The sequence below is a fragment of the Pseudomonas sp. P135 genome (assembly GCF_020312125.1).
In the GTDB taxonomy this organism is placed as follows: Bacteria; Pseudomonadota; Gammaproteobacteria; order Pseudomonadales; family Pseudomonadaceae; genus Aquipseudomonas; species Aquipseudomonas fragariae.
The window spans coordinates 173,015-230,685 of record NZ_JAGPYR010000003.1 but is presented as its reverse complement, the minus strand read 5'-3'; the positions used below and the strand labels follow the sequence as shown (position 1 = coordinate 230,685).

The 57,671-nt window shown below is 58.9% G+C and carries 44 protein-coding genes (2 of these 44 running past the window's edge); 16 read left to right on the top strand and 28 right to left on the bottom strand.

Annotated features, from left to right (window positions below):
* Positions 1–181 carry the 3' portion of a hypothetical protein gene (locus KBY08_RS05820; RefSeq protein ID WP_024652476.1) on the top strand. The gene continues 47 nt to the left of window position 1, outside the view, so 181 of the gene's 228 nt are visible here — the last part of the coding sequence; the start codon falls outside the window, past its left edge; the stop codon is at positions 179–181.
* A gap of 20 nt (positions 182–201) precedes the next feature.
* Here the strand turns inward: KBY08_RS05820 and KBY08_RS05815 are convergent, their stop codons facing one another.
* From KBY08_RS05815 to KBY08_RS05805, 3 genes are all read right to left on the bottom strand, one after another.
* The gene (locus KBY08_RS05815) at positions 202–1,308 is read right to left on the bottom strand and encodes a DUF1513 domain-containing protein (RefSeq protein ID WP_060409683.1); all 1,107 of its coding nucleotides are present in this window, start codon (positions 1,306–1,308) and stop codon (positions 202–204) included.
* Positions 1,309–1,324: 16 nt separating this feature from the next.
* Positions 1,325–2,389, bottom strand: a complete 1,065-nt coding sequence (locus tag KBY08_RS05810) for an imelysin family protein (RefSeq protein WP_024638331.1) — start codon at positions 2,387–2,389, stop codon at positions 1,325–1,327.
* A 61-nt stretch (positions 2,390–2,450) separates the two neighbouring features.
* A complete protein-coding gene (locus tag KBY08_RS05805) occupies positions 2,451–3,878 on the bottom strand; it encodes a di-heme oxidoredictase family protein (protein ID WP_024640924.1) in 1,428 nt (475 codons plus the stop codon).
* A gap of 226 nt (positions 3,879–4,104) precedes the next feature.
* Here KBY08_RS05805 and KBY08_RS05800 point away from each other — a divergent pair, with 226 nt between their 5' ends.
* Positions 4,105–4,734 carry a pyridoxamine 5'-phosphate oxidase family protein gene (locus KBY08_RS05800; protein WP_003405948.1) on the top strand — a complete coding sequence of 210 codons (630 nt, stop codon included), beginning with the start codon at positions 4,105–4,107 and terminating at the stop codon, positions 4,732–4,734.
* A gap of 130 nt (positions 4,735–4,864) precedes the next feature.
* On the opposite strand, the gene KBY08_RS05795 is transcribed toward KBY08_RS05800, so the two are convergent.
* The 4 genes from KBY08_RS05795 to KBY08_RS05780 all read right to left on the bottom strand — a co-directional run bounded on the left by KBY08_RS05795 (position 4,865) and on the right by KBY08_RS05780 (position 10,234).
* On the bottom strand, positions 4,865–6,223 hold the full coding sequence (locus KBY08_RS05795) for an imelysin family protein (RefSeq protein ID WP_111522093.1): 1,359 nt from the start codon (positions 6,221–6,223) through the stop codon (positions 4,865–4,867).
* A gap of 180 nt (positions 6,224–6,403) precedes the next feature.
* On the bottom strand, positions 6,404–8,455 hold the full coding sequence (locus tag KBY08_RS05790; protein WP_003405946.1) for a putative bifunctional diguanylate cyclase/phosphodiesterase: 2,052 nt from the start codon (positions 8,453–8,455) through the stop codon (positions 6,404–6,406).
* Positions 8,456–8,858: 403 nt separating this feature from the next.
* The gene (gene sodB / locus KBY08_RS05785; RefSeq protein ID WP_003405945.1) at positions 8,859–9,440 is read right to left on the bottom strand and encodes a superoxide dismutase [Fe]; all 582 of its coding nucleotides are present in this window, start codon (positions 9,438–9,440) and stop codon (positions 8,859–8,861) included.
* Between the two features lie 191 nt (positions 9,441–9,631).
* On the bottom strand, positions 9,632–10,234 hold the full coding sequence (locus tag KBY08_RS05780) for a LysE/ArgO family amino acid transporter (protein WP_003405944.1): 603 nt from the start codon (positions 10,232–10,234) through the stop codon (positions 9,632–9,634).
* A gap of 95 nt (positions 10,235–10,329) precedes the next feature.
* Here KBY08_RS05780 and KBY08_RS05775 point away from each other — a divergent pair, with 95 nt between their 5' ends.
* The 4 genes from KBY08_RS05775 (at position 10,330) to KBY08_RS05760 (ending at position 14,144) form a co-directional block, all read left to right on the top strand.
* Positions 10,330–11,229, top strand: a complete 900-nt coding sequence (locus KBY08_RS05775; protein WP_003405943.1) for a LysR family transcriptional regulator ArgP — start codon at positions 10,330–10,332, stop codon at positions 11,227–11,229.
* Between the two features lie 74 nt (positions 11,230–11,303).
* Positions 11,304–12,296 carry an NAD-dependent epimerase/dehydratase family protein gene (locus KBY08_RS05770; protein WP_058822331.1) on the top strand — a complete coding sequence of 331 codons (993 nt, stop codon included), beginning with the start codon at positions 11,304–11,306 and terminating at the stop codon, positions 12,294–12,296.
* 98 nt (positions 12,297–12,394) lie between these two features.
* Positions 12,395–13,246 (top strand): ATPase, encoded by an 852-nt coding sequence (locus tag KBY08_RS05765; RefSeq protein ID WP_011268817.1) that lies wholly within the window; start codon positions 12,395–12,397, stop codon positions 13,244–13,246.
* Positions 13,247–13,382: 136 nt separating this feature from the next.
* Positions 13,383–14,144 carry a hypothetical protein gene (locus tag KBY08_RS05760; RefSeq protein ID WP_024638325.1) on the top strand — a complete coding sequence of 254 codons (762 nt, stop codon included), beginning with the start codon at positions 13,383–13,385 and terminating at the stop codon, positions 14,142–14,144.
* 73 nt (positions 14,145–14,217) lie between these two features.
* On the opposite strand, the gene KBY08_RS05755 is transcribed toward KBY08_RS05760, so the two are convergent.
* Genes KBY08_RS05755 through KBY08_RS05745 form a run of 3 tightly spaced genes read right to left on the bottom strand, consistent with a single transcriptional unit; the run spans position 14,218 to position 16,798 of the window.
* Positions 14,218–15,267, bottom strand: coding sequence for an alkene reductase (locus tag KBY08_RS05755; protein ID WP_003405927.1), 1,050 nt, complete (start codon positions 15,265–15,267; stop codon positions 14,218–14,220).
* Positions 15,268–15,288: 21 nt separating this feature from the next.
* Positions 15,289–16,455 (bottom strand): MFS transporter, encoded by a 1,167-nt coding sequence (locus tag KBY08_RS05750; protein WP_003405924.1) that lies wholly within the window; start codon positions 16,453–16,455, stop codon positions 15,289–15,291.
* A 28-nt stretch (positions 16,456–16,483) separates the two neighbouring features.
* Positions 16,484–16,798, bottom strand: a complete 315-nt coding sequence (locus KBY08_RS05745) for an ArsR/SmtB family transcription factor (protein ID WP_003405921.1) — start codon at positions 16,796–16,798, stop codon at positions 16,484–16,486.
* Between the two features lie 164 nt (positions 16,799–16,962).
* On the opposite strand from KBY08_RS05745, the gene KBY08_RS05740 reads away from it, so the two are divergent.
* Positions 16,963–17,562 carry an ACP phosphodiesterase gene (locus tag KBY08_RS05740; protein WP_054092154.1) on the top strand — a complete coding sequence of 200 codons (600 nt, stop codon included), beginning with the start codon at positions 16,963–16,965 and terminating at the stop codon, positions 17,560–17,562.
* Here KBY08_RS05740 and KBY08_RS05735 read toward each other — a convergent pair.
* On the bottom strand, positions 17,520–18,314 hold the full coding sequence (locus KBY08_RS05735; protein WP_011268813.1) for a lysophospholipid acyltransferase family protein: 795 nt from the start codon (positions 18,312–18,314) through the stop codon (positions 17,520–17,522). The two genes, KBY08_RS05740 and KBY08_RS05735, sit on opposite strands and share 43 nt — an antisense overlap.
* Positions 18,314–19,069, bottom strand: coding sequence for an L-ornithine N(alpha)-acyltransferase (olsB, locus tag KBY08_RS05730; protein WP_003405915.1), 756 nt, complete (start codon positions 19,067–19,069; stop codon positions 18,314–18,316). The genes KBY08_RS05735 and olsB overlap by 1 nt, the downstream gene beginning before the upstream one ends.
* A 378-nt stretch (positions 19,070–19,447) precedes the next feature.
* Between olsB and KBY08_RS05725 the strand changes: the two genes are divergently transcribed.
* From KBY08_RS05725 to KBY08_RS05710, 4 genes are all read left to right on the top strand, one after another.
* The gene (locus tag KBY08_RS05725; protein WP_111522092.1) at positions 19,448–20,554 is read left to right on the top strand and encodes a serine hydrolase domain-containing protein; all 1,107 of its coding nucleotides are present in this window, start codon (positions 19,448–19,450) and stop codon (positions 20,552–20,554) included.
* On the top strand, positions 20,551–20,880 hold the full coding sequence (locus KBY08_RS05720; protein WP_003405911.1) for a hypothetical protein: 330 nt from the start codon (positions 20,551–20,553) through the stop codon (positions 20,878–20,880). The genes KBY08_RS05725 and KBY08_RS05720 overlap by 4 nt, the downstream gene beginning before the upstream one ends.
* 89 nt (positions 20,881–20,969) lie before the next feature.
* Positions 20,970–21,551 carry a YceI family protein gene (locus KBY08_RS05715; protein ID WP_011268811.1) on the top strand — a complete coding sequence of 194 codons (582 nt, stop codon included), beginning with the start codon at positions 20,970–20,972 and terminating at the stop codon, positions 21,549–21,551.
* Position 21,552: 1 nt separating this feature from the next.
* A complete protein-coding gene (locus tag KBY08_RS05710) occupies positions 21,553–22,710 on the top strand; it encodes a phospholipase D-like domain-containing protein (RefSeq protein ID WP_003405908.1) in 1,158 nt (385 codons plus the stop codon).
* 40 nt (positions 22,711–22,750) lie between these two features.
* Here KBY08_RS05710 and KBY08_RS05705 read toward each other — a convergent pair whose 3' ends face one another.
* From KBY08_RS05705 to KBY08_RS05665, 9 genes are all read right to left on the bottom strand, one after another.
* Positions 22,751–22,984, bottom strand: coding sequence for a DUF6124 family protein (locus tag KBY08_RS05705; protein ID WP_003313478.1), 234 nt, complete (start codon positions 22,982–22,984; stop codon positions 22,751–22,753).
* A 568-nt stretch (positions 22,985–23,552) separates the two neighbouring features.
* Complete coding sequence (locus KBY08_RS05700; protein ID WP_060401018.1) at positions 23,553–23,993, bottom strand: type VI secretion system amidase immunity protein Tai4; 441 nt, start codon at positions 23,991–23,993, stop codon at positions 23,553–23,555.
* 28 nt (positions 23,994–24,021) lie between these two features.
* Complete coding sequence (locus tag KBY08_RS05695; RefSeq protein WP_011268808.1) at positions 24,022–24,456, bottom strand: type VI secretion system amidase immunity protein Tai4; 435 nt, start codon at positions 24,454–24,456, stop codon at positions 24,022–24,024.
* Positions 24,453–24,956, bottom strand: a complete 504-nt coding sequence (locus tag KBY08_RS05690) for a type VI secretion system amidase effector protein Tae4 (RefSeq protein ID WP_011268807.1) — start codon at positions 24,954–24,956, stop codon at positions 24,453–24,455. Before KBY08_RS05690 ends, KBY08_RS05695 begins: the two co-directional genes overlap by 4 nt.
* 50 nt (positions 24,957–25,006) lie before the next feature.
* A complete protein-coding gene (locus KBY08_RS05685) occupies positions 25,007–25,495 on the bottom strand; it encodes an Hcp family type VI secretion system effector (RefSeq protein WP_003345343.1) in 489 nt (162 codons plus the stop codon).
* A 484-nt stretch (positions 25,496–25,979) separates the two neighbouring features.
* Complete coding sequence (locus KBY08_RS05680; protein WP_111522090.1) at positions 25,980–28,628, bottom strand: RHS repeat domain-containing protein; 2,649 nt, start codon at positions 28,626–28,628, stop codon at positions 25,980–25,982.
* The gene (locus KBY08_RS05675) at positions 28,618–32,961 is read right to left on the bottom strand and encodes a SpvB/TcaC N-terminal domain-containing protein (RefSeq protein ID WP_225651089.1); all 4,344 of its coding nucleotides are present in this window, start codon (positions 32,959–32,961) and stop codon (positions 28,618–28,620) included. The genes KBY08_RS05680 and KBY08_RS05675 overlap by 11 nt, the downstream gene beginning before the upstream one ends.
* 19 nt (positions 32,962–32,980) lie before the next feature.
* Positions 32,981–37,834 carry a neuraminidase-like domain-containing protein gene (locus KBY08_RS05670; protein WP_111522089.1) on the bottom strand — a complete coding sequence of 1,618 codons (4,854 nt, stop codon included), beginning with the start codon at positions 37,832–37,834 and terminating at the stop codon, positions 32,981–32,983.
* Positions 37,835–37,875: 41 nt separating this feature from the next.
* Complete coding sequence (locus tag KBY08_RS05665; RefSeq protein WP_225651088.1) at positions 37,876–40,842, bottom strand: Tc toxin subunit A; 2,967 nt, start codon at positions 40,840–40,842, stop codon at positions 37,876–37,878.
* 237 nt (positions 40,843–41,079) lie between these two features.
* Between KBY08_RS05665 and KBY08_RS05660 the strand changes: the two genes are divergently transcribed.
* Both KBY08_RS05660 and KBY08_RS05655 read left to right on the top strand, forming a co-directional pair.
* Positions 41,080–43,896 carry an RHS repeat-associated core domain-containing protein gene (locus KBY08_RS05660; protein ID WP_060406354.1) on the top strand — a complete coding sequence of 939 codons (2,817 nt, stop codon included), beginning with the start codon at positions 41,080–41,082 and terminating at the stop codon, positions 43,894–43,896.
* A 118-nt stretch (positions 43,897–44,014) separates the two neighbouring features.
* Positions 44,015–46,837, top strand: a complete 2,823-nt coding sequence (locus tag KBY08_RS05655; protein WP_060406355.1) for an RHS repeat-associated core domain-containing protein — start codon at positions 44,015–44,017, stop codon at positions 46,835–46,837.
* A 52-nt stretch (positions 46,838–46,889) separates the two neighbouring features.
* Here the strand turns inward: KBY08_RS05655 and KBY08_RS05650 are convergent, their stop codons facing one another.
* A complete protein-coding gene (locus tag KBY08_RS05650; protein WP_003406346.1) occupies positions 46,890–48,413 on the bottom strand; it encodes a fumarate hydratase in 1,524 nt (507 codons plus the stop codon).
* A gap of 179 nt (positions 48,414–48,592) precedes the next feature.
* Between KBY08_RS05650 and KBY08_RS05645 the strand changes: the two genes are divergently transcribed.
* A complete protein-coding gene (locus KBY08_RS05645; RefSeq protein ID WP_024659507.1) occupies positions 48,593–49,531 on the top strand; it encodes an iron-sulfur-binding ferredoxin reductase in 939 nt (312 codons plus the stop codon).
* A 113-nt stretch (positions 49,532–49,644) separates the two neighbouring features.
* On the opposite strand, the gene pyk is transcribed toward KBY08_RS05645, so the two are convergent.
* Entirely contained in the window at positions 49,645–51,096 is a 1,452-nt protein-coding gene (gene pyk / locus KBY08_RS05640) for a pyruvate kinase (RefSeq protein WP_003363893.1), read from the bottom strand.
* A 176-nt stretch (positions 51,097–51,272) separates the two neighbouring features.
* Between pyk and KBY08_RS05635 the strand changes: the two genes are divergently transcribed.
* Together KBY08_RS05635 and KBY08_RS05630 are read left to right on the top strand one after the other, a co-directional pair.
* On the top strand, positions 51,273–51,668 hold the full coding sequence (locus tag KBY08_RS05635) for a tetratricopeptide repeat protein (protein ID WP_003345370.1): 396 nt from the start codon (positions 51,273–51,275) through the stop codon (positions 51,666–51,668).
* A 203-nt stretch (positions 51,669–51,871) separates the two neighbouring features.
* A complete protein-coding gene (locus KBY08_RS05630) occupies positions 51,872–52,231 on the top strand; it encodes a PilZ domain-containing protein (protein ID WP_024659508.1) in 360 nt (119 codons plus the stop codon).
* Between the two features lie 28 nt (positions 52,232–52,259).
* On the opposite strand, the gene KBY08_RS05625 is transcribed toward KBY08_RS05630, so the two are convergent.
* The 5 genes in view from KBY08_RS05625 to KBY08_RS05605 are tightly spaced (each overlapping or abutting the next) and all read right to left on the bottom strand, a layout consistent with a single transcriptional unit that may run on beyond the window.
* Entirely contained in the window at positions 52,260–53,603 is a 1,344-nt protein-coding gene (locus KBY08_RS05625) for a DUF58 domain-containing protein (RefSeq protein ID WP_024659509.1), read from the bottom strand.
* Positions 53,600–54,640, bottom strand: a complete 1,041-nt coding sequence (locus tag KBY08_RS05620; RefSeq protein WP_024639152.1) for an AAA family ATPase — start codon at positions 54,638–54,640, stop codon at positions 53,600–53,602. The genes KBY08_RS05625 and KBY08_RS05620 overlap by 4 nt, the downstream gene beginning before the upstream one ends.
* Positions 54,637–55,854, bottom strand: a complete 1,218-nt coding sequence (locus KBY08_RS05615; RefSeq protein ID WP_011268795.1) for a DUF4350 domain-containing protein — start codon at positions 55,852–55,854, stop codon at positions 54,637–54,639. The genes KBY08_RS05620 and KBY08_RS05615 overlap by 4 nt, the downstream gene beginning before the upstream one ends.
* Positions 55,851–57,440 (bottom strand): DUF4129 domain-containing protein, encoded by a 1,590-nt coding sequence (locus KBY08_RS05610; protein WP_024659510.1) that lies wholly within the window; start codon positions 57,438–57,440, stop codon positions 55,851–55,853. Before KBY08_RS05610 ends, KBY08_RS05615 begins: the two co-directional genes overlap by 4 nt.
* On the bottom strand, positions 57,427–57,671 hold the 3' portion of the coding sequence (locus tag KBY08_RS05605; RefSeq protein WP_111522087.1) for a stage II sporulation protein M. It continues 736 nt past the right edge of the window; 245 of the gene's 981 nt are visible here — the last part of the coding sequence; its start codon lies beyond the right edge, outside the window — the gene reads right to left on this strand; its stop codon occupies positions 57,427–57,429. Before KBY08_RS05605 ends, KBY08_RS05610 begins: the two co-directional genes overlap by 14 nt.

Sequence of the window (57,671 nt, the reverse complement as noted above, 5' to 3'; positions counted from 1 at the left end):
AGTTGCCACCGTCGCCGTGGCGGCGCTTGAACAACCGTCTACCCGCATCCTCACCACGCAGCACGGCGAGGGCCATTGCCCGCTGCCACGCGTGGCGAAGAATCTGGTGAACGTGCAGCCGGACCACGACCTGTTGCTGTTCATGTACAGCCTGGCGCAGGGCACCGGGGTCAAAAACTGAAGCCCTTGCAGGCCCTGTACCTAACCCACCTGAGCCAGATGAAGATGGTTGTCCCACAGCCCGGCTGGCAGATCCAATGGCTGGGCCAGCAGTTGCGCCTTGCGACAGTCATAGAAGCGGCAGCGTCCCTGGCCTGAGGTCACGACAAAGCCGTCGGCGACAGCCCCCACTCCCGCACAGTCCGGCAGCGGCGCATCCAGTTTCAATGCGCCGCTGTCCAGGTCCCAGATGAAGAAGCGATTGCCGCGTGGTGCCGTCAGGGCCACCAGTCGAAGGTCACTGTGTACTGCGACGCTGGCGGTGTAATGGGCCATCGCGCGCAATTGCTCCTCTGCTACCGGAAACGCCTGGAATGGCTGGCCTGGACGCTTGATGGCCAGCAGTTCGGCCAACTCGTGGCTGTCGCCCATGAACTGTTGACCCGCGACGATGGTGCCATCGCTGGCGATGCCCATGTGGCGCACGCTGTTCATCTGCTGGGAAAGCGCTTCCTTGCTGAGCAACGTACCGTCACGCTGCATGATGACCAGGCTGGGTTGCATGGCATCGAGGTTCATCTCTACCCGGCTTTCCGCCTCGGTGCGAATGCCACCATTGGCGACCACCAGCGTTTCACCGTCCGGCATCCAGGAGACCTGATGCGGACCGATGCCATGCGTGGAAATTTCAGCCGAGTGCACCAGTCGCTCGCCGACGAAGCGGTAGACGCCCAATAAACCGCGGCCTGGATCGCGGGTGTCGTTTTCCGTCGCATACAGCCATTCGCCGTCGCGATGAATCACGGCATGGCCGTAGAAGTGGCGGTCAGGCTGCGAAACGATGGTTTGCAGCAAGCGACCATCGCGCAGGTCGATCAGGTAGCTTTCAGTACCTGGGCGACGGGCGATGAACACCGCGAGTGGCAGGTCGGGATGATTGATGATGTCGTGGCAGCGCTGGCCCACCCGGGTGGCGAATACCTGCGTTCCGTCGAGCTTGAAACCCACCGCGTAGTGCTTGCCGTCGCCATCGTCGCGAGCGGAAAGCAACAAGGGGCGTGTGTCCTTTTGCCTGAACAGGGTCCAGCCACCCAGCGTGCAGGCGCTGAGCAGAAGACTGCCGAGCGCCATGGCCTGACGTCGCAACATCACATGTACCTCTTGATCAATCGCCGTCGTTGGCGTTGAAGCCCAACTGAATGCCGAGGGCCTTGGCCAGCTCGCCTTCGTGCAGGCGGTGCACGGCATTCAGGCTGTCGTAAAACGCATTGAGTTGCTGGCGTCCTGCATCCGTGGCCAGCAGGTCGGCCAGTGGCGGCTTGAGTTCCGACAGCAATTTGCGGCTGTTAGCGTAGGCGGCATCGATTTTGTCGGCCAGCGGTTTCTGCTCGGCGGGCAGCAGGCTGCGCAAGCCCTTGTTGTCGACACCGGTCCACACCGTCTCGGCGCTGATCAGGCTGGCTTCCAGGCTGCTGAGCGACGACTTGCTGCGCCACGCATCTGCCTGGAAGGGCTGCGGTTGCCCCTTGCTCTGACGACCCAGTGGCGTGCCGAGCTTTTTCTTCAGGCTGTCGAGGGCGGTGACCTGAACCCGCAGCAATTCGGCGATGGCTTCGTGAGAGTCGGCGTAGCGCTGATTGGGGAACTTGCTCAATTGCGCGAGCATGCCGTCGGTGCTGTTCCAGCTGTTGAGGATTTCTTCAGCCAGTTGTTTCTGGCGTTCACCGATGGCCATCAGCAGCGGGCAGTAGCGTGCTTTCTGCTCGGCATTGGCCATGTCGATGTCGGCGTCGAAGAGGATGTATTCGTAGGCGGACAAACCCTGCACCACGACACTGGCCTTGGACAGTTCCTGAGCGGTGATCTGCGGCTGTGCAGTCACCAGTTGCTCGACCTGACGGCCCACCAGGTTCTTCTTGTCTGGCCAGAACTGTATTTGCCAGGCGCGATTGCCTTCGGCCAGAGGGCCGATCAACAGTGGTTGCAACTCGGCCCAGGTCTTCTGTGCTTTCAGAAAATCGGCGCGGGCGGTGGCCAGATCAGTCTTGCCCTGGCAGAACGCCAATGCGCTGGCTGCCAACTGACGATCAGCCTCTACCCAGCGGCTGTAGGTCGGCAGGATGACCTGTTTGGCAATCGCTGCGGACGTCACCGCCTGAGGGTCGGATGGCGAGCAGGCACCCAAGGCAAGCGCCGCAAGGCTGGTCAGCAACAACTTGGGTCGGAACATGTCCGGCTCCTTATTTCTGAAAGGAAGGTGTTTGAACAGGAAGATTCTGCAAAGGGCGCAATCATAACGAATTCAGGAAGGCCAACAGCGCTTCACGTTGCTGGGCGTCAAAAGCCAGAACCTGGCGCTGCGCCGCCTGCGCTTCGCCACCGTGCCACAGTATCGCCTCAAGCACATTGCGCGCGCGACCGTCATGCAACAGTTGCGTGTGTCCGCTTACGGTGCCGGTCAGGCCCAGCCCCCACAAGGGCGGGGTGCGCCACTCACTTCCGCTGGCCTGGAACTCGGTACGGTTATCGGCCAGCCCTTCGCCCATGTCGTGCAGCAGCAGGTCGCTGTACGGGCGAATTTCCTGATTGGCCAACTCGGGTTCGGCGGCGTCGCTACGGGTTTTGAAAGAAGGGGTGTGGCATTGCTGGCAGCCCGCCTGGAAAAACAGGTTCTTGCCTGCCAGCACCTGCGGGTCGTCGACCTTGCGGCGCGCCGGAACAGCCAGGTTGCGGGTGTAGAACTCCACCAGGCGCAGGATGTTGTCGCTGACTTCCGGTTCGCCATCCGGGCCATTGCCATTGGGCGCAGCCAGGCAATCGGTCTGGGCCGGTGTGCAATCATCGAAAGGCCGCAGGCTGGTGGTCAGCCCCATGTCGCCGGAAAAGGCGTGCACGTTCTGCTGGTTGAGATTCGGCTGGCCGGCTTTCCAGCCAAACCGGCCCATCACCACTTTTTGCCGAGCATCGTCCCAGACCCAGTTGGGACGTCCCGAGATGCCATCGGCGTTCTTGTCATCGGGGTCGGCATTGGCAAGGATGGCGTCATCGGCAATCGCCTCGAGCAAGCCCAGGCCGATCATCGGCGGGGCCACGCGAGCCGAGATGTGAGTATCGGGGTGCATGGGGCCATAGCCCAACTGGGTGATCCTGAGGGTCGGCTGGCGCAGCTCGACTGATGTGCCATCGCGAAACTCGACCGTCAGCGCATCGTACTCGACCCGCACCTTGCCCTCGGGCGTTACGCCGGGGTTCGACATGTCCTGCAATTGCCCGCCGTAGACCGGTTCGGGCAGCACGCCGTTGCGTTTTATAAGGTCGGCATAGGCCGGGTCATCGGGAATCGACAGCCTGACCAGCATGGACACGGCATTGCTGTCGCCAGCCTCCGGCGGATGACCGCGACCGTCCTTGATGTGGCAGTTCTGGCAGGCATTGGTGTTGAACAGCGGGCCAAGCCCATCGCGAGCCGTGGTGGTCGATGGCGCAATCACCCACGGGCTGCGGAAGAAGCTGTTGCCGACGCTGAAGTCCAGCCGCCGCACGGGGGCCAGATTGGCCGAGGGCATCGAGAAAGCGTTCTGGTCGCTCTTCCTGACGGTGGCGCTGCCACCCGACAAGGCTTCTCCCGGCTCGGCATGCGTGAAACGCGGGGCGTCATCGCATGCGCTCAGGACCAGGGTCGTGAGCAAGGCAAGTGATAGACGGAGCCGCGTACTCATAGACATCCTGCAACGGGGCGAAAAATCGGGGCGTGCAAGCTTATCAGCCTCGTGCGGTTTGAATAAGAGGGATTATCGTTTGCGACGTGTTGTGCAATGTGATGTTACGAATCTTTGAGGCTGGTCGGGTCCTGATGTTTTTGCCTATGCTGCGCAGGCTGCTTCATACGATCAGTCACATGACGCTGGCAGCATTCATACACCAACGGCCAGCAGAGATTATCCAATGAATAACCCGGACAACAGCGCGTTCGTGACCACCCTCCAGGCACTGGAAGCGATCTATGGCCCGATCGCACCTCCTTCGCTCATCAAGGAAGTTGACCACATTCATGAGGTCTACCGGCCTTTCATCGAGCAGGCACCGTTTGCCGTGCTTGCCTCTGCCGGGCCTGACGGGCTCGATGCTTCTCCACGTGGCGATCAGGCGGGTCTGGTGCATATCGAGGACAGCAAGACGCTTTATCTGCCTGACCGACGCGGCAACAACCGCATCGATACGCTGCGCAACATCGTCAACGATCCGCGCGTTGCGCTGTTGTTTCTCATACCCGGCGTGGGTGAAACCCTGCGCGTCAACGGAACCGCTCAGATATCGGTTGAGCCCGAGTTGCTCTCGCGTTTTGCAGTGAAGGGCCAGTTGCCCAGGTCAGTGCTGCGCATTTCAGTGACCAGCGTGTATTTCCAGTGCAGCAGGGCGACCATCCGGTCCGGTTTGTGGGACCCGGCGAAGCACATCGAACGCAGCGCGCTACCCACTGCCGGGCAGATCCTCAAGGCGGTTTCGGCGGAGCAGATCGACGGTGATGCCTACGACAAGGCGTTGCCGGGACGTATTGCCGATACGTTGTACTGATGCTCGGGAGTCTGCCCATGTCGCAGGTCAACGCGCACGGCAGTTGCAAACGATGCCTGTCAATCAGACACAAAAAATGCCGGTCAGCGAACTGACCGGCATTGATGGTTACTGCAACAAACGCGGTTGATCAGAACTCGTGATCGGCGTTGTCCGGGTTCAGGTCGGTGATGCCCAGTTTGCCAGCCGCCTGTTCGATAGCGCCTGTCTGTTTGACCAGCGCAGCGATTGCATCACGCACCACCTGATTGCCAGCCGTGTTGCCGGCAGCGATCAACTGGTCGAAATGCTCGCCCTTGTTCGCGTGATCGACAATGACCTGCAACTTGGCCTGAGTGTCGTCCAGGTCAGCGCGCAAGGTGGCGTCGGTGGCCGGGTCTGCCTTGGCGACCAGAGACGAAAGGCTCGGCCCGCTGACCTTGCTGCCGTCGGTGCGGGTGTACTCGCCCAGGTAAACGTTGCGAATGCCCTTGCCGTTGTAGAAGTGCGAGTTGTGCGTGTTATCGCTGAAGCAGTCGTGTTCGTCTTCGCTGGAGTTGGCTTCCAGTGCGACTTTCATGCGCTCGCCCGCCAGTTCACCCAGCGACAGGCTGCCCATGCCGAAGAGCATTTTGCGCAGACCGCTTTCGCCGGGTTCGGCTTCCAGCGTGGCGCGGTAGTTGTCGGGGACGCCGGCCTTCCAGTTACCGGACATTTCTTCAAGGTCGCTGACCAGCAGGTCGGTGACGGCCTTGAGGTAGGCGCGGCGGCGATCATTGTGGCCGCCGGTTGCGCCAGCCCCCTCCAGGTAATCGCTGGCCGGACGTGCGCCGGCACCAGGGCCGGTGCCATTCAGGTCCTGACCCCAGAGCAGGAATTCGATGGCGTGGTAGCCGGTGGCGACGTTGGCCTCGGAACCGCCCAGCTCGTTCAGGCTGGCGAGTTTTTCGGAGGTGATTTCCTTTACGTCGACCTTGTCTTCGCCGACCTGAATCTCGGTGTTGGCGATGATGTTGGCAGTGGCGCCCGGGTTGCCCAGTGCGTGTTGATAATCCTTGGCCACATAGTCGATCAGGCCTTCGTCCAAGGGCCAGGCGTTAACCTGTCCTTCCCAGTCATCGATGATGGTGTTACCGAAGCGGAAGACTTCGCTCTGCATGTACGGCACACGCGCAGCGATCCACGCCTCACGGGCGGCTTTCAGGGTTTCATCGTTGGGTTTGGCCAGGAAGGCGTCGATGGCCGTGCTGAGTTTTTTCGCGCCGGCCTCGGCATCGTCGAACACGGCGGACACCATGTTGGCGTAGTTCGCGACCACAGCCTTGGCCGCCGCGTCGTCAGTCTGGGCGGCGGCTGCCGGAGCAGAAGCAGCAGGCGTCGCAGCCGGCGTCGCCGGAGCAGCGGCTGGCGCGGGAGCCGGTGCGGCAGCCTTGTCCTTGCCTTCGCCACAACCGGCGAGAGAGATAGCGATGGCCAACAGACTAGCGGTTGCCAGAGGCATACGAATCATGACGGAATCCTGCGTCGATAAAGGTGATGGCGGGGGTGCGCCCATAAAATCTGCGACATAATGCGAAAGATTTGCATTCGATGTAAAGGCAAAACGCCTGTGTGGGCGTGTTCAGGCATTCGGCAGGTTGTAACAGTCGGTTTCAAGATGAGGTGAATGGCCGGGAGCATGCAAATCGGCTCACAGACTGGCGGCATGGTCCTGACGCGACTGCTTGAGGTAGGCCAGCAGTTCGCGACCCGGCAGCGGCTTGCTGTACAGATAGCCCTGGCCTTCGTGACAGCCCTCGGTTACGACATAGGCCTCCTGCTCGACGGTCTCCACACCTTCGGCAATCACTTGCATGCCCAGGCTTTTGCCCAGCTGGATAATGGCTCGCACGATAGTAGCGTCATCGTCGTCATCGATCAGGTCCTGCACGAAGCTGCGGTCAATCTTGATCTTGTCCAGCGGCAGGCTTTTCAGGTAACTCAGCGATGAGTAGCCGGTGCCGAAGTCATCGATGGCAATCAAGGCACCGGAGCGTCGCAAGCTCAACAGGTGCTGGGCGGCGGTGTTGATATCTTCCATCAGCCCGGTTTCGGTCACTTCCAGTTCCAGGCTGCGCAGTGGCAAGCGATAGATCTGCAGCAGGTTGTTGACCACGCGGGGCAGTTCCGCGTGATGCAGCTGCACGGTCGACAGGTTGACGGCCATGCGCAAATCGGTGAACCCCTGATCGAGCCATTCGCGCAGCTGACGGCAGGCCTGATCCAGCACCCACTCTCCGATGACGATGATCGTGCCGTTCTGTTCGGCCAGCGGGATGAATACGTCCGGCGGCACCAGGCCATGCTCCGGATGCTGCCAGCGGATCAGCGCTTCCACACCGACGATACGGTGATCGCGGTAGCTGATCTGCGGTTGATAGACCAGGTACAGCTGATTGCGTGGCAGGGCTTCGCGCAGGTCTTTTTCAAGTTCGCGGCGGCGGCGCATTTCGCTGTCCACGCTGGCGATGTAGAACTGATACCGGTTACGCGAGCGGGCTTTGGCCAGCGTCATGGTCTGCTCGGCTTTTTGCAGCAGTTTCTCGGTGCTGTCGCCGTCTTCGGGAAACAGCGTGATGCCGATGGTTGCCCGCAGTCGAATCTGCTGGTCACCGACAATGAACGGTGCCTCCAGCTCATCGAGAATATTCTGCGCCAGCTCTGCTGCCTCGTAGGGCTGTTCGATGTTGGACTGAACCAGCGCGAACTGGTCGCCGCCCAGGCGCGCCAGTGCGCCGAGCAGTACGCTGTGCGCGCGCAGGCGGTCAGCGAGTGCGAGCAGTAATTGATCGCCGGACTGGTAGCTGAACTGTTCGTTGATGCCCTTGAAGTCATCCAGACCCACGCAAAGAACCGCCACTCTGTGTTGCTGGCGCCCCGCATCTTCCAGAATCCTGTCCAGCCCGGTCTGCAACTGAAGTCGATTGGGCAGACCGGTGAGGAAATCGTATTGCGCCATGCGCTGCAGATTGTTCTCGGCCTCATGGCGCAGATAAGTGTGGCGCTCGATGGAGGCCAGCAATTGGTTGGCGGTATTGACCCAGATCCCCAGTTCGTTTTTCTCGTGGCCTTTGAGCAACGGCAATTGGTGTTCGCTGGGGCGGTCGGGGTTGATCGCGATCAGGTGCTCGATGATCTTTGACAGCGGCTTGGTCAGCAGCCAGTGATAGACCAGATACAGCACCAGCCCCATTGCCAGCGCACGCAATACGCCGGCGACAAAGATGATGCCGGCATTGACCAGAAAGCTTTCGCCGTAGTTGGCAGTGTCGAGAGTGATGCGCAGGTCGCCGTAATACTCGCTGTAGGGGCTGCGGCCTACCAGTTGAGTGGTGAAGCTGCGCTCCTGGCCGAGGATGAGGTCTGTCAGCCACCGGGTGGGGGAGTCTTTCAGCGGCCGGTCTTTCTCGGCCAGCAGGCTTTCATTGGGGTGCCCTATGGACGCCATGCGTACCGAGTCATCCTGGAACAGGCCTTCGATGACTTGCATGCCCATCTCGCGGTCCAGGCTGTAGACGGCCTGTGTCGAAGGATCGCGGAACATGCCGAGAATTCGCTCAGCATCGCTCGCCACGGCCTGACGAGTCTTGTAGGCGTCGAAGATGATTTGCGCACAACTGAGCAGGACGCCCACCAGAAGCGCCGAAAGCAGCACAACGCGCAGCAGCTTTACCGACAGGCTGTTCTTGAGTTCCAGCTTCAATGGCCGTTCCTTAGTTCGTGTCGGAGGGCATATCGCCTCATGACCCTCGAAAAACCAGGCCCGCACGCCGTGACCTTGTCACAACCGGTACGCCTGGCTGATCTTCGCGTTCCTTGCACCTGCTGGCCAAAGCCACCTCAATGCGTCGGGTGGCCAGTTAGGTAACCTGAGCAGAACACTGTAAAGAATTACGTCATAGAGAATTACGTTGTGGCACGAGTCAGCTAGCGTTTTCTGACAATACACAAAGTACGAGCGGCAGGCGAAAAAAGATTTGCGATTCGCCTGACTGGCAGGCGGGTGTTCGACGCCGTCTGTGAAACAGGCATCGGGTGAGCGACCTTTACCGGCCGGAAAACATAAAAAACCCGACGCTAGGCCGGGTTTTTCGATGACGCTGGACTCAGGAGGCGAATTGCTTGGCCACGAAGTCCCAGTTAACCAGGTTCCAGAACGCTTCCACGTACTTCGGACGCAGGTTGCGATAGTCGATGTAGTAGGCGTGTTCCCAGACATCGCAGGTCAGCAGCGGGGTGTCGCCGCTGGTCAACGGGTTGCCGGCACCGATGGTGCTGGCCAGTGCCAGGGAGCCGTCAGCCTTCTTCACCAGCCAGCCCCAGCCGGAGCCGAAAGTGCCGATGGAAGTCTTGCTGAACTCTTCCTTGAACTTGTCGAAGGAACCGAACGCCTTGTTGATGGCTTCGGCCAGAGCGCCGGTAGGCTCGCCGCCAGCGTTAGGGGCCAGGCAGTTCCAGTAGAACGTGTGGTTCCAGACCTGAGCGGCGTTGTTGAAGATACCGCCCGATGAGGTCTTGATGATCTCTTCCAGGGTCTTGCCTTCGAACTCGGTGCCAGGCACCAGGTTGTTCAGGTTCACGACATAGGTGTTGTGGTGCTTGTCGTGGTGATATTCCAGAGTCTCCGCAGAAATGTGCGGCACCAGAGCGTCTTTGGCGTAGGGCAGTGGCGGCAATTCAAAAGCCATGGTTTATCTCCTTTCAGGTCAATTGCGGTAGTCGCAGGGCCGATCACGGGCGGCCAGATACAGCATGCACCGGGAGTTTTACTCTTTTGCGGCGCAGACCCCGGACTATAGCACCGGGCCTGCGGCTTAACCACGCAACAACTGTGTGGGATAGAGGTTCCCGCGCTGTTGCTTCAACGGACATGAAACCTTCAGGCCGAACGGATCAATTGCCACGCCACACTGAACATCATTACCGCCACCATCACATCCAGCAGACGCCATGTGGCAGGGCGGGCCAGCCAGGGAGCGAGCCAGGCCGCGCCGATGGCGAGGCAGGAAAACCACAGCAACGAAGCGCTCGCGGCGCCTGCTACATAGGCGCCCGGCACACTCTGTTGTGCCCCGAGCGAGCCGATCAGTAGTACGGTGTCCAGGTACACATGCGGGTTGAGCAAGGTCACGGCCAATGCGCTGAGCAGTACCGTGCGGCGCGATCTTTTGCCAGCCGCGGCACCGTGTTCGAGGCTCTGCTTCGAGCATGCCCGGCGCAGTGCCTGCACGCCATACCAACTGAGGAATAGCACACCGCCCCAGCGCGCCACCGCCAGCAGGGTCGGGTTTTGCGCCAGCACATTGGCCAGACCGAACACCCCGGCGGCGACCAGAATGGCATCGCAGATAATGCAGAGCATCGCGACTGACACGTGGTGTTCACGGCGCAGCCCCTGAGCCAGTACGAATGCGTTTTGCGAGCCAATGGCCATGATCAGGCCAGCGGCGATCAGCAATCCGTTGAAGTAGCTTTGCCACATAAATACGTTCCCATCGAGCAGATTCAGGTGGCGACTTTCAATGTTGAAGCGATATAAGTAAAACCAATAATCATCATCTCTCATTAGGGAAACTGATGTTCGACTACAAGCTGTTGTCCGCGCTCGCCGCAGTTATCGAGCAGGCCGGGTTCGAACGTGCGGCCCAGGTGCTGGGGCTGTCGCAGTCAGCGGTCTCGCAACGGATCAAATTGCTGGAGGCGCGCATTGGTCAGCCGGTGCTGGTCCGCGCCACGCCGCCGAGCCCGACCGACATCGGCCGACGCCTGCTCAATCACGTGCAGCAGGTCCGCTTGCTGGAGCGCGATCTGCAAAGTCAGGTGCCGGCACTGGACGAGGAGGGCATGCCCGAGCGTTTGCGGATCGCCTTGAACGCCGACAGTCTGGCAACGTGGTGGGCACCGGCCATTGGTGAATTCTGCACGCAGCATCGTCTGTTGCTGGACCTGGTGGTCGAAGATCAGGACGTCGGGCTCAAACGCATGCGGGCTGGCGAAGTCGCAGCGTGTCTGTGTGGCAGTGAGCGCCCGGTGGCCGGGGCGCGCAGTCAGTTGCTGGGGGCGATGCGCTATCGGGCGCTGGCCAGCCCGGCATTCATCGCGCGCCATTTTGCGGACGGTGTCAGCCCCGAAAAACTGGTCAGATCAGCGGCGCTCGTTTACGGGCCGGATGATCTTTTGCAGCATCGTTATCTGGCATTGCTTGGTGTGCAGGACGGTTTCGAGCATCATTTGTGCCCTTCTTCCGAGGGTTTCATCCGTATGATCGAAGCCGGAATGGGCTGGGGGCTGGCGCCCGAACTGCAAGTGCGCGAGCAATTGCGCAGCGGCACGCTGCTTGAACTGCTGCCGGATCGCTGTATTGATGTGCCGTTGTACTGGCACCATTGGCGCAACGGTGGTCAGTTGCTGACACGTCTCACCGGGCATCTGGCACAACATGCTGCCCACTGGCTGGTGCCGTTGAGCGATGAATGATCGTCATTACGATCATGTGTAATCAATGCGTGTCGGGTTACCCCTGTCACGCAGACGCGTTAATGGAGCGGTAAATGAAAATTCTGGTCACCGGCGCAAGTGGCTTCATCGGCGGACGCTTTGCGCGTTTTGCCCTTGAGCAAGGCATGAGCGTGCGGATCAATGGCCGTCGTGCCGATGCGGTCGAGCATCTGGTCAGACGCGGCGCCGAGTTCATTCAGGGCGACCTCGCCGACCCGTATCTGGTGCGCGCGCTGTGCGATGGCGTCGAGGCCGTGGTGCATTGCGCCGGCTCCGTCGGCATGTGGGGGCGTCGTCAGGATTTTGTCCAGGGCAACGTGCAACTCACCGAGAACATTGTCGAGGGCTGCCTGAAACAAAGAGTGCGCAGGCTGGTCCACCTGTCATCGCCGTCGATCTATTTCAATGGTCACTCGCGCCGCGATATCACCGAAGACCAGGTGCCCAAGCGCTTCCACAACCACTATGCGGCCACCAAATACCTGGCCGAGCAAAAGGTCTTCGGCGCTGAAGAGTTCGGCCTGGAAGTGATTGCCCTGCGGCCGCGTTTCGTCACCGGTGCTGGCGACAACAGTATCTTTCCGCGCCTGCTGCACATGCAGCGCAAGAAGCGTCTGTCGATCGTAGGCAACGGCCTGAACATGGTCGATTTCACCAGCATGCAGAACCTCAATGAAGCGCTGTTGAGCAGCTTGCTGGCAACCGGGTCTGCGCTGGGCAAGGCGTACAACATCAGTAACGGCACGCCGGTCCCGTTGTGGGATGCGATCAATTATGTGATGCGGCAGATGCAGTTGCCTCAGGTTACCCGCTATCGTTCTTACGGGCTGGCCTACAGTGCGGCGGCGATCAACGAAGCGGCCTGCATGCTGTGGCCGGGCCGACCTGAACCTACGCTGTCCAGACTGGGCATGCAGGTCATGAACAAGGACTTCACGCTTGATATCGGCCGTGCAAGGCATTATCTGGATTATCAGCCGCAGGTCAGCCTGTGGACGGCGCTGGATGAATTCTGTGGCTGGTGGCAGGCACAGCACCCGATCTGAATGCGGCAGTAGCACAGTGAGATTGATTCTGCGCTGTTGTTATACTGCCGAACTTTGATTTACGAACTTTGATTTAACAGCTTCCTGAAGGGTTATTCATGCGCAACGATCCCTACGACGATGTCGATGACGTTCCCAGCCTGAGCGCCAAGGACGATGACGACGACTTTGCGCCGAGCAATGGCGCACGCGAGCGCACCACCGTCTATTCGCGCACCACGCCTGTGGTCAAGGTCAAGGGGCCGAGCACCGGGCCGCTCTGGGCATTGGTCGGTGCGCTGTTCATTGCGTTTTGCGGCCTTGGCTGGTGGAGCTTTCAGCAAGTGTCCCTGATGGAGCAACAACTGGTGGCGACGCAGGAAAGCTTTGCGCGCATCAGCGAAGAAGCGGCGGGGCGTTTGCAGGATATCTCCGGCAAGGTCGTGGCCACCGAATCGCTGTCCAGTGACGGCGAAGCCCTCAAGCAGCGCATCAAGTTGCTCGAGGCGCAACTGGAAGACCAGGACAAACAGCGTGAAGGCGTTGAAGGTCAGCAGGGCAGTCTCGACAAGCGTCTGGAGCAGATGGCCGCGCAAACGGCGCAACAGCAAACCGAAAACGCGCAGATGCAGGAACAATTGAAAAGCGTTGTCGCTGAACTGGCTGCGCTGAAAACAGCGTTGCCTGACCTGAAAACCGCTCAGGCTGAGCAGGGCAAGCTGGACGCCCAGATCAAGAGCGTGGCAGCCGATGTCGCAGCTCTGAAAAAGCAGGGCAACCCTTCGGCTGCTGTCGAGCGACTTGAACAAGAACTGATGGTGCTCAAAAGCGAGCAGGAAAATACTCCGGCACCGTCAGCAGGCGGCAATACTGCCGAGTTCGATGCCTTCCGTGCGCAGGTCACCCGTAGCATCAACACGCTTAACAGTCAGATTCAGAACCTCTCGCAACAGCTCAACGCACGTCGTTGATACCGCACCTTGCCTGCTGCTACCCATAGCGGCAGGCAGGTGGCCCGGTTTTTTTGCAATCGCTAAATAGTTATATGCCTGCCAGTGGAGGGAGGGCTTACGCTTGCGTTTCAGTTGAATAAACGGAGTTTCAATAATGAATGGAATCAAAGAGATGCACACCGATATGCACAAAGACACAATCGAAAAAGATGACCTCGTTGCTGGAGAACTTCAGCCCATGCATCTTGAGCATCCGGTATCAATCAAGCCAAAGGTAAACGTCAAACCCCCGGTCAAGGCGAAAGATCCAGTCAAGCCGCCGGTCAAGAAAACGGATCCAGTCAAGCCGCCTGTGAAACCGCCGGTCAAGAAAACGGACCCGGTCAAGCCGCCTGTGAAACCGCCGGTCAAGACCACGAACCCGGTCGAGCCGCCTGTGAAACCGCCGGTCAAGACAACGAACCCGGCCAAGCCGCCAGTCAAGCCGCAGGTCAAGCCCTCTACCAGTGAGCCGGTAGCGCAGACGGTGCCCCCGGTGCCTGCTGCATCTTCGCGTCTGGACAAACTACTGGCAGTCGTCAACACCGCAACGGGCGTCCTGCAACTGGTCCAGCCGCCCAACAGCGTGAACAACGCGGACGGTACTGTCAGCTATCCGAACGGCAGCGTCGAGTCTGCAGATGGTCAATCCGTCACCCATTCTGACGGAGCCGTGCAGAACCTTGACGGCACGACCGTGCATGCCGATGGTTCTACAGAGCACCCCAATGGTGATATCCAGCACAAGGATGGAACCTGGGTTTTTGCGGATGGCTCGGTCAACTACCCGGACGGTCGCTGGAAGATGGCGGATGGCACGATCACCGACGCCGAAGGCAATGTACTAGGTACAGTCAAGCCTGACGTTGCGCCGTAGCGGTTACCCTTACACGGGCGATAAAAAAACCCTGACTCTTGCGAGTCAGGGTTTTTTGCCTTGCAGTAACGTTTTACAGGCGCGGGTAGTCGATGTAACCGACCGGCCCTTTGGCGTAGAACGTCTCCGGATGGGCTTCGTTCAGAGGGGCATCGCTGGCCAGCCGCTCCGGCAGGTCAGGGTTGGCAATGTACGGCACACCGAACGCGATTGCGTCGGCCTTGCCTTCTGCCAGCCAGGCATTGGCGCTGTCTTTGGTGAACTTCTCGTTGGCGATATAAACGCCGCCGAAATCCTTCTTCAACTGTGGGCCGAGGCTGTCTTCAGCATCATGCTCACGGGCACAGATGAAGGCGATACCGCGCTTGCCGAGCTCTTTGGCCACGTAGCTGAAGGTTTCAGCACGGTTTGCATCGCTCATGTCGTGCATGTCGAAGCGAGGCGAGAGGTGAACACCTACACGGCCAGCGCCCCAGACATCGATGACTGCGTCGGTCACTTCGAGCAGCAGACGCGCACGATTTTCCACCGAACCGCCGTACTCGTCGGTGCGCTGGTTGCTGCCGGTCAGCAGGAACTGTTCGAGCAGATAGCCGTTGGCGCCATGCACTTCCACGCCGTCGAAGCCCGCAGCCTTGGCGTTTTCCGCACCGACGCGATAGGCCTCGACGATGTCACCGATTTCCGCCAGCTCCAGCGCGCGAGGTACTGGCAGTGGTGTGATGGGGCGCATCAGGCTCACGTGCCCTTCAGCCGCAATGGCACTCGGCGCGACCGGGGTTTCGCCGTTCAGGTAGGACGGGTGGGAAATACGGCCCACGTGCCACAACTGCAGGGCGATACGGCCACCGGCGTTGTGCACGGCCTTGGTGATATTGCTCCAGCCACGTACCTGGTCGTTGGACCAGATGCCCGGGGTGTCCGGGTAACCCACGCCCATCGGCGTGACAGAGGTGGCTTCGGTCAGGATCAGGCCGGCCGAGGCGCGCTGCACGTAATACTCGGCCATCATCGCGTTCGGTACACGGCCTTCATCGGCACGGCAGCGCGTCAGTGGGGCCATGATGATGCGGTTGGGCAGTTGCAGATCGCCCAGGGTGATCGGGTCAAAGATAGTCGTCATGTATCGAATCCTCGTAATTGATCAATGCGTAGCGTGTGCCAGATCCGGATTGCCGGTCTGACGGAAAGTAATCAGGGTGATCAGCAGCGCCAGCACTGCCAGTACGGCTGCCGCCAGCGGTACGCTGGTCAGGCCCAGACCGTGGGCGATGACGCTGCCACCGACCCAGGCGCCGAGTGCGTTGCCGACGTTGAAGGCGCCGATGTTCAAGGTTGAAACCAGGTTGGGTGCCGCCTTGCCGAAGGTCACCACGTTGATCTGCAGCGCCGGGACGGCAGCGAAAGCCGCGACTGCCCAGAGGAACAGGGTGATTTCAGTCGGGACCAGCGCGGCGCTGGTCCAGCTGAGTACGGTGGAGATCACCGCCATCGAGACGAACACGCCAATCAGCGTGGATGACAGGCGGCGGTCGGCCATCTTGCCGCCGATCACGTTGCCGGCGGTCAGGCCCAGACCGATGAGCAGCAGGGTCCAGGTCACGCCGTTGGGCGATACACCGGTGACTTCGCCGAGCAGTGGGGCAATGTAAGTGAACAGGGTGAACATGGACGCCGAGAACAGCGCAGTCATGGTCAGCGACAGCCAGATGCCGGCACCGCGGAGAGCGCCCAGTTCAGCGCGCATATCGAGCTTTTCTTCATTGCGGTTGGTTGGCAGGAAGCGGATCAGGCCGATCAGCGCAATCACGCCGATGACCGTGACAGCCCAGAAGGTCGAGCGCCAGCCTGCGTATTGACCCAGCGCAGTGCCCAGCGGCACGCCCAGTACGTTGGCCAGGGTCAGGCCGGTGAACATCAAGGCCACCGCTGAGGCACGCCGGTTGGCGGGCACCAGACCTGCGGCAACCACCGAGCCGATGCCGAAGAACGCACCGTGACACAGCGCAGTCACCACGCGGGCGAACATCAGGACGTTGTAGTCACTGGCCAGCGCACAGAGCAGATTGCCAATGATGAAAATCCCCATCAGTGTGACCAGCGCGGCCTTGCGCGGCAGTTTTGCCGTGGCCATGGCCATGAACGGCGCACCGACGGCGACACCCAGCGCATAGCCGGTCACCAGCCAGCCTGCGCCGGGTATCGATACGCCAAGGTCGGCCGCCACATCAGGCAGCAGGCCCATAATGACGAATTCGGTGGTGCCGATGGCGAAGGCGCTCAGGGCCAGAATGAGTAGCGAAAGAGGCACGGGGCAGCTCCTGGTAAATGTTGAAAAATCAGGTCGGGTTGTTCAGTTCTTCAACCAGCGCCTGAACGAATGCCTGTATGACTTCTTCGTTGCGTCTGAAGAAATGCCATTGGCCGACCTTCTTGCTGCTGATCAGGCCAGCGCGTTGCAAAGTCGCCAGATGGGCCGAGACAGTGGATTGTGACAATCCCGCACGCTGATCGATCTGTCCGGCGCACACGCCGTGTTCGATCGAGTACTCCTGGGCGGGAAAGCTCGCACGCGGGTCTTTCAGCCAGGTCAGGATTTCTCGGCGGACCGGGTGGGCCAGGGCTTTTATTATGTCGTCGAGGTCGATAGGCATGTCGTTCTCACAGGCGGTGTAGCGTTATATCGCGATAGAGCGAACCTTATATCTGTATTTAGCGATATACAAATATGATTATGTGCTTAGGATGGGTCAAATCGCTATATCGGGTTATAACGATATATGGACAGCAGGCCCGAAAGCGGCCTAGGCTTGCAGCCATGAACTACTTGGCACATCTTCATCTTGGTGGGCATCGGCCCGCTCAATTGCTCGGCAGCCTGTATGGCGACTTCGTCAAAGGTCCGCTGCCGGGACGTTTTCCTGCGGAGCTGGAAGCGGCGATTCGTCTGCATCGCAGCATCGACGCCTTCACTGACAGTCATCCGCTGATCAAGGCCTCCATTGCGCGCTTTCCGCTGCAGAGACGGCGCTATGCCGGCATCATGCTCGACGTCTTTTTCGATCATTGCCTGGCGCGCGACTGGCATCGTTATGCCGATCTGCCGTTGGACGCATTCACCCGCAAGGTCTATGCCACGCTGGCTGCCGAGCCGCAGTTGCCCGAGCGGCTGGCGCTGATCGCACCGCGCATGGCGGCGCAGGACTGGTTGGGTTCGTACCGGGATTTCGGGGTGCTGGAGCAGGTGTTGAGCGGCATATCCCGACGCCTGTCACGACCCGAAGGGCTGGCCGGCGGCATGCAGGAACTGCAGGCGCTGTACCAGCCCTTGAGTGCGGATTTCGCCGAGTTTTATCCGCTGCTCGAGAATTTCGCTCAGGCCGCTCTGGCCGGCCGCGAAACCACTTCGCTCGGCTGAGCCTGCGGCTCGCCAAACAACGCCACCTGAACCGCCTGCTGGGCCTTGAAGGCCAGTGCGGCACGTTCCTGGTCAGCGGTCGGGATCGGTGTCAGCAAGTGAATATGCACATCGCTCTGCTCGTTGGCGAACAGTCGGCGCAAATGCGACAGCAAGTCATCGTCGCCAATGAACGGGGCTATCGGGTCCGGTTTGCCGTCACGCGAGTAACCAATGGCCACCGGCTGAATCGGCACGCCAGCGTCGATGGCGCTGGACAGCAGACGACCGTGAAAGGTGCGCAGGCTTTTGCCATCCGTGGTGGTGCCTTCGGGGAAGATCAGCAGTGCGTTGCCTTGTTGCAGGTGGTTGCACATCTGCTTCTGGATCAGACGGCTGTCGCCCGATCCGCGACGAATGAACAGCGTACCGGCCTTCAGCGCCAGCCAGCCCGCTACCGGCCAGGTGCGTACTTCGGCCTTCGACAGAAACGACAGCGGCGCGAGCATGCCGAGCAGGGCGATGTCGGTCCATGACACATGGTTGCTGACCCACAGCATGGGCTGGGTCGGCAGTTGACCTGTCACGGTGACGCGAAACGGCAGGGCGTTGGTCAGTCGCGCCATGAACCAGCGGCTCCAGCGCTGTCTGCGCTCCATCGAACCTCCGATTCTGGTACGTTCCAGGACCGCGAACGCGCTGGCAATCGTCAATCCGAGCGCTACGACCAGTAGCACCCGGACTACGCGGGCATAGCCGCGCAACCGGCTCATCACACGGCCGCCTTGAAGTGGCGGGCATAGCGCGGGCACAGGTCGTCGCGCTTGAGCAGGATGAACACGTCGGCCACCTGGAAGTCTTCGTCCCAGCACGGTTCGCCACAGATCTTGGCCCCCAGACGCATGTAGGCCTTGAGCAGCGGTGGCATCTCGCAGATCACATTGCTCGGGATGTCGAGGGTCGGCAGCGGATTCTTCGGTTCGGCGCGCAGGTGCTCGTTGCACAGGTAGCGTTCGCGCAGGCGTTGCATGATCGCATGGGCCTGAATACCGCCGTCCTGCATCGGGATGCTCGCGCAGCCCATCAGGTAGCTGTAGCCGCCTTCGTTGAGCACCTCGGCCAGCTCGCTCCACAACACCGCAATGGTGCCGCCGTTGCGATAGGCCGGATCGACGCAGGTGCGACCCAGTTCGAGGATCGGCCCTTGCAGATTGACCAGCCCGTGCAGGCTGAACTCTTCTTCGCTGTAGAAGCGCCCCAGCGTGTTGGCGGCCTGGTGGTCGAGCAGCCGGGTCGTGGCAACCAGACGCCCGGTGTTCAGGTCGCGTACCCCGATATGCGAGCAGTGAACATCGTAATCGTCGATGTCCAGGCCTTGTTCCGCGCCGTTGAGACGGGCGTTGAACTCTTCGCTGAACACACTGAAACGCAACGCCTGTGCTTCCTGCAAGGCGCGCGCTCCAATCAGGCGCTCGGCCTGAAGACGACGTTCAGAAGTGTTGTCACGAATGCGGGCGATCTGGGTCATACGAATCTCCATGAGCCAGCCTTGCAGATGCAGAAAGGGCTGGTTGACTGATTTGTCCAGGCGCTTTGCCGTAACTGCAGGCTAGGGAGATGGCGTGTCATGCCTGTGAAGCTTTGGTGATGGTTGTGTGACGGGAAACGCTGGGGCCATTTCTTCTGCGTTCGGTCTTGACCGTTGCAGGGCGGCGCAGATTTGTGACGCAGAGCGTCACGCGAATGCATTCCCACGCTGGAGCGTGAGGAACGATCGGCCTAAGCAGGATCATGCGTGCTCCGCCTGGACGTGCCGTTCTGGACGCTCTGCGTCCGTTCCCGGGGCGATGGCTAACTGTCATGAAACGCTGATACGGTGTGCGGATTACTCTTTAGAGGCCCTGTCATGCCGCGTAGATTTGTCCGCCTGTGTCTGGTTCTGATCCTGGGTTTCAGTGCCCAGGGCGTCGTTGCTCAAACATGGCCGGCAGAGCAATGGCCTTCTCGGTCTGTGCCGCGATCTGCGGCCATCGAAGAGCTCGAGGCCTATGCCTTCCCGCCGCGTGACGACGCCTCGCGCAAGGGCGTACGCACCGATGCGCTGCTGGTGATTCGTGACGGCGACGTTGTGTACGAGCGCTATGCCGGTGTCACCACCGCGCAAACGCCGCACCTGACCTGGTCGATCAGCAAAAGCATCATGGCGACGGTGCTGGGGGTGGCGTTCGCAGAAGGGCGCTTTCAACTGAATGATCCGGTGGCGAAGTTCTACACGCCGTTCAAGGCGCACCCCGATATCGCCATCAAAGACCTGATGCACTGGGCTTCGGGTCTGGATTGGCAGGAAGACTACGAATACGCTCCGCTCAACTCCTCGGTGGTCGCCATGCTCTACACCCGCGGGCGTGATGACATGGCGCGCTTCACCGCCGATCACAGCGCTGCCCAACCCCCAGGCAAGACTTACCTTTACTCCAGCGGCGACAGCACCGTGCTGGCGGCGGCCTTGAAAAAGATGGTCGGCGATGAGGCTTATCCGGGTTATCCATGGACCGCGCTGTTCGACCCGCTCGGCATCCGCAGTGCGGTCTGGGAAACCGATGGCGCAGGTACATTTGTAGGCTCTTCCTATGCCTACATGACCGCCCGCGATCTGGCCCGCATCGGCCTGCTGATGCAGCGCGGCGGGCAATGGCAGGATCGGCAGTTGCTCAACAAGCAGTGGATGGACTTCGTGCTGACGCCGTTTGCCGGTGCAGGCGTGGATGCCAGCGTTGAAGTGCCCGCAGGTCAATGGTGGCTTAACCGCACTGCCGATGGCGGCAAAGGACCGTGGCCGGACGCTCCCCCCGACACCTTCGCGGCACTGGGGCATTGGGGGCAGGCGCTGTATGTGATTCCCGATCAGAAGCTGGTGATCGTGCGCTATGCCGATGACCGCGACGGTACCTACAACCACAATGAGATGCTCAAGCGCGTACAGGCCGCGTTCGGCAAGGAGGGCGGTCAATGAGCTCGCGTCGAATGTTCATCCTGCGCCGTCCCTTCAGCAGCCTGCTGTTGCTGATCGTTGCCGCACTTGCCGTACTCGCCTGGCAGTACCGTGTCAACCTGCAGGCATTTCCGACCATCATCAGTGCCTACACCGCCAAGGAATACTGTTCGTGCAGGTACGTCATGAACAATTCCGAAGCGTATTGCCAGGGCTACATCAAGCAGTATCTGCCCAGCACCCTGGTTGACGACAGCAGTCAAAAACGGGTCATTGCCAGCGGCCTGGGACGCACCAGCAGTGCATCGTGGCAGGGTGAGCGACAGGGCTGTCGCCTGCTGCCATGAGGGCTTGATGGATTGCCGCCGAACGCAGGCGTTTGCCAGCGGTCAGACAGGCGGATAAGGTGGCCCTCAATTGCACGTCTGGAGTCTGCATGCTCACTATGAATCGCCTGCTGCTGGTCATGCTGGCCGCAGTGGCGTTACCTGCCCATGCGAACTGGTATCTGGATAACGAGTCGTCGCGACTCTCGTTCACCTCGACCAAAAATGCCGATATTGCCGAGGTGCATCGCTTTCTCGTGCTGCACGGCAAAGTCGACGCCAAGGGGCTGGCTGAGGTAGAGGTTGAAACCGACTCGGTCAGCACCGGCATTCCGCTGCGCGACGAGCGCCTTCGAGAGCAGGTGTTTCAGGTGCGCAAGTTTCCGGCTGCTCAGATCAATGCGCAGCTCGACATGCGCCCGATCAATAACCTTGCGCCCGGCGCACAGCTCGAACTGCGTTTACCGCTGACCGTCAGCCTGCGCGGCAAGACCCACAGCTATAACGCCGAGCTGCTGGCGACGCGTCTCGACGAGCGGCGCTTTCAGGTCGTGACGCTCGAGCCGCTGGTGATCCATGCCCAGGATTTCGATATGGCCCCGGACTTCAAGGCCTTGCGCAATGCCGCAGGATTGTCGGCGGTGAGCCTCTCGGTCCCGGTCGGGGCTGTCCTGATCTTCACGGCGCGCTGATATGAACGGTGCGATTTTCCCGTGGCGTGAAAACAACCGCTTTCAATTGCTGATCGACGGTCCTGCGTTCTTCCCGCGCATGATCGCAGCCATTGATCGCGCCGAGCAGCAGGTCGATCTGGAGTTGTACCTGGTCGAAGCCGGGGCTTGCGCCGACGCCATCGTGCGCGCGCTGGTCGAGGCGGGCAGACGTGGCGTGATCGTGCGCTGCCTGTTCGATGACTTCGGTTCAAAAGCCTTCGACGCCGGCCTGCGCAAGCAACTGACCGATGCCGGTGTGATTCTGCGTTTCTACAATCCGATCCACTGGCGGCGGGGCGTGCGCAACTTCTACCGCGACCATCGCAAACTGCTGGTGGTGGACAAGGCCTTGGCCGTGGTGGGCGGCACCGGCGTGACCGACGAGTTCTGGGAGCCGGACAAGGACGCCAGCCAGTGGCACGAAGTGATGGTCGAAATCACCGGGCCGCTGGTGATTGACTGGCAGGCGCTGTTCAACCGGCAGTTCCACGCCAACGCCCGGCGTTTCGCCTGGCGTCCGAAAGAAAACTTCGGCCTTGATCATCTGCCCAAAGCCCCGATAACCGGCGAGGGGCTGGGCCGCGTGGCGTATGCCGATTCCCGCCAGCACCGCGACATTCTGCAATCGCTGGTACGTGCGCTGCACACCGGGCAAAAGCGTATCTGGCTGGCAACCCCTTACTTTCTGCCCACCTGGAAAGTCCGCCGCGCCTTGCGCCGGGCCGCGGCGCGTGGCGTTGATGTGCGTTTGCTGCTGACCGGGCCGCGCACCGATCACCCGTCCGTACGCTATGCCGGTCAACGCTACTACCCGCGCCTGTTACGCGCCGGGGTCAAGGTGTTCGAATACCAGCCCTGCTTTCTGCACCTGAAAATGGTCCTGATCGACGACTGGGTGAGTCTCGGCTCGTGCAACTTCGATCACTGGAACCTGCGCTTCAACCTGGAAGCCAACCTCGAAGCTCTCGACCCCGGACTGACTCGCGACGTGGTCGCCAGCTTCGAGAAAGACTTCGCCCTGAGCGCCGAAACCACGCTGGCAGACTGGAAGGCCAGACCGCTGTGGCGACGGGTCAAGCAGCGCTTGTGGGGCTGGATCGACCGGCTGGTGGTGAACTTGCTGGATCAGCGTAACTGAGGTTTGCGCGGGGCCGAGCGCGGCCCCGGTTGTCATCTGCTCAAACGATGCATTCCAGTGAACGATCAACCATGGCTTTGGCCATCTCGGCCATGTGCAACACCGAAAACGCCAGGTCACGGCTGGTGCCCTGGGTGCTGTCGCCGGACTCATAGGCCGTCGTAATGATGCAGCGCAGCAGATCCGAAGCGTAGTTGAGCGCTTCCTCCTGGCTGACGGATGCGTTGACGGTGAACAGGGCGGTGGGCGGGTCGGGGACGATTTTATCGGGCATGTTTGCAACTCCAGCAGAACTTGTGGGAGCCGTCACTCATCGCTACCAAACGATAAGGTGGCGGCCGTGTGCAAGTTGGTAGACCGGCTGCTGGCACCCGGTGCATCCGGAGATGCCATGCGCACGGCCACCATGAAAACGGGACGAAAGAGATCGCCTCGCGGAGGTGGCACATTGCGCCAGCAAAAGCAGGTCTACCAAACCTGATCGCTGATTGGGCAGCGATCGATGAAGGCTAGAGACCTGAATAGCCAAGCGCAAGAGGCCGGGATTTTCTCGGAAATTTCCTTCAATTGGAAGGGAGGCTTCCCGCTGATAATTCCTACAAGAATTATCGAAATGGGTTTTCTGAAGATGTTTTCGGTGTAGGCGGGGAAGTGACGGGGGCTGTTTGTCAGTATTTCAGCAAGCAGTACATCACCGAGGGCGAGACGTTAAGCAGCTATCGGATCACAGTGAAGCAGCATGATATGTCTCTGCCCTACAGATAATGTGCGGAGTAGGGTGCTTGTAATGAAAATAGCCTGTGCAGCTTTTGCCGGACAGGCTTGTTGCATGAAGGGAGTGGTTAAGGTTTTTTGATATTCTGCATGTAGGTCTGATTCGGGTGGGTCACGACCTTCTTCGTCAACGCGTCGAGCTCCTTGCTGTGATACATGTCCAGGCATTTCAGCAGGTCGAATTTTATACCTTTGATCTGGGATTCGGCCAACGGGTTTGTGTAGTCGCGCGCGAGGTATTTTTCAACCAGGGCCTTGACGGCAAGAGGACTTTTTTCCATGTCATAGTAGGTCCAGTCACGCAGCGCACTGACACTGCTGCCCGCGTCAATTCCGACGTTTACGTCATATTTATAAGCGGTGGTTATGCAGGTGGCGAGCGCCATGTCCTTGTAGTTTTTTTCAAAGGTTCGGTACATGCCTTCGGGTGAGGAGGTGGGTGTGTAGGCAAAGCAGTTGGATGGTGCCAAGACTAGAGATGCTGTAAGGGCCGCAAGACGTGATTTCATTCTACGAACCTCCCTGTGAATATGGATTTTATTTGTAGTCTTGCATGTAGGTGTGTGTTGGATTTACGACAGTCTTTTTTGTCAAGTCATTCAGATCCTTACTGTGGTAAAGATCCAGGCACTTTAAAAGGTCAAATTTTACACCTTTTATCTCGGACTCGGTTAAGGGGTTTGTATAATCTCTGGTCAGATACTTCTTTACGAGTGCTCGTATTTCATCAGGTCCCACTTCCCAGTCGTAATTTGCCCAGTCCTCAATGGCGGTGACGCTACTTCCAGCGTCAATTCCGACCTTTACGTCATATGCGTAAGCGTTTGCTATACAGGTAGCGAGGACCAGGTCCTTGAAGTTTTTTTCATAGCTTCGGTGCATGCCCTCTGGTGATGAAGGTTTTGTATGTGCGAAGCTCTCGGTTGCCACGAGTGCGAGACAGACTGTGAAGGCTGTGAAGAGAAACTTCATGAGGTTAGGCTCCAAAAGTTTGCCGTATCCGTACGGTAGTTGACGTCGGGCTCGTTAAAGTAGCAATGGTCATAGCAAAGATTGCCGTCAAACAACGTTGCATGGCCTTTTGCGTCTGTCCAGCCCGATATTTCAAATAATATAATTCCTTTTTTTCTTGCAAGCGCTCCGCCGTCAGAAGGTGGGTATTTGACGACCTCAGGCTTGCCCCAGTGCGTTTCCAAAAAGCTTTTCAGGTTCGATACACGGAAAAAGTACTGGTGCTGATCTGCGCCGGAGACTGTCTGTTTAGATACTTTAGGTATTTTCAGTCCTGAGTAGTTCAGGATGTAACTTAATCGAACAGCACAGGTGTTCCTCCATTTTGTAGAAGGATCAGGGTTGTTTATGTTCTTCGCGACGAACCCCCCAATCACCTCTGCCACTCGTTTTTCCGGTGCCACCGGATCATAAATATGTTGCGAAGCCGCCCAGGCAGCAGTAAAAAATGGCCGTGCCATAGTCCTTCCTTGATCATGTCGTGACGTTTTATGCGTGAGCGTTCAAGACGTCAGGAATAGACCTTGTTGTTGATACGGTTCCAGCCACCCGAGACATTCCCTCCACCGGCACCGTCAGATCTTTTCTGCTGGGTGTAGGTGGTTTTTATTTTTCCGTAGTTGAGGCTGATGGTCTCGCTGGGGATGCCATCGTTGGCATGCTGGGTGTAGTTGGAAATGATGACTTCTTCCAGCAGCACTTCAAAGTATTTGACCTTGTCTCCGCCTGCACGATGCAGTGACAAGACGACTTCCTTCAGGTGCTTGCCCGCGCACAAACTTTCCATGAGCTTGCAGCTCGACTTGTCCAGTGATTTGGTGAACGTGAAATCACTCAAGGACGTCCGACCCGACGAGGCGCCTCCTGAAGAACTCGCCGTGGCGGAGGTACTTTGGTGCATGCCGAAACCATACCCGGTGATCTCGATACAGTCCTTGTAGCGATCATCCAGCGCTTCGCCTGGAATGCCTTCGATTTTGATATATGCGTCAAATGCCATGTTTAAAACTCCACGTTCGATCGGTATTACGTTGCATACAGGTATCCATATGTTTCAGCAGCGTAATCTTTATTTTTATCGAACATGGTGATCAGCAACCTTTGGTGTTGACTGAAACATCTCTACTTTTTGTCAGAATGGTCGTACAGACTTTTTCGACCTCTGTGCATTGTCAGGGGGCTGTCTTATAAATGAGAGCGGGCTTGCTTTGAGTTGCGGTTGCAAGTACCGAGCGTAAAATGGCTGATCGGATCCAGTACAGGATCTGTTTGGCGCTGCACCCACAATGCCTCCATTTGAAACTCGGTCAGTGGTATGGGCATGCATAGCTTCGTTCATGTCTAGACGTCCTTTTACCAACCTGGTATTGACCAAGAGAAACTTTCCATGCGGCGTCTTCGGCGTCGGTCATCTGCTTCATCAGGCGTCTCGGCGATTGAGATCAGACGTTCTACCAAATTTGGAAGTCTTCCCCATCGTTTCCCTAGTAAAAGCCAGTCTGGCTATATGATTGCTGTTTAGGGCGTACAGCAACAATAAAGTCAGCGAAGGGGAATTCTGAGTCCCCCTGCCGATCAACCCATAAAGCCTCCATGCCAAAGTCGTCCAGTACTCGTTGAGTTCGCTTGCCGTTGGGCGTTTCCTGAAGAAAAGTCTGTAGCATTTCCGGAGTTTTGTTTTCTATTGTCGAAGTTTTTTTCAACGTATCACTATTCAGGACGAAGCTGTTTTTTATAACCGAAGGTAAGACGCCATGGGTATTTGTTTTTTGGGCGATGGTTCTATACTGGTATCGGACTACGTCATTGGCATGGTAGTCATTGCTTCCGCTTCTTTTGTAATTTGAACGAAAGATCCATTCGTTGGGCGCGTAGTCGTTGAGAAAGTCGTCGTTTTCTTGAAGGTGTTTTGATTCTACGGTGTAAGGGTAGTCTTCTAAGTTGCTATCATGATCAAACATCGTTGCCACAACAGCGGTCGCCTTGCCGGAATTTTTATCAGCTGCGGCCAATCTCTCTTCCAATCCGGAAACAAGATATCTGTCTGGTAATGTGTAAGCAGGTCCGAGGAATGGCTCCTGATCGCCCCACAAAACACCGGGTCTCGCATCTTGATTTTCAAGGGCATAGCTATTTGAGGTTATTGGTTTTCGACGAGCGGGTGATGGCGGCGACTCAAGCGCGTGCTTCCCCATGTATCCCAACCTGTCGTAATAGGTGATTGGACTGTTTCTTACGTACCCGTACAGATTCAACCCATCCACATCCCCCGCCGGATCCGGATTGATCCACCGCTGCAACCAGGGCGCGTAATACCTGAACCCGTAATAATAAAGCCCGCTGGCGTCGCGCTCCTTGCCCGAATAACGCACGGTCTTGTACTTCGCTTCCACTACGCTGTGCGCCGCCCACCAGGCCGTACCGCCGAACGGATAATAACTTTCCTGGCTGATCAGGCCGCCTTGCTGATCCAGTTCCAGCGTGCTCGAGCCCAGATGATCACCCAGGCTGTAACGCACCTGATCGTTCGCAATAGCGCCTGGCTTTCCGGCTTCCCAGTGCAACACTCGCACACTATTGCGACCCGCCTGAGCGGTGATGACATGGAGGATTTCGCCATCGGCCGTGGTGCGGATTTCCAGCCCCGGCAGGTAGCGCACTTCGTTGATCAGCGTGCGACTTGATGCCTGAGCAGTACTGATCTTGCGACAACGTTGACCCTGGCCGTCATAGACATAGCGTTCGTCATCGTTCGACCCGTCTTCACGTTGCACAGTGGTGATGTGCTGCAACTGGTTACGCACATCCCAGCCCATAACCTGACCACGTACAAGTTGCAGCAGATTGCCGTTGGCATCAAAACTCGTAGCGAAATCCACATCGCCGTCATCGTCGGGCAGGCTGCGATTGCTGTCCGGTGCAACGTGCATGTTGCGGGTGAAGTTGTGCGCGCCTTCGTGGCGCATTTGCAGCAGGTTACCCGCAGCGTCGTAGCTGTAACTCTGCGTGTAGTTGCTGACCTGGCAAGGATCGATGGTTGGCAGAGATTGCAGCCCGGGCAACGCGGGGCCATGGCTGGCACCGTTTCGGACTTCACGGCCGCTGGCTTCGATCAGTTGATACAGCGTGTCGTAAGCAAAGCGACTGATGGGTTCGATAAGCTGGTTGTCGCAATACCTGTCCGGTTGAGACGCATCGTTGACGAGCAGGATATTGCCCACCGGGTCATAGCTGTAATTGAGTTGCTGCAGCAGCGTGCCGTCAGCAGAGATCGCGCTCAGCCCGGTCAGCCGGCCGTCCTGTTGATCATAGGAATAAAGGCTGACTACGCCATTGCCCGCTGTTTCCTGCTCGACCTGATTGAAGGCGTTGTAATGAATTTCATTGACCAGTGTCTGCGGCTGTGAGGCACTGGCCAATGTCAGTTCAGCCGCTTTCAACTGCCCGGCGACAGTCATGCCAAATGCCTGGGTATTGCCCATGGCATCGGTCTGCGCAAGCGCGTCGCGCAGCGCATTGAACCGCCAGCAGGTTTGCAGCACGACAGGCTCAAGCAAGGCATCGCGCTCGGCTTCGGCCAGCGGCCAGTCCGGGCTTTCAGGGGTTTGCAGGAACTGTCGTTCTTCACAAAGCGCTACGCCGAGCAGCCCGTAATCCGCCAGCAAGCGCGAACCCGCCGTATCGTCATGACGAACCAGTTGATTGCATTGGTTGTGTGCCGCTGCATCTGCCTGGCCATAGGTGAACCGCTCCGCATACCGATTATGTTCGATGATCCTTGTCGGGCGCAGGTGCAGGTCGTACTCGAGCTGCTTCTCGGTGCCGCGACCATCCCAGTCGCGCAAGACCTGGCCCGCCTCGCCGAATAACACCCGTTGCCAGCCGGCATCGACACTCTCAGTGGCCAACGCGTTGCCGCCAAGGCTGTAGACAGTGCTCCTGTTGGCGCTGGCCAGACGTGGATCAGTGGCGGCGATCATTCTGCCTGCCGGGTCGAAACGCTGTCGGGTAACCCGCATTGCGGCCGCTTCCGTGGCTTCGGTTCGATGTAAAAGGACCTGGCGCACAACCAGGCCACGACCCTCGCAAACGATCAACTCCGGCGTATGGGCATGTACCGCGCTACTGACCATGCTCGGCTGCCTTCCTCGCGGCCAGCACTTCCTCGGCCGTGTCGTTTTCGTCCTCACTTATTGTGTACCAGACCCGATAGGTCTGCCGGCGCATCCAGCCTTTGGCGGTAATGGTGATGGTCGGACGCCCCAGCGGGTCGTAGAACTGTTTGTCGACGATGTTTTGTGAGCGTATCGAGGCGTCGTTCACATACAGATGACTGTTGGCGAAATACGGCCGGTAAACGCGCACCGCCAGGCCTTTATTGTTGTATTCCACCCGTTCACTGACCCGCCAGCGTGGCGATGCGTGGACAATTTTCGGTTGACCGCCGACCAGTTCGAGATTGCCCCATTCATCGACGGAATAGGCGTCGCCGTCCTCCACCTTTTGACGGGTTTGCAGGGTGCGACCGAAGCCGTCTATCGACGCCATGCTGATGCGGATCTGCCTGTCTGGATCTTCGGGATAGCGGTCTGCAACCAGGACAGCGGTTGCCAGCGGGATGTGGACCCGCCCCAAAGCCGTATTGCCATCGTAATAGGCCGCGCTGGCCTGCCTGCCCAGCGCATAGTCGGGTTGCAGTACGACATCGCTGGCAGAAGCCCAATAATGTCCGGCGCGATTGAGCGGCGGAAAACCGGCTGCCTCACCCAGTTCCGTGCCGTAAAAGCTGGTTGCCCATACCCTGCCGAAGGCGTCGTAATCCGCTTCCTGACTGTTCTGATTGGGGTCGATGATTCGTCTTGGCTGCAGCACACGATAATCGTATTCAGCCGTGGTGACGCAGCCTGCCGGGTCGGTAATGCGAGTCGTGAACAGATCGTAGGCGTCGTACTCGACGAGACTCCAGCCATGACTGCGTGTGGGCCTGAATGTGGTGGGGTGAAAGAAATGCTCCGGACCGGCATAAGTGGCGAAGCCGCGTTTTACCGACCACAGGTTCAGGCTGTCTGCTGGCAGAAAGCTTGGCATCTGCTGATAGCCGATCTCGACGAGTTTTTCGGCCAGAGTGACGCTGTCCATGACCCGCTCATAGGCGCTCAGTGCATGATCATCCAGTTCAGCCGTTTCAACGGCGTCAGCCAGCGCCTGAAAGGTCGCCTCGCCATCGCCACAACCGATGTAGCGTTGCACCGACAGACTGGTGAGCGTGCGTGGCAAGGTGGCGAATGGCCCGTCCGGATCGGCGAACTGTTCGTAGCTGATCTGCGCAGGCGTCAAGGCGCTTGCCGGAATGAGCATGGCATCGCTGCGTGTGCGGTAAGGCAGCCCCAGACGCCAGCTCTGCGGGCTGTCCAGATGAATGGCTTCGGCGCGCATTTCATTCGCGTAGAACTGTTGTTGAGCTTCGTCGTGCGACGCTTCCCACCATTGTTGCTGGTAAGGGTCCGCAAAGGGGGGCGCGTCGCCCGGTTTCTTGCGCCGCGCATAGTTGACGCTGGCTGAGTGGAGCACCGAGCCGTAGCGGTCCCACGCCAGGTTCAGGCTGTGTTCGCACATCGGATCCTCCAGTTCCTCGGCCTCGTAACGATAGGTGATGACTTCCAGGCTCAGCGGCAGCATCGATGCGTAGGGTCGATGTGCGCTCAATGCTTGCAGTTGGCGAACCAGATAGCGGCAGGACTGGGTCGAATACAGCACTGTGGGACGTTGACTGGCGTCGAGTCCAAAGACTTCGCCGCGCAGTACCGAGCCGCTCAGCGCTCGTGCCATTTCCTGCAAGGTCGCGTCATCCGCGTCTGTTATCGGCAGCTCTGTCTGGGTTGCGGCGTCGAGTCGGGACAACACGTGTTCGCCGGGCAAGCGTGCCAGGAGGTCGCTGCGGTCATAGTCAGTGCAAGGTCTGGCGGGGTAGCGTCCGGTGTGGAACCAGGTCTTGTTCAATACCGGAGCGGTAAAGTCCTCCTGATTCTGCGACGACGTTTCGGTGTCGGTCTGCAGGAGCAGGCCGAAGCCGCGAAACTCGCGTTCGCGAGGGTCATAGAAACCCTGTCGATAGCGGAACAACTGAGTCAGCGTATTGCCAGTTACCTTGTCCTGCAGGGTTTGCCTGACGACCACATGAACCGGGAACGGCAATTCCGAGACGGCAACGCTGCCTGCGCCCCGCAGCTCGTTCTTTTCGTCCAGCCATTCCTGCGCCGAACTGCGATAGCTGACTTCTCCGGCAGCACCGAGATTGTTGTCCGAGGCCTTCAGCAAATACGGTTTGTGCACCGTGCCTGTCCGGTCGGCTGCGTAGTAAAGGCTCCAGTGCCGGGGCGCCATGTGTGGCACGGTCAGCACCAGGCTGGAAAAGCCGAGGCCCAGCAGATCGACCGCACTGAACTGGCAGAATCGGTCATAACGCACGCCCTCTGGCCAGGGCTGATCGAAGGCCGCGGCCACACCGTTGCCGCCCTGATTCATGAAGACCTGGAAGCCATCGGCTTGCAGATAAAGCACGTCACTGGCACCTGAGCCATCCAGGTCCGCCAGCCGCACCCGGCTCGAATCGAAAGCTTCATAGGTGTAGGGCAGCGTGGCAAACAACTGGCCCTTGCCGAACCGGCCTCTGCCCAGGTTCGGCCAGACGCGGATTTCGTTGTGCCGTATCCGGATCAGGTGTTGTTGCCCGGTACCCAGCAGGTCGCTGAACGCCACCAGTTCAGTGGAACTGTCGCTGAGCAATGGCAGGCGATCCTCGTCGTGAGGAGTGTCCACCGCTGCGGCGAATCCATCGGCTCGACGGTTGGCATACAGACGAACGCTACGTGGGCCGATCAAGGCCAGATCCGACAGCCCGTCGCCGACCAGATCCGCCATTTGGCCTTGCGGGTGGAAAAACTCTGCAGGAAAAGCCGAGAACGTGGCGTATTTCGACCAGCTTCGATCAGGGTTGAGGGTAAAGAATCCGGCCATTCCCGGTTGGGCGACAACCCAGTCCAGCCGCCCGTCGCCGGTCAGATCTGTCAGGGTCTGACGTACCGGTGCGGCTGAATCAGCCGTGGGAATGCGGGGTAACGGTTGACAGGTTCCGTAGGCAACGGCATCTGCTGTGCCAGCGGTATCACGGATCGGTTCGCGATAAAGCCAGGCCTTGTCGTCGCGATACAGAATGCCGGGCAAGCCGTCGCCATACAGATCGACCAACTGGTATTGCTGGCCGTCATTCAGGCCGGCCATGGGCTCCAGCGGCGTGTAAGTGCCCGACTCAAGACTGAAATCGGTGTATTGAAATTGCACAGGGGGTTGTCGATCGAAGCGCCGCCAGTCAGTGCCATCCCATGCTTCTGAATGCGCCGCGCTCAGCATGTTGTAGCCGAGGGTTGTCTGATAATGCTCCAGCAGCAGTCGCCGGGTCAGCAGCGGAGATGCTCCGAGTTCATTCGGGAAGTGATGGAACATCAGAACCTGCCGGCACAGGCGCAGATTACCCAGCTCAAAACCGTAGGCGAAACTTGAATGCGGATCACTGCGCACGGGCCAGGTAAATTGCTCGTCATATTCGGGCGGCGGATCACTGCGGGTGTCGCGCTGGCCATAGTCGAATAACAGGTCGAAGTGCCACAGCAAATCGTCCAGCGAATCTTCCTCCCACAGGTAAAGCAAAGGGTGCGCCTTGGCATTGCCGTAGCGAACCCGGCTCAGGTAACGTTGGGCGCGGAAGTTTCTCGGGTGATCCTCCGGCAGGCCCTGATGGTCTTCGGGCTTGTATTCGTAGAGGATGTGTTCACCGACGGCATTCATGCTTTCATCCAGCAACCATTCGGCAACCCGGTTCATGTCTGCCGGGTCGGCAATACGCGACGAGATCTTCCTGCCATAGAGGTTCAGGCTGCCGTCGGCGCCGTGAATCAGCCAGAAGCCGGGATCTGTGTTGTTTACGCGCCAATGCTCGATGCGCGCAAAGGCCCCCTCGACTCTGCTGAAGTAACGCACTACCTGATAAGTCGCATCCAGATCATCACCGTTGTAGCGGCTGACCTGACTCGAAACCAGCGCGCCGCTGTCGTCGCGTTCTGGCAGGCAGACATCGCCTCCGGGGCCGAAAATAAGATCATCGTCGGTGTAGCTCGGTACGCCCTTGCTGGCACGACGCGCCACTTTGCTGGTGTTCAGATTCCAGCCAAGCCCGAACACACCGTTGCCGGAGGTGCTTTGATAACTCAGCGACAGGGCGGGCGCGTAACCGCGGCCCGGGCTGATCGGCAGGGCGATCTCCAGTGATGCCGCGCCGCTGGTGCCAACCGATCCCCAGCCCTTGCCGATGCTTTGAATCGCGCCACCGCCTTTGGGTAATGACGGGGTGGCAACAGCCGGCTGGAGAGACTGCGGCGATTGATTCTGCGATTGCGATTGAGCTTCCATGACGCTTGCTCCCTGTCGGTTAACGACTTTTCGCCGTGTAGCGCATGTGCACGATGATGTCGGTGATCGAGTCGATCATGTCGCGCTGCGATGCCGGGTTGGAAAAGCTCAGGGTCCAGCGAGAGATCGCACCGGTGCCCTCAAACGGCAGATAACGCTCATCGTCGAAGTTGAAAACGAACAGGCCGTCATCGTCCACGCCGGTAGACAAGGCGATCTGCTGGCTGGCGCGCATGTTTTCCTTGAGCGGCGCGTCAGGCTGTGCGTCCATCTGCACCGCGCTGTACGACTGGGTCAGGGTGGCGCGGATGTCCTGATACGGCCCGACCGTGACGGGCAACGACACACTGATGCGTCTGATACGACGCAGATAGTGGCCCGGGTAATCGTCGTCAAGCATGGCTCGGGTGATTTCGAACTCGGCAATCCCGTCTTGCGCCAGGCGCTCGACCACTGCATCCCAGCCGTGATTGATCCCGGCAGCATCTCCCTCGGTTATTGGCAGCTGGCGCACCGAAACCGTCTTGACGATCTCCATTTTGCGTTCGTTGCGGGCCATGTAGGCTGCATCCATGCGCAGCAAATTCAGTTTCAGGGCCTCGCCAGCAGCCAGGCCGCGCCACGCGTCTTTCCAGGCAGCGGGCTGGATGAAGGAGGCCGAGTAGTCGGCAATTTCATACTGCCAGCAGGCTTGCGTCGCCAGGCACAGTGAGAATGTTGCGTCATAGGCCTGGTAGTAGAAGGTCGAGAACTGCCCATTGAGCCATTGATAGAGCTGGCTGTTGGTGAAGCGCTTGTTGAGAAATGCGTAGACGGTCTCGGCCTGTTTTTTGGCTTCCTGAGCCTGACGAAGTTGCAAGGCGGTAACGCGGGTCTGGGCGTCGTGGACAGCCAGTTGCAAGGTGATCTGTTCAGATTCAAGCAAGGCCTGATCGCGAGCGTGTTCCCATTCCTGCAGGCGGCGACGGTACATTTCTGTGAGCTCCAGTGCATCGCCGACGGCCGCAGATCGCGCGGCGAACGCATGAGCGCCAGTTGCAACCATTTCCGGTACGCCTTCCAGCCTGAAGCCGCCTACTGCACCTCCGGCTGCGGCACCAACGGCCATACCGCCGGTTGCACCGGCATGAATACCGGCGTGATTAGGGGCTACTTTCATGGCTGAAGCCACGATGCTGGCCGCACTGGCCGCGCTTTCGGCAATCCGTGAAACAAGTTTGGCGGCACCCGCTGCGATTTCCACTGCACTGACATTTTCAGCCGCCAGTTGGCCGTAAAAACCGGCTCGGGCATCAATCACGGCCTTGCTGGCCTCCAATGCCTTGCGTGCCTGAACTTCGACTTTTTGCGCCTCGAGCTGCAGGTCAATGGCGTACTGGGCGAACTCCCAGACCTGCTGCTGTTGCAGCTCCATCAACTGCCCTTGCTCCTTGCGTTCGATGATCGACAGCAGGGTGAAGCCAAACTGGATCAGGGTTTCCACCGCCGCGCTGGCCCTGGCAAACATGACCGGGTAGCGATAGTGCGGTGTTTCCTGAGCCAGCAGGCTGCCAGCACCACCATCGGTCGCGCCATTGGCGTAGGCCGCGAGCAGTGCCCTTGGGTCCAGCGGTGCAGCGAACAGCGGCAGGGAGAGTGGCTTGCCGTCCAGCGTCATGTTGTGGCGCAGGTTGTACAGGCGCGACTCAAGCATGTCCCAATATTTGACCAGCTCCGAATTCATCGGGAGGATGAAGTGATCGCTGTCTTCCTCGTTCAATGTCGGGTCGCTGCCGAAGGTGCTCAGGCGCAGGGACGGTTGGCTGAAACTGACAGTGGCTTTGCCGTCGTTGACGGCGGCGCTGGTACGTACCTGTTGCTCCTGCTCGACAAGCTGCTGCTCGAAAGCCCGCAGCCCCGGACTGCTGGACGTTGCCAGATCGCCCAACGCCACAGGCGTCCATTGGCTGATCAGTTTCACATCCGGGCGCGGCCCGAGCAGATCGAGAATACGCACATACCAGAGCTTGGCTTCGCCCAGACTGTCGGGCGTCAGTTGCCGATAGGCCATGTCGCCCCGGTCGATCAGGTTCTTGATGTAATGGAAATACACCGCTTTCTGATAGCGCACCGGGTCACTTGCCGCGATGCCGTCCGGGTCGATCGGGGCGCGCAGAAAGTAATCCGGATCAGGTACTTCAACCAGAGGTCGAACGTTCCAGTAAGCCGGTGCGTCGCTGGTTTTTTTACGGCCCGGGTCGAAGATGAAACCGAGCCAGCGTTCGGCATCGGTGAAGCGTTGTTCCAGGTTGAGGCGATGGGAGATCATGAACGGCAGATGCAGAAACAGCTCCCAGAAGTAAAGGCCGTTGGCGCCTTTGAAGTCCATCAGGTCAGCAATGGCGTCATCACCGATGGGCGGTTCCTGTAGCTGCTGGGTGTCCCAGGACAACAAGGCTTCGAGCGCAATGTTGGCCTTGTTGATCAGCTCGCGGGCGAACAGCGTGTTCATGCGAATGGGGTCGCGGGTGTCGGTGGTCGAGTTGTCGCTGAACCGAATGCTGGAGGCGGAGAAATCGATGTATTCGGCGATGCCCAGAATGGCGCTTATGCGTTTGCTGATTTTGGGCGCGATAGGGTCGCCCCCATCAGCGGTTGCCCACTCCAGTTCTATTTCTGTGGATTTGAGGGCGTTACCGATCCAGACCGGGGGATTAACCGAGTTGACGCCGACGCCATGAGTGATATAAAACTTTTTCGAGCCGCTGATGAATCGGGTTTGCGGAAGATTTGGCAGAAGCGTGGATTTATCGAAGGTAATGGTTGTTTCGTAACGGCTCGGTGCCGTAATACTGCTGGTCGGAGGTCGTGCGGTCAGGTGCTTTTGCGAGTTGTTGTGGGGGACGCTCATATCCAATGGGTAACTGAACCATTGAGCGAAAGAAAGCGTGTCAGCGTAGTGAGGCCCTACGTGTACAGAGGGATACAGATCATATGAAGTTTCGCCTTGTATAAGTGCTATGAGTGCCGAGGATATGACCTCCGGGTCGGTTGCCGCCAAAGACATTAGCTCGACAGCGCCCACCTTCAGTTTGCCGCCTCCAAGATTCCAGTCGGTGGTATATCGTTCTATACGGTAATAACTATTGTGTTGGTTGCGAAGGAACGCGGTGCTTGAGGGAAGGGCGTCTACGGCGCTATACAGGTTCAGCGACAGATCGCCCCAATAGCCTCCGGTTGATTCGATTTTTAAGTTTGATCCGTTCTGTAATATAAAGCTGTTCTGGTCGAGGTCGAGATCGTAGGGTGTCGTTATGAACTCAAACGTCCACTGGCTGGCGGGCTCAGTCAATACGAGTGTGGTTTTAGTCGTACCCTTAATGAGGATGTCCTTGGTTATTGCAGTGCTTAATTTTATTGTGGCGTTTTCAAGGTCCAGGCGGGGTGCATAGGTACCGGTCATTTGGGCTATTGCTTCCTGATGGTCTTGGTAGTCCCACCAGGTATCGCCAGTGTTTGGAGATGTTGTCAGGGATGGTTTTAGCCTGATATACAAGCTCCACGTAAACTGAAAATTCCCCTTGTTCTTTAAAGCAAATGCCCAACAGGTCTTGCGCACGCGGGGCTGCTCCGGACCCAGGTCTGCCTTGTCGGAAACGGCGTCTACGTAGTTCGCAACTGGAAAAGCTGGCGTTTTGTTGAAATTCTTGTCGATAAAGGCCGTGTGCAGAAAAGCATAGGTCGATGTTGAGCCATCGGTGTCACCAGGCGCCAGCGTTTCACCCGCATACATCGCGATAAACAGCGATTCCGGGGAGGCCGATACATCGAAGATCGCAATACTGTTCAGGTCGTTTTCAAGGTTGACTGCCTTGCCTGCCCGGGTGACGACATTGGGTGTTGTCACGTCCATGTAGATGTGTGGCGCACTCCAGGAGTCGTCGTATTTTTTATAGGAAATATTGAATACCAGACGCACATTGGGTGTGACCACCGTCAAGGGCGCGATGTCAGCCGGTGGGGTGATGGGGATACTGCCATCGGCAGCTGGCTTGACTGTACCTTCGGGCAGCGTGACCGCTACCTGTTCTGTCACGTGAACCAGGTCCACCCACGCCACAAACAACCGATTGTTGAAATACGCCGGGCGAATGGTTCTTTCCAGCGTATTGGCATTGATGCCGATCTCGGCGCGCTTCCAGTCGGACCAGGCACCGGGTGTCGGATTATCGAACTTCGGCCCTTCAGTGCCTTCCTGGTAGGCACGCTCATTCATGTCCACCGTGCGCCAGTAATAAATGTTCTCGGCGCGCGACGTGCCGATAAAGTAGTACTTGCCTTGCGCAAATCGATCACTGTCGATATAGCCATTGATGATGGTCAGGTTGGCGACTTCTTCAAAACTGGCCAGGTAAGCTTTTACCGCTTCCTGCGCCGTGTCGACATTGATCCTGTTCTGATTGATATCGTTTTCCAGTTGCGTGAAGTAGCCGGACTTCTTCAAGCGCAATGCCGGAGAAATATAGATTTCCGGATACAGTGCCAATTGCATATTGGCCGCCCAGATCGGGTATTGACTGCTGCGTTCACGCCACTCGACAAAGCGCGCTTCGGTCGGCAGCAGTGTTTCATAGCCGGGCTCCATGCCCAGTAACGTGCCATTGATGAGCTGTTGCAGGCTGCTCATTGCCGATGCGACATAGCTGGTCTGGACTTCATTGCCGACCTGATTGTCGAGCAGAAAAAACTCGTACAGGTCATTGGCCGTTTTCAAGCGCTGGTCCAGGCCCAGGCGCTTCAGCATAGGGTCGTTGGGTACGACCTCACCCAGATAGTACGCCACCAGCGCATCGCGAAAGGATTCGTTGAGCCGGCTTTCAAGGGTATCGGACATGATCAGGCCTCCATGGCATTGAACAGGTTAATGCTCACGACTTAACGGTTGGCGGCTATCACGGCTTCGCCTACTGACTTCCAGTGCGAGGCAGTGCTGGTCGCTGTCAGGTCAGTAGCCGACAGTAATTGTCTTGCCGAAAGGCCGGTCATATCACTGGCGCTGTGCATCCGGCTCAACCAGTCCACCTCGTGCATGCTGGTAACGATACGATCTGACCCGGTCAGCAATGCGTTTGCGGCCAGCACTTCAGATGACGTCCAGCCTGTCAGTGACGCCAGCCGCGCAGCACATTGGGTATTGTCTCGATGCGTGTCATTGGCTTGCTTGAAATAATCGAGCAGCGTTTCTTCCGGGTAACCGCAGTTGTCGCGCCAGTTGCGGTAACGGTCGAGCAAATACAGACTGTTCATTGAAAGGGGAAGCAGGAAGCCAAAGTCTGCATGCAGCCAGCGTGGACTGATTAAAAATGTGCGTAATGCCCGGGCGCTCAGCCCCAGTTGCTGGCTGACTTCTGAATAGCGAATCAGCGTCGAGAGCGTCTGAATGGCGCCACCATGCCAAAGTAACGCACCGAGAAACTTGCCTGCATCGCTGCCTGCCCAGCGTATCACCGGCTCGCAACGGTCCGGCGGCAAACCGGTGAGGGTCAGCAACAGCCCTTCCACCAGCCGATGTTGATTCCGGTAGCCGTTCAATACGAACGTTTCAAGTCTGGCTTCGACTTCGCTTGCAAGGGGTTCCGCGATGGCTATGGAGGACAAGCGTTCATGCAGGGTGCGGCGGATGCTGACCGCGGGTTCCTCGTGCAGCGGCTGAGTCGTGACCAGCCCTAATCCGTCGATCAGGTAGTAATGGAGGATAGTCCACCAATTGATGGTGTTGTTTTGGTCATCCTTGCTTGGCAAGTCAAGGGATGCCAGCTGGTCTCTCTTCAATACAGCCTGGCGCGCATCGTTGGTTAATTGCTCAAGTTGAACAGTCAGTTCCTGCGTGACTATTGTTTCGGTGATGTCCCAGCCTAGCTGACGTCGCAGTGCAGCGATGTCTCGGTCAGACGCTTTGAGCCACGTGACTGCCCAGTCCAGTTGCATCAGGATATCGAGCACGTCCGGTTCGGTGTCGTCGAGTTGACCTGAGACCACCTTTTTCCGAAAAGACAGAGTGCCCAGCAGGTCGATCAATGCCCGGCATTCTGCTGCGGTCAGACCGAACATCGAAGCAATGCGGGCTTGGCGGTACAGCGAAGAAATCATGCTCAAATTGAGTCTGAAGTCAGTGGGCGCGTTGCCAATCAGTTCGCGAACATCGACGGCCAGCTGCCTCAAGCCTTCATGAGTGCTGGATAACTGCAGGGCTCGGCTCAACTGAGCGCGAGTCTTGACGTGCTGGCTACTGTCCTGATCGAGGTCGAGAATCGACCCCTCCAGCACCAGCGGAGTATCGAACAATGCCGGGTTGTTGAATACCCGGTCGAACATCGGCAAGCGTCCGTCGTTTGCCTCGCCGGGCATCAGGTGAACAAAGGCTGCAAACTCATCAGGCGCGAGGCCGTAACGTTTGTTCAGATACCGATAGGTTCCCAGTGCGCGTAGCGTATTTACCGTCAGCACCATCTGCAGGTTCACGGCGCCTTCGGAGCGAATGACCGCCATGACCAACGTGTCCAGCGCTGTAAACGGAATGCCCGTCCAGCGCTGCAGACGGATCATGCGTTGCAGACGGTCGAAGCGGTCCACGCTGGTGTTTACCAGCCGCTCAGTGCCGTACGCATCCTTGTTCAGAGCCATTGCCGGCTGAGTGGTCGGGCCATTGACGTAGCCAGCTCCGAATCGGGCCTTGATTGCTGTCAGGCTCGCATCGAGTGGGGAGTCTTCATCTGCGGTGTTTCCCGCTGCACGGATGTTGGGAGAGGCATAGGCCGTGTGGCTGCCTATGGCAAGCAGGGCTTCGACTCCGTCACTGTCCAGACCCGTCTTCTCCAGGAAGACGTTCAGATTATTCAAAGGATTGCTGGCGTCGTCGACGTAATCGACGTTGTATTTCGTTTTGAAGAACTGACGGGTCAGGTCTGCTGACGTGTCTGCGTTTGCCAGACTGGATAAGGCAGGTTCAATCACGATTGCCTGTTGCTCTGGGCCTGCTCCGCTCATCAGCACCTGTGCGATGGCACTGGAGTGCTGCACTTTTCCATAGTCACTGCCGTACCTGGAAGTGGTTGGAAGTTCAAGGCTGACGCAGTAATTCAGCTCGCCTAACATTGGCTTCTTCCCGGCAAGCCCGAGGCTGATCTGTTGAAAGTGGAAGTTGTAAGGAAACTGAAACGGGTGTTGTTTCTCGGCCACCAATTGGTAAATAGACTTGCCCTTGTCCTCAGGCACTGTGTCCACGTAGGCATTGATGGCTTTACTTAACACCTGATTGACGATGTGCAGCGTAGGCACTGGCGTGAAGGTGCTTTGTTGGTCGATCAACAGACCTTTGAGATCAGGCCGTCGGTCATGGAGTTTGATTCGGCTGTCCTCCGCGACGCTGCCTTCCAGCTGTTCCAGAGCAAACCGGTACAAGGACGTCAGGTACGCCACGGGCGAATCCTTGGCTTCTATCGCACCCACCTTGCAAAACAGATCCCAGTTTTCCTTGAAAAGATTGGGGAAGCTGGGCCCGATGTCTACCAGTGAACGCACGCCGGTGCGCCGTGTCACTGGCTGGGGCCGGCCTGAAGACAGCAGTTGATTGCGATACAGGCGCACGATCTGGGTGGCGTAACAGCGAGCGTTTTCATAGGCGAGCGCTGCATCAGCATCACTGATACGTGAGAGTTCGTGAACAAAAGCGCTTTTGGAGCGCCGTACGATATCGAACACTGAATGGATGTTCAGTTTTTCCATCGCGTTGATGAACGGTAACGTGTCATCGCCATGTTCGTGCGTGTCGTTCCCGGTTCGGGCCAGGTTGCGTAGAAGGGAGAAGGGTTGCTCGGTCATGTCCGGCGCTCCAGTGGTCATGACACAGCCTTGTTTACCATGGCGCTCGCGTCTAGCTGACAAAAGTGTCAGTCAACCATCAGCAACACCAAGCATTTCCTATAAAAACAAAGCATTAGCGCCCGCCGCTGAAGGTATATTCATTGGCGATTGACCACCCAAAGTTTATGCCTATTGGTTCTTGACCAAGCCGCGTGCTTCCGTTTGTCTGCTGTTATGGTTGAAGGGCGTCACTAACGGCGGATAGAGGTTTCAAGGATGAACTCGATCATGCACACCAATACGCCGCAATTGGCGGTCAGCGATTCACGGGCCCTGCCGGTACGCAGTGTGCAGTTCTATCGTGGCGCTGATGATCAGCCTGTTGAAGCCAGGGTGACGCAGCAATATTTCGACAAGGCCGGGCGACTGATCGCCAGTCGCGATCCACGTTTTGCCAGTCGTTTGAAATACGGTGTCTGTGCGCCTGTGAACCTGATGCAAATCGTCAGTTTGTCCGGGGCTTTGCTGCTATCGAAAAGTGTCGACTCAGGTTGGCGGGTGAGCCTCAATGGCGAAGCGGGGCAGTTAGTCGACAGCTGGGACGGACGTGACAACCCGCGCCAGATCGAATACGACGCGCAATTGCGCCCTTTGGCGATCAACGAATCAGGCCGAATGACCGAGCGCTTCACTTATGGCGGGCCCGCCACTGCTGAGCGTAACCAGTGCAATCAACTGATTCGCCATGACGATACGGCAGGCTCGCGCTTGCTGCCGGACTATGGACTGTCGGGTGGGGTTCTGAGTGAGGAACGGTATTTCCTGCAGTCGCCTGACCGCCCGGACTGGCCACTTGCCGAACCTGATCGTGATGCACTGCTGGAGCCCGTCGGCCTGCAGACACGCCGGGCTTTCAACGCGCAGGGCGAAGCGCTGGCGCAGACTGACGCCAACGGTAACGTCCAGCGTTTCAGTTACGGTGCGGCGGGGCAACTGCACGCTGTTGAACTGACCCTGACCAATACGGAACAGCCGCAAACGCTGGTCAGTGCAATTGACTATGACGCATTCAACCAGGTCGAGCAGGAGACGGCAGGAAATGGCGTGGTCAGCCGCTATGTGTATGATCGACAAGACGGTCGGCTGATTGAACTCAGTGCGCTATCTGCTGACGGCTCAGTGCTGCAAAAACTGAATTACAGCTATGACCCGGCAGGTAACGTTCTACTCATCAACGATGCCTCGCAACCAGACCGGTATTGCGGCAATCAGCGTATCGAGCCGATAAACCGCTACTGTTACGACACGTTGTATCAGTTGATCGAAGCCACGGGTCGTGAGGTCAGAAACGGTGCCAGTCATGGTCCGGCGCTGCCCGGTCTGCAACCTGTCCCGACGCTCGATCCTTGCCAGGTCAGCAACTACAGACAGCATTACAGCTACGACCCTGCGGGTAACCTGCTGCAAATGCGCCACGAAGGCGCACACAACTTCACCCGCAACATGCACGTTGCACCGGACAGCAATCGCAGCCTGCCCGACGATGACGAGGATGTGGATTTCGCCACGAGTTTTGATGCCAACGGCAACCTGCTGCAACTGGTGCGTGGTCAGGTTATGGGTTGGGATGTGCGTAACCAGTTGCAGCACATCACCACTGTGCAACGTGAAGACGGGGCGAACGATGACGAACGCTATGTCTATGACGGCCAGGGTCAGCGTTGCCGCAAGATCAGCACCGCGCAGGCATCAGGTCGCACGCTGAGCAACGAAGTGCGCTACCTGCCGGGGCTGGAAATCCGGACCACGGCGAGTGGAGAAATTCTCCACGTCGTTATCGCTCAGGCGGATCGCAACAACGTGCGGGTGCTGCACTGGGAAGCGGGAAAACCAGATGCCATTGCGAACGACCAGGTGCGCTACAGCCTGGGTGATCATCTGGGCTCAAGCACGCTGGAGCTTGATCAGCAAGGCGGCCTGATCAGCCAGGAAAGTTATTATCCGTTCGGCGGTACGGCCTGGTGGGCGGCGCGCAGTGCAGTGGACGCCAAGTACAAAACAGTTCGGTACTCGGGTAAAGAGCGCGATGCCAGTGGGCTTTATTACTACGGTTTCAGGTATTACGCGCCGTGGTTGCAGCGGTGGATCAATCCGGACCCGGCGGGGGCTGTGGATGGGTTGAATCTTTATGCAATGGTTCGGAATAATCCGGCAGCTTGCGTGGACCCCTCTGGGCTCGCCGGCGACTATCGTGGACGGCGAGACAGTGTCGAGCGTGACGTATTGCTTGATACCAGCATCCTTGCACGTGGTAGAAGCGAAATATCAAGGCTTCCAGACACTGAAAGTAATTATCTGGACAAGGCTTTCGAGCTCGGTCACCTTGCCTGGGATGAAAGCTCGACAATTCTCGCCGCTCCGGCGTTGGCGGGCATGCCTGAAATGCTGGTGAGTTATGTGTTGGGGGACAGCGCCAAGGAGAGGCTTGGCGAGGTGGTTGAAACATACACTGCAACGGCGGCCATGCTGAAAGAATATGATGAAGGAGGGGAGCAGTACAATCAGATTGCTGTGATGAAAAACTATCCAGGGACGGATGCATTTATTGACCTCGAAGATCAGCATAAACGCATATTTATAGTAGAAGACTTTTTAACGCGTCATGTGGCGGGTACATCAATCACACTGGGGCATGAAGTGTCCCACATCGTCCGCAACAACGAAATTCTTGATTTCGGGTACCTGGCTCCCGGCTTACGGGATGAAAACGCAGCCGCTATAAGTGAGGAGCGCTACCTGACGCACCTTGAGGGCGGGCTTCAGTCGGCGATAGAATATTCTTATGGTTACAAAAATCCGCACATGTTTCAAAGCGTCGAGCGCATGATGCAAAAGAATGTGCTAGGTGCCGAGAGAGCCATGGGACTTTTCAAGGTCAAGAGCATGCAGGACCTGAAAGTCGAGCGTTTGAGCGATCCTGAAGTACGCACCAATCTATTGATGAACAATGCAGACAGCTTGGCAATGTTAAGTTTCATGCTTGCGGAGTCGGCTGTGAAAGGCCGTCTGAGAAGCTGGGGTGCATTGATATAATGCTGGCAGTGGGCTTTCCATGCCAACTGCACATCCGGCATGGGCAAGGCTGACAGTTTTATTGCGGCACTCCCATCGCCGGGAATAAGGTCATATCAAACTTTCATGGATGAAGGTAATGAGCTCGATTGTGCACAGCAATACGCCGCTACTGGTGGTCATTGATCCGCGTGCGCTGGTTGTGCGTAGCGTGCAGTTCTGTCGAACTGTGGCCGGGCAGCCTCTTGCCGCGCGGGTGACCCATCAGCGCTATGACCGGGCAGGGCGTCCGGTTGTCGGTCGTGATCCGCGTCTGTTCAGTCGCTCGGAAACCGAAACGCAGACCCCGGCAAACCGGGTGGTCAGGTTCAGTCTGTCCGGAGCAGCTTTGCTGAGTGAAAGCGTCGACTCGGGTTGGCGACTGAACCTGATGGGCGAGGCCGGGCAGTTGCTTGAAAGCCGGGACGGGCGAGGCACGCAGCGCTTGATGGAATACGACAGTTCGCTGCGCCCGGTCTCTGTGACAGAGCAGGGGCTTGTCTTGGAACGTCTGGCCTACGGTGGCGCCGACGCCGCTGAGCATAACCAATGCAATCAACTGATTCGCCATGACGATACGGCAGGCTCGCGTTTGCTGCATGATTACGGCCTGCCTGGCGCTGCGCTGGGTGAGGAACGGCATTTTTTGCAAGCGCCTGAAAGTCCGGACTGGCCGCTGGGCGAAGCAGAGCGCGATGCATTGCTTGAGCCTGTCGGGCTGCAAACCCGCTGTGGGGTCAATGCGCTGGGCGAAGCGATCTGGCAGACCGATGCCATGGGCAATACACAGGCCTTTGGCATGACCGTCGCTGGGCAGTTGAAAGCGGCTGAACTGACATTGGCCGGTGCCTCACTGTCGCAGATGCTGGTCAGTGAAATTCATTACAACGCGCTTGACCAGGTCGAGCAGGAAACGGCCGGCAATGGTGTTGTCAGTCACTTCCAATATGATCCGCAGGATAGCCGGCTCGCTGCGCTCAGCGCGATGGCGGCGGATGGCGCGCTATTGCAAAAGCTGATTTACAGCTATGACCCGGTCGGTAATGTTCTGGTGGTCAACGATGCGTCCCAGCCAGACCGTTATTGCAACAACCAGCTCGTCGAGCCGATCAGTTGCTTCGAGTACGACACGCTGTATCAGCTGATCGAAGCCAGCGGCCGTGAAGTCAGAAACGGTGCCAGCCATGGCCCGGCGTTGCCGGGCCTGCAATCTCTGCCGACGGATGATCCTTGTCAGGTCAGCAACTACACACAGCGTTACCGCTACGACGCTGCGGGTAATCTGCTGCAAATGCGCCACGAGGGCGCGCACAACTTCACCCGCAACATGCACGTTGATCCCGACAGCAATCGCAGCCTGCCCGACGATGAAGGAGAAGTGGATTTCGCCACAAGTTTCGACGCCAACGGCAACCTGTTGCAACTCGTGCGTGGGCAGACCATGAGCTGGGATGCGCGTAATCAGTTGCAGCACATCACCACCGTGCAACGTGAAGACCAGCCGAACGATGAAGAGCGTTATATCTACGATGGGCAGGGTCAGCGTTGTCGCAAGATCAGCACCGCACAGGCATTAGGTCGCACACTGACCAACGAAGTGCGCTACCTGCCGGGGCTGGAAATCCGCACCACAGCCGATGGCGAAACCCTTCACGTTATTAATACTCAGGCGGGTCGCAACAGCGTGCGGGTGTTGCACTGGGAAGCGGGAAAACCAGATGCTGTTGCGAACGATCAGGTGCGTTACAGCCTGGGTGATCATCTGGGCTCGAGCACGCTGGAGCTTGATCAGCAAGGCGGCCTGATCAGCCAGGAAAGTTATTATCCGTTTGGCGGCACGGCCTGGTGGGCGGCGCGCAGTTCAGTAGAAGCCAAGTACAAAACAGTTCGTTACTCGGGTAAAGAACGCGATGCCAGCGGGCTTTATTATTACGGGTTCAGGTATTACGCGCCGTGGTTGCAAAGGTGGATCAATCCGGACCCGGCGGGGGATGTGGATGGGTTGAATCTGTACAGGATGGTCAGAAATAATCCGCTTGTTTACGTTGATGCGAAGGGCCAGCAACCTGAACCTGTTCCAAAAACTATTCACCAGATCTGGATAGGTGAAAACCGGGATGCCTTGAGAGCTCAGGTCAGCACTATCAACAGAACCGTTGAAATGGCGTGGGGGTATAAAGTGACGTTGCATCTGGAAACGAGGACGCCGGATGCTTATTCGGAAATCGAAAAGGATCTGAGATCCGAAGTGGTTCTGCTTCCTGATTCCCAGGTTTTCCAGAACTTCAAGGAGAAGCCGCTTTATGCAGCCTATGAAGATTTCCGAAGAAACAAGCAGAATTACGCATTCGCGGTAGACGTTTTACGTATGCATACCGTTCATGAGTTGGGCGGAATTTATTCAGACGTCGATGACGTTTATGCAGGTGCGGAGACTGGCGGAATGACGCCGCTGGGTGATCATCCGCTTGTTGCAGAACCTGATGAAGTTCTGACGCTGGACCCTGTTCATGTCCCTTGGGAGCCGCAGAATTCTGTTGAAGGTTTTATGGTCAATAACAGCTCATTTGCCGCTCATTCAGGTGCAGGCGTCTTACTTGATATGATGAGTGAGGGCGCGAAACGATATGATGAAGCCGTTGAGGGCGGCCATTATCCGGATCCGATGCGCATGAGCGGTATAGGTCTCAATTTGATCCGGGATCCTAACCCGGCAGTGAGAGTCCAAACGTTATCGAAGATGGTAGGTCCTGGCTTGTTTACGGACACACTGCGCGCTTCGGACACAGCGTACGGTGAGCTTTTTACTAATCTGAAAGGCTTCGTCTTTCAAGGACAGCCGTTCACGTTTGCCGACCAAATGGCCAGGAAGATGCCGCTGCATCGGCATATAAAAAGCGGCGCGGCGCAGAGCTGGCGTTGAACATAACGAAAACCCGCCTCCATGAGACGGGTTTTTATGTTCCTGCCGAGCGTTACTGCACTTCCACCGCCAGGCTGTCGCTGATCTTCTTCTGCCAGATCTGCGGGCCGGTGATGTGTACGGACTCACCGTTGCTGTCTACGGCCACGGTCACCGGCATGTCCTGGACCTCGAACTCGTAGATCGCTTCCATGCCCAGCTCGGCGAAGGCCACGACGCGGGATTTCTTGATCGCCTGAGCCACCAGATAGGCAGCACCACCAACGGCCATCAGGTACACGGCCTTGTGGTCACGGATCGCTTCGATGGCGGTCGGGCCGCGTTCGGATTTGCCGATCATGCCCAGCAGGCCGGTCTGGTCGAGGATCTGCCGGGTGAACTTGTCCATCCGGGTGGCCGTGGTCGGGCCGGCCGGGCCGACGACTTCTTCGCGCACCGGATCAACCGGGCCGACGTAGTAGATGAAGCGACCCTTGAGGTCTACCGGCAGGGTTTCACCCCGGTTGAGCATTTCGACCATGCGCTTGTGCGCCGCGTCGCGGCCGGTGAGCATCTTGCCATTGAGCAAAACGGTTTCGCCCGGTTTCCAGCTTTGTACTTCTTCCGGGGTCAGCGTATCGAGGTTGACGCGGCGGGCCGATGGGCCGGCTTCCCAGACGATTTCCGGGTAGGCGTCCAGCGATGGCGCCTCCAGCGAAGCAGGGCCGCTGCCGTCGAGCACGAAGTGCGCGTGGCGGGTGGCGGCGCAGTTGGGGATCATGCACACCGGCAGCGACGCGGCGTGGGTCGGGTAATCCATGATCTTGACGTCGAGCACGGTGGTCAGACCGCCCAGGCCCTGAGCGCCAATGCCCAGCTGGTTGACCTTCTCGAACAGCTCCAGACGCATCTCTTCGATACGATTCTGCGGGCCGCGGGCTTTAAGTTCATGAATGTCGATGGACTCCATCAACACTTCCTTGGCCATGACCGCGGCTTTTTCTGCGGTGCCGCCGATGCCGATGCCGAGCATGCCCGGTGGGCACCAGCCTGCGCCCATGGTCGGTACGGTTTTCAGAACCCAGTCGACGATCGAGTCGGAAGGGTTGAGCATCGCCATCTTCGATTTGTTTTCCGAACCGCCGCCTTTCGCCGCGACGTCCACTTCCACGGTGTTACCCGGGACGATGGAGTAGTGAATGACGGCCGGGGTGTTGTCCTTGGTGTTTTTGCGAGCGCCTGCCGGATCGGCAAGGATCGAGGCGCGCAGTACGTTTTCAGGCAGGTTGTACGCGCGACGCACGCCTTCGTTGATCATGTCGTCCAGGCCCATGGTGGCGCCGTCCCAGCGAACATCCATCCCCACGCGCACGAAAACCGTGACGATGCCGGTGTCCTGGCAGATCGGGCGATGACCGGTCGCGCACATGCGCGAGTTGATCAGGATCTGGGCGATGGAGTCACGAGCGGCAGGCGACTCTTCACGCAGATACGCCTCGTGCATGGCCTGGATGAAGTCCACGGGGTGGTAATAGGAAATGAACTGCAGTGCGTCTGCAACGCTCTGAATCAGGTCGTCTTGCTTGATCACGGTCATGCGGCGCGCTCCTCTGTAAGGACGGGAACATTCAATTACGCTATCGGCGGCAGTCTGGAACTGCGGCTTGAACCAGAGCTGTCAGGTTGGCGATAGCGGGCGCAAAAAGGCGCGGCAGTATAACCCGCCCGACAGGCCAGTCTGTACAATCGCCGTTATTTTCTGCACAGGCCGTTTTGATGCCTCAATTGCATGTGGGTGAGCTTAGCTGGTCGGTGACATCGGCCAGCAATCTGCTCGACGCCCTGAACCATGCCGGTATTCCGGTCCCTTATAGCTGTCGTGCCGGCAGTTGCCATGCGTGCCTGGTGCGCGTCGTAAAGGGCGAGCCTGAAGACGCGTTGCCCGACGCGCTGCCTGCCGAAAAGCGCCAGCAGGGTTGGCGGCTTGCCTGTCAGTGCCGAGTGACGGGGGATCTGGCTGTCGAGGTGTTTGACCCCCAGCGTGATGGCCTGCCTGCCACAGTGGCAGGCTGCGACTGGCTCTCTGCATCGGTGCTGCGTTTGCGTCTGGAGCCAGCGCGACCGCTGCGCTACAGCGCCGGGCAGCACCAGGTGTTGTGGACTGACAGCGGTGTTGCGCGGCCTTACTCGCTGGCGAGCCTTCCCGGTGAGGATGCGTTTCTGGAGTTTCACATCGACTGCCTGCAGCCCGGGGCCTTCCGTGACGTTGCCCGCCAGTTGCAGGTCGGTGATGCCCTGAGGCTTGGCGAGCTGCGTGGCGGTGCGCTGCGTTACGACCCGGACTGGCAGGAGAAGCCCTTGTTGCTGCTGGCCGCCGGCACCGGGCTCGGGCCCTTGTGGGGCGTGCTGCGCGAGGCTCTGCGTCAGGACCATCAAGGCGCGATACGCGTGATTCATCTGGCCCGCGACAGCCAGGAGCACTATCTGGCCGATGAACTGCACGCCCTGGCTGAACGTTATCCCCAAGTGCATGTTCAGCTGGTTACCCCGCAGACGCTACAGGCAACCCTGGCTGAACTGCGCCTGTTGTCGCGGCACGCGATGGCGCTGGTGTGTGGCAGTGCCGACAGCGTGGAGATGTTCGCCAAGCGGCTGTATCTGGCGGGGCTGCCGCGTAATCAATTGCTGGCTGATGTGTTTGTGGCGCGGGAATAAGAGGCACGCCAGTTACAGTTCTCGTTCTTCGACACGATAATCACAAAAGGCTGACCCAACGCAAAAGGCCCCGGCTCTTTCGAGACGGGGCCTTGGCTTGCAACGTGCTGCGATCAGACCAACGGGTCGCCGACGTGCAGAATCTTCATGCCGTTGGTGCCCCCGATGGTGTGGTAGCTGTCGCCCTTGGTGAGGATGACCCAGTCACCTTGCTCGACCAGACCACGCTTGAGCAGTTCGTCGACTGCGGCCTGGCTGACCTGACCTGGCGGCAGGGCTGCCGGGTCGAATGGCACGGTGTAGACGCCACGGAACATCGCAGCACGCGCCTGAGTACCACGGTGCGGAGAGAACGCGTAGATCGGCACCGAGGAGCGGATGCGCGACATGATCAGCGGGGTGTAGCCGCTTTCGGTCAGTGCGATGATCGCCTTCACGCCCGGGAAGTGGTTGGCGGTGTACATGGCCGCCAGCGCGATGCTTTCGTCACAACGGGTGAAGGAGTGACCGATACGGTGGCTGGACGTCTTGCCGGTCGGGTGCTTTTCAGCACCGATGCAGATACGGGCCATGGCCTGAACCGCTTCGATCGGGTAGGAGCCTGCAGCACTTTCGGCCGACAGCATCACGGCGTCGGTGTAGTCGAGCACGGCGTTGGCCACGTCGGACACTTCAGCACGCGTCGGCATGGGGCTGGAGATCATCGACTCCATCATCTGCGTGGCGACGATCACCGCCTTGTTGTGGCGACGGGCGTGCAGGATGATGCGTTTCTGTACGCCGACCAGTTCGGCATCACCGATTTCAACGCCCAGGTCACCACGAGCGACCATGACCGCATCACTGGCGCGGATCAGTTCATCGAGCACTTCGTCGTTGGCAACGGCTTCGGCGCGTTCGATCTTGGCCACCAGCCAGGCCGTACCACCGGATTCGTCGCGCAGCTGGCGAGCGTATTCCATGTCAGCGGCGTCACGCGGGAAGGAAACGGCCAGGTAGTCCAGGTCCATCTCGGCAGCGAGCTTGATGTCCTGCTTGTCTTTTTCGGTCAGTGCCGGCGCCGTCAGGCCACCACCACGACGGTTGATGCCTTTGTGGTCGGACAGCGGACCACCGATCAGCACGGTGCAGTGCAGTTCGTCAGCGGTCTGGGTGTCGACGCGCATGACCACGCGACCATCGTCGAGCAGCAACTCGTCGCCTACGCCGCAATCCTTGACCAGATCCGGGTAATCGATACCCACGATCTGCTGGTTGCCACTGGTCAGCGGATGAGCAGTGGAGAAGGTGAACTTGTCACCGACCTTCAGCTCTATTCGCTTGTCGGTGAACTTTGCGATACGAATCTTCGGACCCTGCAGGTCGCCCAGCAGAGCGACGAAGCGCCCGTGTCTGGCGGCGATTTCGCGGATCAGCCTGGCGCGAGCCTTGTGCTCGTCCGGAGTACCGTGAGAGAAGTTCAGACGAGCAACGTCCAGACCCGAAAGGATCAGTTGCTCGATGACTTCCGGCGAGTTACTGGCAGGGCCAAGTGTGGCGACGATTTTGGTGCGGCGAACGGTCATGCACAAACTCCTTAATTGAAGCGCAGCGAGAGGCTACTCCTGTCTGGGTCTTTAGTCATTGTTCCTTTGCACTACCGTGTCAGAGTCAGGGAGGGCAATCGGCTGACAACCGGCGCTCTATTGGCCTGAAGAAACAGGCCGTGACGCCGATACAGGGCAGAGAACAGGAGAGTCCCATGCGTATTGTAACGATTGTTGTATTACTGACTGCGCTCAGCGGTTGCACCCGCTGGGCGATGAATTCCAACCTCGATCACGCCTACCGTGCCTATCAGGAAGGTGACTGTGATCGGGTGATGCTCGATCTCTCCAAGGTCGAACGCCAGAGCCGCTCGCGCCGTTATGTCCAGCCGGAAGTGTCGATGTTGCGCGGCCAGTGCCTGGAGCGACAGAAATTGTATGTCGATGCGGCACAGACCTATCAATTCCTGATGGCGCAGTATCCGGAAAGTGAATACGCCTTCCGCGCACGCGCCAGACTCGACACGCTGGCACAAACAGGCCTTTACCCCAGGGCTCAACCTGCCAGACCCATACCTGTACCTGTTCGAAACGCTCCCGTATCGAAATAATTACCCTCGTTTGAATGGAAGGTGTTGTGTTCGGGTGGATTTCGACTAATTGTGAGCTAGTCTGAGGTCATTAAGCGGACGAGCTGCAGGGCTCCGGGTCGAGACTGTTTCCTGGATAGCCTCTGTCGTGCAGCGTATTCGACATCCGCAACGAACACACAGTGTTGCGTGGTCGCAGCACCGGTCCCGGAAGGCAGCCTGCCATGTATAAAGAGCGGAAAATCGAACGCCATCAACTGCAGGATTATCTGCAGGTTTTCAATCGTCATACCGGCAAACTGGTGGGGTGTCTGGGGAATGTCTCCGGTGAGGGGCTGATGCTTATCAGCAGCCTGCCGATCCTGGTGGGGGCGAGGTTCGATCTGTGCCTGAAACTGCCGAATGGCAATATCGGACAGCCCATCGATGTGAGCGCCAAGTGCCTCTGGTGTCACGAAGACGAGACACCTGGCAGTTATGACTCCGGTTTTGAATTGTGTCAGGTTTCTGCAGAGTATCTGGGGTTCGTGCAGCTGTTGCGACAGTACTTCTGCTTTTACCCCTCCTACGAAGCCTCTGCCTGAGGCTGCTGCCTGAAGGGCAGGGCGTCGTTCATAACGTCCCTGCCTTTTTCCAGCTCATGTAACGGTTGACCAACTGTGGTCCCAGTTCTCCTGGCCGCGCATCCATGATCACGATGCCTTGCGCACTCAAGCGATCATGCAGCGAAGCCCGGGCGTTGAGAAAGTCGATCGTTCCGCAATAACTCAGCGCTTCATCGTACGTGTGCACCGGTGAGTGGCGCAGGCCGTCGAGTACTTCCTCTCGCAGGCTGGCAATCAGTACCCGATGCTGTTTACCGAGCTGCCTGGCGGCGGCCAGCAGCTCCTCATCGTCTTCATCGCGCAAGTTGGTCATCAACACCACCAGTGAGCGTCTTTTATGACGAACCATCAGTTGGCGCACGGCGGCGCTGTAGTCAGCGGGGCGCCGGGTGGTCTGAAGGTCATAGACCGAATTGAGCACCCGATTCAGCTGTCCAGGCCCCTTCACCGGCGCCAGATAACGATCCTGCTCGCCGGCAAAGGTCGCAATACCGACAGAATCACCCTGACGCAGCGCGACATAGCTCAACAGCAGGCAAGCGTTGAGGGCGTGATCGAAGTGAGACAGGTCGCCGTCCTGACTGCGCATCCGACGTCCGCAATTGAGCATGAAAACGATCTGCTGATCCCGCTCGTCCTGGTATTCCCGTGCGATGGGCGCTCGCTGGCGGGCGGTGGCTTTCCAGTCGATCTGGCGCAGGCTGTCGCCCTCGCGAAACTCACGCAACTGGTTGAATTCCATGCCCAGCCCGCGACGTTGCAACTGGCGCACGCCCAGTTGGCTCAGCCAGTTATCCACCGCCATCAATTGACCGCCGCAGAGGCGGGCGAAATCCGGATAGACCCGCGTGGTGCCGGGCACTGCCAGGTAGCGTCGTGCCGTCCACAGGCGCAAAGGCCCCAGCAGGCTGATTTCGCAACGCTCAAAGGTGAAATGCCCCCGGCTTGACGGGCGCAGGCGATAGCCGAGGCTGCCTTTGCCGCGTGCGGCCAGGGTGAGTGACTGCGGCAGGTTTTCGTGTTCCAGCCCGTGCGGCACATGATCGAATACCCGCACGGTAACGGGTCTTCCACCGTCGTGCTGCACATCGAGTCGGGCTTCGTTCCAACGGTCGAGCGCCAGACTGCCCGCCAGCTCACGCTGCACACGTGGCGAGGGGCTTCTGAGCAGCCAGATTGCATCAAGCAGGCTCACGACGACGAGGGCCAGCAAGGCTCCCCAATAAAGGTCGTCGATTTTTGCCGGATACTCGACGCCCAGCGCATGAAGCGTGCCGAGCAGCACGGCCACACCCATCAGCCCGCCGAGCCAGCGCAGCAGCGTGACCGACGGCTTGAGGACCTGTTTCACAGGCGTGGTGCCGAGACCTGGTCGAGGATCTGCCTGAGCACCTGATCCACCGACAGCCCCTCGATGTCCAGCTCAGGCGACAACCTGACCCGGTGTCGCAGCACCGCCAGTGCACAGCCCTTGATGTCGTCCGGGGTCACGAACTCGCCGCCACGCAACACAGCTCGGGCCCGCCCGCCACGCACCAGCGCAATCGAAGCGCGCGGGCCTGCGCCCTGACTCAGACCCGGCCAGGTGCGCGTGCTGCGTGCCAGCCGCACGGCGTAGTCCAGCACCTGCTCATCGATGGGCAGCTCGCTGGCAATGCGTTGCAGCGCCTGAACCTCGCGGGCCTGCATGATGACCCTGAGCGGTCGCACATCCAGCATGTCAGCCCGGGATGAGCGGGTGACCTGACGCACCATGTTCAGCTCTTCCTGGGCCTCGGGATAATCCATGCGCAGTTTGAGCATGAAACGATCCAGTTCAGCTTCCGGCAATGGATAGGTGCCCTCCTGTTCGATGGGGTTCTGGGTCGCCAGCACCATGAACGGCTGTGGGATCGGCAGGGCGCGCCCTTCAAGGGTGACTTGCCGCTCCTGCATCGCTTCGAGCAAAGCCGCCTGGGTCTTGGCCGGTGCCCTGTTGATTTCGTCGGCCAGCAGCAGGTTGGTGAACAGCGGCCCCTTGCGCAGCTTGAACTGCTCGGTCTGCATGTCGTACACCGCATGACCGGTCACATCGCTGGGCATCAGGTCCGGCGTAAACTGGATGCGGGCGAATTCGCAGCCGATGCAACTGGCCAGCGCCCGAACCAGCAGCGTCTTGCCAAGCCCCGGAACACCTTCCAGCAACACATGTCCGCCACCGATCAGCGCGGTCAGCACGTCGTCGATAACCGCATTTTGTCCGATCACGGCCTTTTGCAGCTCATTGCGCAACGCCTGGGCCAACTGGCTGGCGCGCTGACGCTGCTGCAACTGATTGGTGGATTCGGCTGCGGGCTCGGCAAGTGACTCGGTGCTGCTGCCTGATGGGGCGGGTGTTTGATCACTCATAGGGCATTCCTGATTGTTTGCAGGTGGGCTACCTGGCGGGTGAATTCGCTGTGTGACAGGCGTTGCGGCGGGCGAGGGCGCAGCGCGTCGCTGATGGCGCTGGTGGGCTGACGGGTCAGGCGTGCAAGCACTTGCCATTGTTCGGCAATGACCAGCCGTTCGAAACCGGGATGCAGTTGGCGGGCGCGACGCAGTATGTCCTGTTGCAGGCGTTTGATCAGCGTCTGCTGCCCGGTGTGTTTGCGCAGGAACTCGGCACTGGCGCGCAGGTGCTCGGTCAGTTGGCGGCGTGCGAGTGGCGCGGGCCGCCGCAGCGGGCCCTCGCGCAGACCGATGTGCCACAGACCCAGAGCAATCAGCAGTGCCAGCGTCAGCAGTGCCTGAGGATAGTTGCGCAGTAACAGGCTCAGCAGGTTGTCGTGTTCGGTTTGCAGCACCAAAGTCACTTGGCTGTCCTGCGTCAGATACCAGAGCAGCCAGGCATTGTCATAGTGGCCGATCGAGCGGGTTTTCCACAGGTTGGCGTCCGTGACAACGGTGATCAGCCCATTGCCCCGGCTTATCTGCAGCAGGTGCGTGGCATCGGCGCTGTTGGCCCAGGATTGGGCGTGATCTTCCGGGTCTTCGAGGTGAAACGCCGGATCGAAACTCATGTAGGCCGGGGCGCTCTCGTTTTCCAGGTACAGGCGGGTCAGCTCTGGCCAAGGTATTTTCTGGTGTTTGGGGGCGGGCGTCATCAGCGGGATGGGCAGTGGCGGCTGAGCGTCGGTCAGTTGCTGTTCCTTGGCATTGATGTCTTTGGTGAGGTACTGATGAATCTGCAGACTGTCCAGCAGCAGGTCACCGCTGCGACCTTTTTGTTCGTCCCAGAGTTGTTCGGCGACGAACAGCAGGTGCCCGCCTGCCTCGGCCCAGTTCAGCAGCGTTTGGGTTTGCGCCGGGGTCATGTCTTCCCGGTCATCGAGCAGCAGCAGGGTCTGGGTGCTCTGACTCGGGTCGGGAAGCTGAGCCAGCGTGTCGACGGTATTCACTGTGAGGGAGCGGCCACGCAGAAAGTGTTCGGCCGCCAGCCAAGGATTGGCCTTCGCCTCTGGCGAGGGGCCCTGATCGACCGTTTTCTCGTAGCGCTCGAGCTGGGTGCTCAGAAACAGCGCGCCGCCTGCCAGTAATGACAGGACCAGCAGCCCGATCAGCAGCCCGGTGCGGCGGGTCATGGCTGCGCTGCCTGGTTGAACAGGCGACGCCAGTCATCGCAGAGTTCCTGCCGGGCGTGGGCCGGTGGCAGGCGATGCCCGTAGGCGAGGTTTTGCCAGTGTGCGGTCAGCGTGCGGCTGAACTCACTCAGCAGCGGCTGGTTGAGCGCGGCGATGCGTTCGAGTACCTGACTTTCGGTATCGGCATTTTTCAATGGCAATCGATAGTCGCTCAGCAAGCGGCTGAGCAGGGCGCGGTACAACAGACCCAGCGCTTCGCGGGGCTGGCTGTTCCAGAGCTGCTCGGCCCGGCCGGCAACATCGTCGGGCAGGCTTTCGGCATTGACTTGCAGACCAAAGAGCTGCTCGGGTGCCGGGCGGGTGGTGTTTGCCTTGCCGGCCTTCCGGCTAACGAAGGTCCTGAACCAGTCCTGGTAACGAAAGATCACCAGCCCTACAAGCCCGATGACCACGCCCCACAGCAGTACTTCAATCAGGCTGGCCAAGGCGCTCGCTGCGCGCAGAAACCGATTGAGCCAGGTCATCAGCCAGCTCTGATCGCGCGCGTCCCGGGCTGCAGACGGGCCTTTCTGTTTTTCAGGAAAGCGCCAGCCAGTTTCGGTCCTGGGATTGCGGAAGGGTGGCTGTTGCAGAACGCTCTGGATCTCGCTGCGCGCCGCTTCGCTGGTCAGGGGCTGGCGGGTCAGGCGCGGCGTGTCGGGCGCCGCCACGGACGGAACGGATTGCGCGGGGGCGGATTCCGGCAGCGGGCAGCTGTAGCTTTGCTGATCGGCCCAGACCGGTGCGGGTGCTGCGGAAAGTACCAGCCCGACGCCCATCAACACGGCATAGGCAGTGCCGATCAGGCGCTGGCGCAGGCGGCGGAAGACCAGTTCTATGTCCCAGGCTTCAAGAACCGTGCGGCGATTCAAATACAGCGTGAAGCCGCAGGCAACATACACAGGCTCCCAAAGTATCAGCGCCAAGGCATAGAAGAGGTTGGTCAGGTGGTCGATCCACAGCCATTGGTTTTCGACGTCGAGCAGATTCATCCAGTGCCAGTCGATCTGGATCTGCTGCGGTATCAGGGCGTAGAGCAGGACCAGCAGGCCTATCCACAGTGCGTATTCCAGGTGTGCGCCAACGATGGTGAGCAGCTGTGCGGCACGCAGGTCTTTCTGGCTGAGCAGGCTGATGCGCAGGGCGCGCTCGGTACCGGCCAGATGCTCCAGTTGCTGCACCGGCAGTTGGAAACTGCGACTCAGGGAAAGACGTCGCCACAACAGGCTGGGCAGCAGTTGCGCCTTCAGGGTCGCCGGCCAGGCCTTGAGGGCCTGGCGCAGTGTCGGCGTGGCACCGAACAGTGACTGCGAAAGGATCAGCAGCGGCAACCGTTCGAACGCAGGTTTGAGCCACCAGAACAGCAGAATGGCGGCCGTGGGGTAATCCCAGAGCAATGCACTAAGGACGCAGAAAAGGGGCAGGGTGACGATTGCCCAACTGCTCATCAAAACGCCGCGGTGCCGCCCGGCGAGCAGTACGCCCAGGTCGATGGCCTCCCAGGGCGAGCGAGGGCGTATGGCAACAGTCGACTCAGTCAGGCGCATGAGGTGTACGTCCTGCCAGAGTCAGATACGCGGCCACCAGCAACCACAGGACGGCACCTGTCAGGTACTTGAGAAGCGGCCCGGGCCAGGTCATCGATGACCAGTACGCCTCGATGAAGGCTGCGATCAGCAGAAACAGGATCACCCCGCCGACCAGTTGCATGCTGGCCCGCGCGGCGATGCGCAGGGCGGCGCTGCGCGTCAGCCGTCCGGGGGCCAGCAAGGCCCAGC

What these genes read in the sequence shown, in the direction of transcription:
- KBY08_RS05815 (WP_060409683.1), bottom strand. Translation starts at nt 1,308, where the DNA reads ATGTTGCGACGTCAGGCCATGGCGCTCGGCAGTCTTCTGCTCAGCGCC.
- KBY08_RS05810 (WP_024638331.1), bottom strand. Translation starts at nt 2,389, where the DNA reads ATGTTCCGACCCAAGTTGTTGCTGACCAGCCTTGCGGCGCTTGCCTTG.
- KBY08_RS05805 (WP_024640924.1), bottom strand. Translation starts at nt 3,878, where the DNA reads ATGAGTACGCGGCTCCGTCTATCACTTGCCTTGCTCACGACCCTGGTC.
- KBY08_RS05800 (WP_003405948.1), top strand. Translation starts at nt 4,105, where the DNA reads ATGAATAACCCGGACAACAGCGCGTTCGTGACCACCCTCCAGGCACTG.
- KBY08_RS05795 (WP_111522093.1), bottom strand. Translation starts at nt 6,223, where the DNA reads ATGATTCGTATGCCTCTGGCAACCGCTAGTCTGTTGGCCATCGCTATC.
- sodB (WP_003405945.1), bottom strand. Translation starts at nt 9,440, where the DNA reads ATGGCTTTTGAATTGCCGCCACTGCCCTACGCCAAAGACGCTCTGGTG.
- KBY08_RS05780 (WP_003405944.1), bottom strand. Translation starts at nt 10,234, where the DNA reads ATGTGGCAAAGCTACTTCAACGGATTGCTGATCGCCGCTGGCCTGATC.
- KBY08_RS05775 (WP_003405943.1), top strand. Translation starts at nt 10,330, where the DNA reads ATGTTCGACTACAAGCTGTTGTCCGCGCTCGCCGCAGTTATCGAGCAG.
- KBY08_RS05770 (WP_058822331.1), top strand. Translation starts at nt 11,304, where the DNA reads ATGAAAATTCTGGTCACCGGCGCAAGTGGCTTCATCGGCGGACGCTTT.
- KBY08_RS05765 (WP_011268817.1), top strand. Translation starts at nt 12,395, where the DNA reads ATGCGCAACGATCCCTACGACGATGTCGATGACGTTCCCAGCCTGAGC.
- KBY08_RS05760 (WP_024638325.1), top strand. Translation starts at nt 13,383, where the DNA reads ATGAATGGAATCAAAGAGATGCACACCGATATGCACAAAGACACAATC.
- KBY08_RS05755 (WP_003405927.1), bottom strand. Translation starts at nt 15,267, where the DNA reads ATGACGACTATCTTTGACCCGATCACCCTGGGCGATCTGCAACTGCCC.
- KBY08_RS05745 (WP_003405921.1), bottom strand. Translation starts at nt 16,798, where the DNA reads ATGCCTATCGACCTCGACGACATAATAAAAGCCCTGGCCCACCCGGTC.
- KBY08_RS05740 (WP_054092154.1), top strand. Translation starts at nt 16,963, where the DNA reads ATGAACTACTTGGCACATCTTCATCTTGGTGGGCATCGGCCCGCTCAA.
- KBY08_RS05735 (WP_011268813.1), bottom strand. Translation starts at nt 18,314, where the DNA reads ATGAGCCGGTTGCGCGGCTATGCCCGCGTAGTCCGGGTGCTACTGGTC.
- olsB (WP_003405915.1), bottom strand. Translation starts at nt 19,069, where the DNA reads ATGACCCAGATCGCCCGCATTCGTGACAACACTTCTGAACGTCGTCTT.
- KBY08_RS05725 (WP_111522092.1), top strand. Translation starts at nt 19,448, where the DNA reads ATGCCGCGTAGATTTGTCCGCCTGTGTCTGGTTCTGATCCTGGGTTTC.
- KBY08_RS05720 (WP_003405911.1), top strand. Translation starts at nt 20,551, where the DNA reads ATGAGCTCGCGTCGAATGTTCATCCTGCGCCGTCCCTTCAGCAGCCTG.
- KBY08_RS05715 (WP_011268811.1), top strand. Translation starts at nt 20,970, where the DNA reads ATGCTCACTATGAATCGCCTGCTGCTGGTCATGCTGGCCGCAGTGGCG.
- KBY08_RS05710 (WP_003405908.1), top strand. Translation starts at nt 21,553, where the DNA reads ATGAACGGTGCGATTTTCCCGTGGCGTGAAAACAACCGCTTTCAATTG.
- KBY08_RS05705 (WP_003313478.1), bottom strand. Translation starts at nt 22,984, where the DNA reads ATGCCCGATAAAATCGTCCCCGACCCGCCCACCGCCCTGTTCACCGTC.
- KBY08_RS05700 (WP_060401018.1), bottom strand. Translation starts at nt 23,993, where the DNA reads ATGAAATCACGTCTTGCGGCCCTTACAGCATCTCTAGTCTTGGCACCA.
- KBY08_RS05695 (WP_011268808.1), bottom strand. Translation starts at nt 24,456, where the DNA reads ATGAAGTTTCTCTTCACAGCCTTCACAGTCTGTCTCGCACTCGTGGCA.
- KBY08_RS05690 (WP_011268807.1), bottom strand. Translation starts at nt 24,956, where the DNA reads ATGGCACGGCCATTTTTTACTGCTGCCTGGGCGGCTTCGCAACATATT.
- KBY08_RS05685 (WP_003345343.1), bottom strand. Translation starts at nt 25,495, where the DNA reads ATGGCATTTGACGCATATATCAAAATCGAAGGCATTCCAGGCGAAGCG.
- KBY08_RS05680 (WP_111522090.1), bottom strand. Translation starts at nt 28,628, where the DNA reads ATGGTCAGTAGCGCGGTACATGCCCATACGCCGGAGTTGATCGTTTGC.
- KBY08_RS05675 (WP_225651089.1), bottom strand. Translation starts at nt 32,961, where the DNA reads ATGGAAGCTCAATCGCAATCGCAGAATCAATCGCCGCAGTCTCTCCAG.
- KBY08_RS05670 (WP_111522089.1), bottom strand. Translation starts at nt 37,834, where the DNA reads ATGTCCGATACCCTTGAAAGCCGGCTCAACGAATCCTTTCGCGATGCG.
- KBY08_RS05665 (WP_225651088.1), bottom strand. Translation starts at nt 40,842, where the DNA reads ATGACCACTGGAGCGCCGGACATGACCGAGCAACCCTTCTCCCTTCTA.
- KBY08_RS05660 (WP_060406354.1), top strand. Translation starts at nt 41,080, where the DNA reads ATGAACTCGATCATGCACACCAATACGCCGCAATTGGCGGTCAGCGAT.
- KBY08_RS05655 (WP_060406355.1), top strand. Translation starts at nt 44,015, where the DNA reads ATGAGCTCGATTGTGCACAGCAATACGCCGCTACTGGTGGTCATTGAT.
- KBY08_RS05650 (WP_003406346.1), bottom strand. Translation starts at nt 48,413, where the DNA reads ATGACCGTGATCAAGCAAGACGACCTGATTCAGAGCGTTGCAGACGCA.
- KBY08_RS05645 (WP_024659507.1), top strand. Translation starts at nt 48,593, where the DNA reads ATGCCTCAATTGCATGTGGGTGAGCTTAGCTGGTCGGTGACATCGGCC.
- pyk (WP_003363893.1), bottom strand. Translation starts at nt 51,096, where the DNA reads ATGACCGTTCGCCGCACCAAAATCGTCGCCACACTTGGCCCTGCCAGT.
- KBY08_RS05635 (WP_003345370.1), top strand. Translation starts at nt 51,273, where the DNA reads ATGCGTATTGTAACGATTGTTGTATTACTGACTGCGCTCAGCGGTTGC.
- KBY08_RS05630 (WP_024659508.1), top strand. Translation starts at nt 51,872, where the DNA reads ATGTATAAAGAGCGGAAAATCGAACGCCATCAACTGCAGGATTATCTG.
- KBY08_RS05620 (WP_024639152.1), bottom strand. Translation starts at nt 54,640, where the DNA reads ATGAGTGATCAAACACCCGCCCCATCAGGCAGCAGCACCGAGTCACTT.
- KBY08_RS05615 (WP_011268795.1), bottom strand. Translation starts at nt 55,854, where the DNA reads ATGACCCGCCGCACCGGGCTGCTGATCGGGCTGCTGGTCCTGTCATTA.
- KBY08_RS05610 (WP_024659510.1), bottom strand. Translation starts at nt 57,440, where the DNA reads ATGCGCCTGACTGAGTCGACTGTTGCCATACGCCCTCGCTCGCCCTGG.